The sequence below is a fragment of the Bartonella sp. LJL80 genome (genome assembly GCF_054871565.1).
This window is the reverse complement of sequence record NZ_JBTXLM010000004.1, coordinates 230,687-288,357: the sequence shown is the minus strand read 5'-3', so window position 1 is coordinate 288,357 and position 57,671 is coordinate 230,687. Positions and strand designations below refer to the sequence as shown.

Annotated in this window: 43 protein-coding genes, 2 tRNA genes and 2 pseudogenes (1 of these 47 cut by a window edge); 14 read left to right on the top strand and 33 right to left on the bottom strand. The window is 46.5% G+C overall.

Annotated elements, in window-relative coordinates; all coding sequences use genetic code 11:
• Positions 1–2,721: the 3' portion of a vitamin B12-dependent ribonucleotide reductase gene (locus ACYSNS_RS08125; RefSeq protein ID WP_461722642.1), read on the top strand. The gene continues 1,032 nt to the left of window position 1, outside the view; 2,721 of the gene's 3,753 nt are visible here — the last part of the coding sequence; its start codon lies off the left edge, out of view; the stop codon is at positions 2,719–2,721.
• A gap of 147 nt (positions 2,722–2,868) precedes the next feature.
• On the opposite strand, the gene ACYSNS_RS08120 is transcribed toward ACYSNS_RS08125, so the two are convergent.
• The 15 genes from ACYSNS_RS08120 to folE all read right to left on the bottom strand — a co-directional run bounded on the left by ACYSNS_RS08120 (position 2,869) and on the right by folE (position 18,733).
• Positions 2,869–3,519 carry a GntR family transcriptional regulator gene (locus ACYSNS_RS08120; protein WP_461722641.1) on the bottom strand — a complete coding sequence of 217 codons (651 nt, stop codon included), beginning with the start codon at positions 3,517–3,519 and terminating at the stop codon, positions 2,869–2,871.
• Between the two features lie 132 nt (positions 3,520–3,651).
• Positions 3,652–4,374 (bottom strand): amino acid ABC transporter ATP-binding protein, encoded by a 723-nt coding sequence (locus tag ACYSNS_RS08115; protein ID WP_461722640.1) that lies wholly within the window; start codon positions 4,372–4,374, stop codon positions 3,652–3,654.
• Positions 4,367–5,017, bottom strand: a complete 651-nt coding sequence (locus ACYSNS_RS08110; protein WP_461722639.1) for an amino acid ABC transporter permease — start codon at positions 5,015–5,017, stop codon at positions 4,367–4,369. The genes ACYSNS_RS08115 and ACYSNS_RS08110 overlap by 8 nt, the downstream gene beginning before the upstream one ends.
• Positions 5,018–5,027: 10 nt before the next feature.
• Positions 5,028–5,693 carry an amino acid ABC transporter permease gene (locus ACYSNS_RS08105; protein ID WP_461722638.1) on the bottom strand — a complete coding sequence of 222 codons (666 nt, stop codon included), beginning with the start codon at positions 5,691–5,693 and terminating at the stop codon, positions 5,028–5,030.
• Positions 5,694–5,752: 59 nt separating this feature from the next.
• Positions 5,753–7,516, bottom strand: coding sequence for a cis-3-hydroxy-L-proline dehydratase (lhpI, locus tag ACYSNS_RS08100; protein ID WP_461722637.1), 1,764 nt, complete (start codon positions 7,514–7,516; stop codon positions 5,753–5,755).
• Between the two features lie 161 nt (positions 7,517–7,677).
• Complete coding sequence (locus ACYSNS_RS08095; RefSeq protein WP_461722636.1) at positions 7,678–8,490, bottom strand: ABC transporter substrate-binding protein; 813 nt, start codon at positions 8,488–8,490, stop codon at positions 7,678–7,680.
• Positions 8,491–8,794: 304 nt separating this feature from the next.
• Positions 8,795–9,295 carry a hypothetical protein gene (locus ACYSNS_RS08090; protein ID WP_461722635.1) on the bottom strand — a complete coding sequence of 167 codons (501 nt, stop codon included), beginning with the start codon at positions 9,293–9,295 and terminating at the stop codon, positions 8,795–8,797.
• A gap of 86 nt (positions 9,296–9,381) precedes the next feature.
• On the bottom strand, positions 9,382–10,287 hold the full coding sequence (locus ACYSNS_RS08085; RefSeq protein ID WP_461722634.1) for a hypothetical protein: 906 nt from the start codon (positions 10,285–10,287) through the stop codon (positions 9,382–9,384).
• A 372-nt stretch (positions 10,288–10,659) separates the two neighbouring features.
• Positions 10,660–11,841 carry an alpha/beta hydrolase gene (locus ACYSNS_RS08080; RefSeq protein WP_461722633.1) on the bottom strand — a complete coding sequence of 394 codons (1,182 nt, stop codon included), beginning with the start codon at positions 11,839–11,841 and terminating at the stop codon, positions 10,660–10,662.
• Positions 11,838–12,950: an ABC transporter permease gene (locus ACYSNS_RS08075; protein WP_461722632.1), complete on the bottom strand. Its 1,113-nt coding sequence runs from the start codon at positions 12,948–12,950 to the stop codon at positions 11,838–11,840. Before ACYSNS_RS08075 ends, ACYSNS_RS08080 begins: the two co-directional genes overlap by 4 nt.
• A 4-nt stretch (positions 12,951–12,954) precedes the next feature.
• Positions 12,955–15,750 carry a ribosome-associated ATPase/putative transporter RbbA gene (rbbA, locus tag ACYSNS_RS08070; RefSeq protein ID WP_461722631.1) on the bottom strand — a complete coding sequence of 932 codons (2,796 nt, stop codon included), beginning with the start codon at positions 15,748–15,750 and terminating at the stop codon, positions 12,955–12,957.
• Complete coding sequence (locus ACYSNS_RS08065; protein WP_461722630.1) at positions 15,747–16,820, bottom strand: HlyD family secretion protein; 1,074 nt, start codon at positions 16,818–16,820, stop codon at positions 15,747–15,749. The genes rbbA and ACYSNS_RS08065 overlap by 4 nt, the downstream gene beginning before the upstream one ends.
• Before the next feature lie 609 nt (positions 16,821–17,429).
• Positions 17,430–17,514 (bottom strand) — tRNA-Leu (locus tag ACYSNS_RS08060).
• A gap of 145 nt (positions 17,515–17,659) precedes the next feature.
• Positions 17,660–18,088: a phosphoribosyl-AMP cyclohydrolase gene (gene hisI, locus ACYSNS_RS08055; RefSeq protein WP_461722629.1), complete on the bottom strand. Its 429-nt coding sequence runs from the start codon at positions 18,086–18,088 to the stop codon at positions 17,660–17,662.
• A 21-nt stretch (positions 18,089–18,109) separates the two neighbouring features.
• Entirely contained in the window at positions 18,110–18,733 is a 624-nt protein-coding gene (folE, locus tag ACYSNS_RS08050) for a GTP cyclohydrolase I FolE (RefSeq protein WP_461722628.1), read from the bottom strand.
• A gap of 125 nt (positions 18,734–18,858) precedes the next feature.
• Here folE and ACYSNS_RS08045 point away from each other — a divergent pair, with 125 nt between their 5' ends.
• From ACYSNS_RS08045 to thrS, 3 genes are all read left to right on the top strand, one after another.
• Entirely contained in the window at positions 18,859–19,308 is a 450-nt protein-coding gene (locus ACYSNS_RS08045; RefSeq protein WP_461722627.1) for an iron-sulfur cluster assembly scaffold protein, read from the top strand.
• Positions 19,289–19,633, top strand: a complete 345-nt coding sequence (yidD, locus tag ACYSNS_RS08040; protein ID WP_461722626.1) for a membrane protein insertion efficiency factor YidD — start codon at positions 19,289–19,291, stop codon at positions 19,631–19,633. The genes ACYSNS_RS08045 and yidD overlap by 20 nt, the downstream gene beginning before the upstream one ends.
• A 120-nt stretch (positions 19,634–19,753) precedes the next feature.
• Positions 19,754–21,730 carry a threonine--tRNA ligase gene (gene thrS, locus ACYSNS_RS08035; protein WP_461722625.1) on the top strand — a complete coding sequence of 659 codons (1,977 nt, stop codon included), beginning with the start codon at positions 19,754–19,756 and terminating at the stop codon, positions 21,728–21,730.
• Positions 21,731–21,821: 91 nt separating this feature from the next.
• Here thrS and ACYSNS_RS08030 read toward each other — a convergent pair whose 3' ends face one another.
• Positions 21,822–22,826 carry a hypothetical protein gene (locus ACYSNS_RS08030; protein ID WP_461722624.1) on the bottom strand — a complete coding sequence of 335 codons (1,005 nt, stop codon included), beginning with the start codon at positions 22,824–22,826 and terminating at the stop codon, positions 21,822–21,824.
• 58 nt (positions 22,827–22,884) lie between these two features.
• Positions 22,885–23,211: a HesB/IscA family protein gene (locus ACYSNS_RS08025; RefSeq protein WP_461722623.1), complete on the bottom strand. Its 327-nt coding sequence runs from the start codon at positions 23,209–23,211 to the stop codon at positions 22,885–22,887.
• A 92-nt stretch (positions 23,212–23,303) separates the two neighbouring features.
• Between ACYSNS_RS08025 and ACYSNS_RS08020 the strand changes: the two genes are divergently transcribed.
• The 3 genes from ACYSNS_RS08020 to ACYSNS_RS08010 all read left to right on the top strand — a co-directional run bounded on the left by ACYSNS_RS08020 (position 23,304) and on the right by ACYSNS_RS08010 (position 29,194).
• Complete coding sequence (locus tag ACYSNS_RS08020; RefSeq protein ID WP_461722622.1) at positions 23,304–24,506, top strand: deoxyguanosinetriphosphate triphosphohydrolase; 1,203 nt, start codon at positions 23,304–23,306, stop codon at positions 24,504–24,506.
• A gap of 30 nt (positions 24,507–24,536) precedes the next feature.
• Complete coding sequence (gene argS, locus ACYSNS_RS08015) at positions 24,537–26,294, top strand: arginine--tRNA ligase (protein ID WP_461722621.1); 1,758 nt, start codon at positions 24,537–24,539, stop codon at positions 26,292–26,294.
• Positions 26,295–26,461: 167 nt separating this feature from the next.
• Complete coding sequence (locus tag ACYSNS_RS08010; protein ID WP_461722620.1) at positions 26,462–29,194, top strand: SPOR domain-containing protein; 2,733 nt, start codon at positions 26,462–26,464, stop codon at positions 29,192–29,194.
• A 36-nt stretch (positions 29,195–29,230) separates the two neighbouring features.
• Here ACYSNS_RS08010 and ACYSNS_RS08005 read toward each other — a convergent pair whose 3' ends face one another.
• A complete protein-coding gene (locus ACYSNS_RS08005; RefSeq protein ID WP_461722619.1) occupies positions 29,231–29,602 on the bottom strand; it encodes a hypothetical protein in 372 nt (123 codons plus the stop codon).
• Between the two features lie 284 nt (positions 29,603–29,886).
• Between ACYSNS_RS08005 and ACYSNS_RS08000 the strand changes: the two genes are divergently transcribed.
• Entirely contained in the window at positions 29,887–30,993 is a 1,107-nt protein-coding gene (locus ACYSNS_RS08000) for a branched-chain amino acid aminotransferase (protein WP_461722618.1), read from the top strand.
• 211 nt (positions 30,994–31,204) lie between these two features.
• Here the strand turns inward: ACYSNS_RS08000 and glpX are convergent, their stop codons facing one another.
• From glpX to ACYSNS_RS07980, 4 genes are all read right to left on the bottom strand, one after another.
• Positions 31,205–32,194, bottom strand: a complete 990-nt coding sequence (gene glpX / locus ACYSNS_RS07995; protein ID WP_461722617.1) for a class II fructose-bisphosphatase — start codon at positions 32,192–32,194, stop codon at positions 31,205–31,207.
• A 175-nt stretch (positions 32,195–32,369) separates the two neighbouring features.
• Positions 32,370–33,686 (bottom strand): homoserine dehydrogenase, encoded by a 1,317-nt coding sequence (locus ACYSNS_RS07990; RefSeq protein ID WP_461722616.1) that lies wholly within the window; start codon positions 33,684–33,686, stop codon positions 32,370–32,372.
• Between the two features lie 3 nt (positions 33,687–33,689).
• Positions 33,690–34,883 carry an LL-diaminopimelate aminotransferase gene (locus tag ACYSNS_RS07985; protein ID WP_461722615.1) on the bottom strand — a complete coding sequence of 398 codons (1,194 nt, stop codon included), beginning with the start codon at positions 34,881–34,883 and terminating at the stop codon, positions 33,690–33,692.
• Between the two features lie 54 nt (positions 34,884–34,937).
• On the bottom strand, positions 34,938–35,285 hold the full coding sequence (locus ACYSNS_RS07980; protein WP_461722614.1) for a hypothetical protein: 348 nt from the start codon (positions 35,283–35,285) through the stop codon (positions 34,938–34,940).
• A 961-nt stretch (positions 35,286–36,246) separates the two neighbouring features.
• Here ACYSNS_RS07980 and ACYSNS_RS07975 point away from each other — a divergent pair.
• Together ACYSNS_RS07975 and ACYSNS_RS07970 are read left to right on the top strand one after the other, a co-directional pair.
• A pseudogene (locus tag ACYSNS_RS07975) lies at positions 36,247–36,753 on the top strand (YcbK family protein); the annotation flags it as partial.
• Positions 36,754–36,826: 73 nt separating this feature from the next.
• Positions 36,827–36,901: transfer RNA gene (locus ACYSNS_RS07970), tRNA-Glu, on the top strand.
• Between the two features lie 477 nt (positions 36,902–37,378).
• On the opposite strand, the gene ACYSNS_RS07965 is transcribed toward ACYSNS_RS07970, so the two are convergent.
• The 7 genes from ACYSNS_RS07965 to ACYSNS_RS07935 form a co-directional block, all read right to left on the bottom strand.
• Positions 37,379–38,638 (bottom strand): hypothetical protein, encoded by a 1,260-nt coding sequence (locus ACYSNS_RS07965; RefSeq protein WP_461722850.1) that lies wholly within the window; start codon positions 38,636–38,638, stop codon positions 37,379–37,381.
• A gap of 241 nt (positions 38,639–38,879) precedes the next feature.
• Positions 38,880–39,281 carry an SUF system Fe-S cluster assembly protein gene (locus ACYSNS_RS07960; protein ID WP_461722613.1) on the bottom strand — a complete coding sequence of 134 codons (402 nt, stop codon included), beginning with the start codon at positions 39,279–39,281 and terminating at the stop codon, positions 38,880–38,882.
• Positions 39,274–40,518, bottom strand: coding sequence for a cysteine desulfurase (locus ACYSNS_RS07955; RefSeq protein ID WP_461722849.1), 1,245 nt, complete (start codon positions 40,516–40,518; stop codon positions 39,274–39,276). Before ACYSNS_RS07955 ends, ACYSNS_RS07960 begins: the two co-directional genes overlap by 8 nt.
• 10 nt (positions 40,519–40,528) lie before the next feature.
• Entirely contained in the window at positions 40,529–41,797 is a 1,269-nt protein-coding gene (sufD, locus tag ACYSNS_RS07950) for a Fe-S cluster assembly protein SufD (RefSeq protein ID WP_461722612.1), read from the bottom strand.
• Between the two features lie 11 nt (positions 41,798–41,808).
• Positions 41,809–42,564 carry a Fe-S cluster assembly ATPase SufC gene (sufC, locus tag ACYSNS_RS07945; protein ID WP_461722611.1) on the bottom strand — a complete coding sequence of 252 codons (756 nt, stop codon included), beginning with the start codon at positions 42,562–42,564 and terminating at the stop codon, positions 41,809–41,811.
• A 57-nt stretch (positions 42,565–42,621) separates the two neighbouring features.
• Positions 42,622–44,133: a Fe-S cluster assembly protein SufB gene (gene sufB / locus ACYSNS_RS07940; RefSeq protein WP_461722848.1), complete on the bottom strand. Its 1,512-nt coding sequence runs from the start codon at positions 44,131–44,133 to the stop codon at positions 42,622–42,624.
• A gap of 175 nt (positions 44,134–44,308) precedes the next feature.
• Positions 44,309–45,454 (bottom strand): cysteine desulfurase family protein, encoded by a 1,146-nt coding sequence (locus tag ACYSNS_RS07935; RefSeq protein WP_461722610.1) that lies wholly within the window; start codon positions 45,452–45,454, stop codon positions 44,309–44,311.
• Between the two features lie 185 nt (positions 45,455–45,639).
• Between ACYSNS_RS07935 and ACYSNS_RS07930 the strand changes: the two genes are divergently transcribed.
• Positions 45,640–46,314 carry an alpha/beta hydrolase gene (locus ACYSNS_RS07930; RefSeq protein ID WP_461722609.1) on the top strand — a complete coding sequence of 225 codons (675 nt, stop codon included), beginning with the start codon at positions 45,640–45,642 and terminating at the stop codon, positions 46,312–46,314.
• A gap of 440 nt (positions 46,315–46,754) precedes the next feature.
• Here the strand turns inward: ACYSNS_RS07930 and ACYSNS_RS07925 are convergent.
• A pseudogene (locus ACYSNS_RS07925) lies at positions 46,755–47,867 on the bottom strand (anhydro-N-acetylmuramic acid kinase); the annotation flags it as partial.
• Between the two features lie 100 nt (positions 47,868–47,967).
• On the opposite strand from ACYSNS_RS07925, the gene tyrS reads away from it, so the two are divergent.
• Positions 47,968–49,221: a tyrosine--tRNA ligase gene (gene tyrS / locus ACYSNS_RS07920; protein WP_461722608.1), complete on the top strand. Its 1,254-nt coding sequence runs from the start codon at positions 47,968–47,970 to the stop codon at positions 49,219–49,221.
• An 84-nt stretch (positions 49,222–49,305) separates the two neighbouring features.
• Here tyrS and ACYSNS_RS07915 read toward each other — a convergent pair whose 3' ends face one another.
• Positions 49,306–52,728: a DUF3971 domain-containing protein gene (locus ACYSNS_RS07915; protein ID WP_461722607.1), complete on the bottom strand. Its 3,423-nt coding sequence runs from the start codon at positions 52,726–52,728 to the stop codon at positions 49,306–49,308.
• A 136-nt stretch (positions 52,729–52,864) separates the two neighbouring features.
• On the opposite strand from ACYSNS_RS07915, the gene bcp reads away from it, so the two are divergent.
• Entirely contained in the window at positions 52,865–53,338 is a 474-nt protein-coding gene (gene bcp, locus ACYSNS_RS07910; protein WP_461722606.1) for a thioredoxin-dependent thiol peroxidase, read from the top strand.
• Between the two features lie 66 nt (positions 53,339–53,404).
• Positions 53,405–53,623, top strand: coding sequence for a hypothetical protein (locus ACYSNS_RS07905; protein ID WP_461722605.1), 219 nt, complete (start codon positions 53,405–53,407; stop codon positions 53,621–53,623).
• 194 nt (positions 53,624–53,817) lie between these two features.
• On the opposite strand, the gene prfB is transcribed toward ACYSNS_RS07905, so the two are convergent.
• Together prfB and ACYSNS_RS07895 are read right to left on the bottom strand one after the other, a co-directional pair.
• Positions 53,818–54,946 (bottom strand): peptide chain release factor 2 gene (gene prfB / locus ACYSNS_RS07900; RefSeq protein WP_461722604.1). Its coding sequence is split into 2 segments (ribosomal slippage): positions 53,818–54,876 and positions 54,878–54,946, totalling 1,128 coding nucleotides; the frame shifts between segments, so codons are not numbered across the junction.
• A 161-nt stretch (positions 54,947–55,107) separates the two neighbouring features.
• Positions 55,108–57,579, bottom strand: a complete 2,472-nt coding sequence (locus ACYSNS_RS07895; RefSeq protein ID WP_461722603.1) for a penicillin-binding protein 1A — start codon at positions 57,577–57,579, stop codon at positions 55,108–55,110.
• Positions 57,580–57,671: the final 92 nt, after the last annotated feature.

The following is a 57,671-nucleotide window of genomic DNA, read 5'->3' as shown; positions in this document are numbered from 1 at the left end:
AAACGTGAAATAAAAGCTGCAAAGAAAGATCAGGTGCCGGAAAATTATGTGCAGCGCGTCATTCAATTTGCGCGACAAGGTTATCGTGATATCGCATTTTCCACCTATGACACAGATTGGGACTCTGAGGCTTACCTGACTGTTTCTGGCCAGAATTCAAATAATTCCGTGTCTTTGAAGGATGAATTCCTGCGTGCAGTCGAAAATGATAGTGACTGGAACTTGATACGTCGTACAGATGGTAAAGTGCATAAAACGGTCAAAGCGCGTGAATTGTGGGATCGTATTTCTTATGCGGCATGGGCATCTGCAGATCCAGGCTTACACTTCAATACAACGATGAATGACTGGCATACTTCTCCAGCCGCCGGCCCCATCCGTGCGTCCAATCCGTGCTCGGAATACATGTTCCTTGATGATACGGCTTGTAATCTGGCTTCAATCAACCTGCTTACCTACCGTAATAAAGATGGCTCCTTCGATATTGAAGCCTATGAACACACCGTGCGTTTGTGGACGATGGTGTTGGAAATATCCGTTATGATGGCACAGTTCCCTTCAAAGGAAATTGCACGCTTGTCTTATGAATATCGTACTTTGGGGCTCGGCTATGCCAATATTGGCGGCTTGTTGATGACATCCGGTATCCCTTACGATTCCGATACAGGCCGTGCGATTTGTGGTGCATTAACAGCGATCATGACCGGCATCTCCTATGCTACATCGGCTGAAATGGCCAAAGAACTCGGTACTTTTGAAGGCTATAAGCCGAATGAAGCCAATATGCTACGCGTAATCCGTAATCACCGTCGTGCTGCTTATGGTGAAACTACCGGATATGAAGGACTGGCTGTTAATCCCGTCGCCTTGATCGCGGAAGATTGCCCTGATCAGCAAATGATAGAACATGCCCGTCAGGCATGGGATAAGGCTTTGCAGCTCGGCACTGAACATGGTTTCCGTAATGCGCAATCCACTGTCATAGCTCCGACCGGTACGATCGGTTTGGTCATGGATTGTGACACAACCGGCATTGAGCCTGATTTTGCACTTGTGAAATTCAAGAAGCTTGCAGGCGGTGGATATTTTAAGATCATCAACCGTGCTGTGCCTGAAGCGCTCCGGACATTGGGCTACTCAGAAAGCCAGATTGCAGAGATTGAAGCTTATGCAGTCGGTCATGGAAATATTAACCAAGCCCCAGGTATCAATCCATCTTCCTTGAAGGCGAAAGGATTTACTGAGGAAAAGATCGAAGCACTCAACGCCGCTTTAAAAAGCGCATTCGATATTAAATTTGTCTTCAATAAATGGACACTTGGCGAGGATTTCTGCAAAGATGTACTAAAGCTGACATCCGAGCAATTGGAAGACTTCTCGTTTGAAATGTTGCCTGCTCTCGGTTTTTCAAAAAAAGACATTGAGGCGGCGAATGTGCATGTTTGTGGCGCAATGACGCTTGAGGGTGCGCCTTTCCTGAAGGAAGAACATTATCCGGTTTTCGATTGCGCCAATGCTTGCGGTAAAATCGGAAAGCGCTACCTATCAGTCGATAGCCACATTCGTATGATGGCAGCGGCTCAACCTTTCATCTCCGGTGCGATCTCTAAAACAATCAATATGCCGAATGACGCGACTGTTGAGGATTGCGCAAAAGCCTACATGTTGTCCTGGAAACTTGCGCTTAAAGCCAATGCGCTTTATCGTGATGGGTCAAAATTATCTCAGCCTTTAAACGCGTCTCTGATCGCCGATGAGGATGACGATGCTGTTGAAACGTTGATTGAACAGCCAATGGCAGCACGAGCCGCTAATATAAGCGAAAAAATCGTGGAAAAAATTGTCGAGAAGTTCATTCACGAGCGTGAAAAACTTCCGAATCGTCGTCAAGGTTACACGCAAAAAGCCGTAGTTGGTGGTCATAAAGTGTATCTAAGAACAGGAGAGTTCGGCGATGGGCGTTTGGGTGAAATCTTCATCGACATGCATAAGGAAGGTGCTGCTTTCCGCGCAATGATGAATAATTTTGCGATCGCTGTCTCGCTTGGTTTGCAGTATGGCGTTCCTTTGGAAGAATACGTGGATGCGTTCACATTCACAAAATTTGAACCCGCCGGCATGGTTCAAGGCAATGATGCCATCAAAAATGCGACATCGATCCTCGACTATGTGTTCCGTGAATTGGCTGTATCCTATCTCGGACGCCATGATTTGGCTCACGTCGATATCTCGGACTTTTCAAATACGGCCTTGGGCAAAGGTGTAAAAGAAGGTAAGACGAACCTCATTTCGACGGGCTGGACGCGTGGATATAAACCCAAAATGGCTGGTCCTTCGACCGAACCGAAAGGTTCTGCATCGACGGTTCAGCCTACTGCTAACTCCAATGTTACCACACTGAAGACGACGAATGTTATTTCATCGGCTGCCTCAACTGCGCTTGAAACAGATGGTGCGACAGCATTCAAACGCAGCTATGAAGAGCAGGTAAGCACGGAAATTGATGATTTGTTTGACGACGTGTCTGCCTCAGAAGTCGAAGTTGTTAAAGCGGAAGACAATGCCGCTGCGGCAAAGAAGCGCAATGCGGATCGGCGTATGCAAGCCATGATGCAAGGCTATACAGGTGACATGTGTTCAGAGTGCCAAAACTTCACCATGGTAAGGAATGGTACTTGCTTGAAATGTGATACATGTGGCTCAACGAGCGGCTGCAGTTAAGCCACAGCTTGAAATACAGAAAAAAGCCCCTCTTTGAGGGGCTATTTTTTATCTTTCGAAATCTAAATCCGAAAGACTGGACTTTTTATCTGACCTGTGCGGTTTTTGGGGCCGAAAATAGTGTTTCCACTGAGGCCATCCACATACTTAATATTCGGTCATAGTGACGAGATAGCGCATAAGCTCTTTTGCCCGCTCGGACGCCTTGTCCCGATCACCCGATATAACCGCCTCAATCAACGCACAATGTCTATCGGCGGAGGTTCGGATACCTTCCGCTCCTCGTCGAAAACGAAACCAAAACCGTCTGCTGTGTGTTTGCAAAGGTTCAGCAAAACGAGCGGCAAAAATATTACCTGCAGCTTTTCCAATAACCTCATCAAGCATCTTGTCAGCATCCAAAAACGCATAAGGGTCTTCGTCTTTTGCCGATTGCTGTAATGCTTGCGCGACCAGTTCCATTTTGTGATGATCGTGACTTCCGGCAAAACGGGCAGCATCGCGAGCCAAAACCATCTCGACACCTTCACGCGCATCAAGGACGCGCGAAAAATCCTGAGGTTCAAGCGGCGTTACAGCAATACCAGAGCGGGGATGGATGACAAAAAAACCCTCCCAAGCAAAGCGTTGTATCGCCTCCCTCACTGGTGTTCGCCCCATACCCGTCGCCTCGATCACATCACGTTCGTTGATAATGCTACCCGGCTCGAAAAACAGCGTAACCATAAGCCGTTCCAACTTTTTATAAGCGAGATCTGAAAGACTTTCTCCTTGCCCAGTCGTTTCGATATTTGCCATGGATCACCTTCACGAATCACTCAACTTAATATGCCTTAGCGTGCTTATCGCAAGGCGAAACTTCGATCGCAATCATCAAGCCATTCTAAGAAACAGTTTTATCGAACGAATAAAGATGTTGGCTTAATGAATCTAACGTACAGACTGGAGGAAAGAGATCGTTTCAGGTTTTTGCGGGTTACGAATAACTTCGTCAGGTGTCCCTATCTCGTGAATTTTTCCTTGGTAGAAGAATGCAACGCGATCGGAAACCTCCCGAGCGAAACTGATTTCATGCGTCACCAATACCATTGTCATTCCTTCTTCTGCAAGAATACGCATAGTATCAAGAACTTCGCCGACCAACTGCGGATCGAGGGCAGAGGTGGCCTCGTCAAAAAGCATGTATTCTGGCGACATTGCGAGTGCACGTGCGATCGCCATACGCTGTTGTTGGCCACCCGATAACTTTGAAGGATAAACGTCCAGCTTAGAATCCAGCCCCACATGTTCCAATTGTTTGACTGCTATGTCACGTGCATCTTTTTTGCTCAACTTAAGCACCTTTCGTGGTGCCAACATCACATTCTCCAGAACGGTAAGATGTGGAAATGCATTCCATTGCTGAAAAACGATGCCTATCTTCTGGCGTAATTTGTCAAGATTGGTAGACGGATCAAAAACGCTTGTTCCATCAACTTTGATAACACCACTATCAATCGTCTCTAACCCGTTGATGCACATCAGCATGGTTGATTTTCCTGAACCGGAACCGCCAATGATCGAAACCACTTCGCCGTTATTAACGGTCAGCGAAACGCCTTTAACGACTTCCAGATCACCGTAGGATTTGTGTAGATTTTCAATCTCAATCATTGATTACCCATTTCTTTTCTAGATTTGCTCCAAAGCGAGAAACTGTCCAACTGATGACATAGTAAAATACGCCGGCAATAAAAAATATGAATAGCGGTTCGTTAAGACGCACATTGAGCTGTGTCGCCGAACGCAATAATTCGGCAATACCTATCCAAAACACCAGTGCGGTATCCTTCATCACTGAAAGGATCAGATTAAGCCACCCCGGGAAAGATACCCGAATTGAAAGCGGCACGACAATATAGACGATATTTTGAAACCAGCTAAGCCCGAGCGAGCGGCTTGCCCTACTTAACGAGGTTGGAACGGCGAGCACGCCGCCTCTAACAATTTCTGTGCAATAGGAGGCTGCATATATCCCCAAAACAATGCAGGCAATCGTGAAACTCGACCAGTTAAGACCAATGATTCCTTTAAAAGAATTGAATACGACAAACTGTATCAATAACGGAATACTGCGGAAAATATCCAAGAACCAGGACAGAGGCAAGGTAGCGCGCGGTAATCCCGCACGTACAAAGCCGCAAATCACCCCTATTGCAGTCCCAAGAACCATAGAAAAGAAGGTCAATTCTATCGTCACCCATGCGCCTTTTGATAGGAATACGAGATCTTGCCATGTCATAGCTGTATGAAACATCGTGATCTCCTCAATATCTCAGAATTTTCCATGCTGCGAGACGAGCCGCCAACATAAGAATTTTTGAAAGACAGTAATAAATAACGGCTGCAGCGAAGAAGATTTCAAATGTACGATAGCTGCTATCTGCAATGCTTTTTGTGACCGCCATCAAGTCGGAGGTCATTCCGACGACGACACCAAGAGATGTCATCAACAATGTCCAGATCATTTGATTTGTCAGTGGATAGTAAACAATCCGGAGAAGCTGAGGAACAACAATGATACGGAAGGCTTGAAATCGTGTCATGCCAAGAGAGCGCGCTGCACGGGTTTGCGTTTCTGGAACAGCTTTCATGCCACCGCGAAAATTTTCTGCCAGATATCCTGCGCTATTGAATGTTACTGCAATTAACAGCGCCGCCCATGAGTTTATGAAGATACCGAAAGCACCAAGGCCGAAATAGAGGAAATATATCTGAAGAAGAGATGGCGTATTCCGCGCGATCGAAACCCAAACCGTAGCAATCGCTCGCGGCAAACGCGAAGCGGAACGTCGCATAGAGAGAAGTGCGAGTGCGATAATGATCGCTAAGATCATCGCGATAGCGGCGGTATAAAGCGTTACCCATGCTCCATCAAGAAGCACAGGCAGTTTTTGCCAAACGATGCGCCATTGAAATTTGTAATTGAACATTCTTTTTTCACTCCTCCCGACATTGTCGCCGACGAGATACGTCTAATAGTGTCATGTCGCTAACCTCGATCCATTCGCGTCGATCTTTCCTCCAACCATAATGGCTGTCTGTCCGGCCTAATTCCGCTCACAGCTGCGTCTACGCATTGTACCAAACTGCCAAAAATCATCGCGCAACCTGTCAATCCTTGACCGTAATGTGCGTATTTTCCAGAATTCGTCATGATGGTTTTTATGCCTTCATGAATGACAGGCTGTGATATCATGCACCAACACGTATCATTGACGAATGTCACACCAAATTCGCGAAGAACTTCATAATCATCAGTATCCCGAAATTGTTCGAGAACAGATCTTCCCAGAGTAACGACCATCTCAATATCTGGCGACTTCACTTTACCTGTACAGCAGCGTGCCAGCTTATGGCATTCACTCAACGAGAAGTGTGGATTTCCCAACGCAATGAGATCTACCTTCGCGTTCTGGGTCGCATTAAGTTCTCTGAAGTCTTCTTCCAATAAGGCGATATCAATTATCGCTTCTTCAGAAATCGTATGATATTCGAACATTTTCCATTCTGGTGTGATGCCACGAATATGAAGCATGGGCGCGGACGATGTCGTCGCAAATGCAGCTGATAAAGCTTTCAAATCATCATTATCGGGCGAAAGAGCTTCTAAACCACACAAGATTGGAATCTTGCGTCCACTTATTTTTCCCACGCTATATCCGACTAACGGATAGAAAAGATCATCAATTTCGTCTGGTACTGCTATATTTATTCTGATTTGGGGTGAACGTGATTGGGTGACATGGCAACCACTCTCAGGCGCACGACCAGTCACTGATATGCAGGCGTCCACAAAATCTGGATATTTTTGCGTTCTTGCCCCCAAGATACTATTGGCATACATCACAGCATTAGATTCTGCCCAACCAATATTATCACCCATTTTCGGTGCAGTATCAAGTAGATACGGGGCGCATGTGAAGCTTGGCTTCGCTCCTAGATCAACATAGCATTGAGCAAGTTCCGCCGCGGGATTCCCCCTGATCTGCCACGATTTTGAATGGCAAATATCGACAGATATTGCATTAAGTGTTGTTGGTACCTGTGTTTTCGCACCGTGTTGACGAAGTAAACGAGCAAATTTCAAAACAGCAGGGCCAGTATAGATACATGCGTCAATATGCGCCTGAGTTACGTCTATTAACCGGGTAGCATTTTGCAACTTCGCCATATGAATGATGAGCTCCAATGCCAGTCGCCTACCCTCACCTTTCCTACCCTCCAAAACAGCATGATCTTCCTGCGAAAGATATAACTGCTCCGCATTCGTTTGGAGACTCTGCGTTTTAGCTCTCACAAATGCGCTCCGGTCCCTCTCCGTACACGCACCATCAGGTTCTACATTTAAGAATGCTGTCTCGAATGTCTTCAGCCGATTGAATTCTTGGCTGTCTAGAACTACGACGGGTATCGATTTCCCGAAAAATAATCGGGCAACGAGAACACCGACAATCAAGATTTCATCAATTTCACAGAGAATGAGTCCAGCAGGCGCTAATCCATTGAGAAGCAGCTCCAGCATAACAGCGCTGCCGGTGCACGACCCACGCCCGCCCGGAATAGCCAGTATATGCTTTGCGACACAGACACCATTTAATGGATGATGATGATCAATCACAATTCCGGTTTCAGGATCAATGCCCCCCCAAAAACTAAGCGGAACATCGCTATATACGATCGGTGCAGAAATCTGACCTTCTATACATTCGCGAGCAGAAAACCTATTTCTTTCAATTGAGCAACCGCCGTGCATACTAAGCCCACCAATCGATTATCTTTGTAAGAAACGCTTGATGACGTGCAAACATCCCCAACGAACGAAATTCATCGCTCGTTTAGCTAAAAGCAAAAACGTCGTTTGCAATTCATCAAGATTGAAACAGCCAACGCTATGAAAGCGTTGGCCAATTGAATTTAACGATAAGTAAGCGGTGTCGTAAGATCCGCAGGGTTATCACCGACCCACTTTTTATAGAGTTCGGCATAACGACCGGTACGCACCTGTTGGTGAATAAACAGGTTTAGATAGTTGATGAGGCCATATTCGTCACGCTTAGTCGCGATACCGTAATAGTCTGCAACATATGGTGCTATCGCAGCAATTTCGAGATTTGGATAGTTACCAGATTTTATCGCTTCTTGCGCCGTCGTTTCCGTCAAAACGGAAGCGTCGATATGACCTTGTGCAACGGCAAGAATAGTGTCGTTTTGAGATTGGTAAGCCTTATATGAGCCACCACCCCATTTTTCGATGTCGGCTTTTAGCAGTCCTTCTTCGTATGTGCTAGCTGTATTGCCGAGATTTCGGCCTTTCAAATCATCATAGGATTTGATTCCAGTATCCTTACGAGTCAATACAATCATGCGATTGACCATATAAGGAATGGAAAAACCAACTACTTTCGCACGTTCCAAAGTATCGGATGTTGAAGCGATAACAACATCCGCACGGCCAGACATCAATGCTGGTACACGGTCTGGAAAGGGTGTCTCCACAACTTCTGCTGTAACGTCGAGGGATTTAGCCAAATCATTACAATAGTCGACATCAAAGCCAATCGGATTGTTACCGGCATCCCGCGAACCCATTGGTGGAAAATCGAGCGTAACCGCGCAGCGCAATTTACCAGAACTAACGATATCGTCCAGCATATCAGCGGAAGCAGTCGATAGCTGACTTGCCAAAAGTGCTGCCACGGCTGATGATATATATAGAAAATTTCTCATTTTAAGCCTCCTATTGTACCTGCCAGACAGGTGAGCTGCGATGTTGAAACGGACGGCGGAAAAGCCTCCAACCGATGGGAAAGCGCAGCAAAATATATTCCCCTAAGTCTGTCAGCGTTTTTTATTTTGCTGATCTATGACTGATATATCTATTACTGAAAGGTTCTGTATTGTCAAGCAGCTTTGCCGCGACAAAAGCTGTCCTCTGAAACGAAGTGCATATATTTACCCGACGAATTATCAAGCGCGGTAAACGTGTATGAAAAATTTATGAAAGTGTGTGAGGCAAAAAGGTACTTTTGGACTATTGGAAAAGATGTGGATTATCACCGGCCAGCTTTTCACGAGCCATTTGCAATCCTTTTATGATCTTATCAATATTTGAAACAGACGTGTCACCTATCTCGACCTTCGCTCCGTCATAACGTTGAGGATGGGGATTGAGTGTTTGTTCGCGGATCGCGCGAATTTCTTGCATCAAAAGCCTGCCCGTTTCGTGCAAGTTACACGTCAAAGCAGCATTCTGCTGTGTGAAGGCCATCATGATATCACGCAGCATTTGTTCATTTGAAATACGGATACGGTATTCCATCACCAGGGCATATGAAACTTGATCCAATTGCTGCTGTAACTGTTTAACTATCAGCGTATTTGGCGTGTCTTTTTTTGAATTGCCATCAAGTTTGGCCAGTTGCGCTTGGACAAGTAAAAGCCGCTCAGCAAGCCCGGATAAATAAGATGCACCTGAAGGCGATGAACTTTGTGTTTCTAAATCTTCGTGTGTTGAAGTCTCTAATTTGAACATTCGGGATATCCAGCCAACGATTATATCCCACTATCGCAATCACGTTAGCACGCCATCGTAAAAGAAATACTAACAGAGTCGCTCCTTTATTGGTTCGCTGCAATGGATAGATTAAGTTGTCGCACCAATTGCTTAGGACTTAGCTTTCCCGAGATAGCCAACATAATCACAGGAAGCCGCGCCATTGGGTTCGAGCTGATCTGCAGGGAAGTAGGTTTATCAAGATAAGCGGTCATGGCACTTTTTGCCTCTTCCATGAAATCTGTATCTTTAGCGAAGGAAAGCCATCCTGGGAGACCAGTCTTCCAACTTTCTTTCAAGCTATTCGCGTTCGTGTTGTTACGCTTGGCTTCAGCTTTCAACAATTTTCCTGTGAAGGACTTATCTTCAAAGCGAAGACTACCATTATGAAAGTTGTAACGCTGTACTTGTCCCAGCATACCAAACCACATTTTAGAGGTTTTTAACTTACCGCGTCCATTTTCACGTTGCAGAGTAACGATGGTGAGCAAGGAATCCAATGTCATTCCATCCATCTTCAATGCCACAGTTAGCACGCCCCCATTGTTGAGCGTTAGCCGAAATGCATCCAGCTGCATAAGAGCTTGTTCGCCTCCATAGGCGCCCTTCATCTCAAGTTTTCCCGTTGCTGGCTTATATCCCATAGCTAAGAAATCTTCACGCGTAGAGCCGGCTGGAAAGTTTTCGACGTAGACTGTGATCTTAGGAACAGAAATGGCGAAGCCGACTGGATTCTGTTTAATCGATGGGCGCAACCTGACTTGGCCATTTTCCAAACGCGCCAGCCGTTTCTTGTTGCTATCGAACAATTCAAGTCGGGAAAACTGTCCCGATAGATAACGGAATCCGATATCCTGATTGTATAGCCCTTTATTGGGTGGCAATGAAATATCACGTAAAAAAACATTATCAGCAGTGATAACATTATCTTCATAGACGTAGCGAAGAGAGGGAATAAAAACCTCTTTCATGCTAAAACCACCATGGTCTTCCGCTCTGATACCGATAAACGTCACCACCCCTAACGATGTCGCAGGTGATAGCGGTCTTCCTGCGATCAATACATCCTTTAAGATAAGATCACTTGCGCCGCTCCGTTCCACTGAACCGACTGATACATTAACAGACTTTCCAAACGATTGGGAAAAGCGGGTTACAAACGCTGTTTGATCAAACGAGGCCTCTATTGCCTGTGCATACCACGGAACCAAAAACAGTAACCAAAACAAACAGGCACCAAAACATAGGCGCGTTAGCTGCCTCCACGAAGGAAAGGTTAAACGCGTTTGAGCTATTTTTTCTAACCGTAAATGAGATGTCATAAACGACCTTAATCTGTTTTATCAATCTCCGATGGAAGAGATAAGTCTTGCCGGCGTATAGAGGATAAGGTTGGTCGTACCTCTCAAAACGTTGCCGCCATCAGCTAAGATTGCCTGCCCACCCGTCGGCTCGGTGCCTTTCATAATGGTAGCAGCCAGTGAACCGTCGTGCGCCAATGCCATAAGTGTAGGCGATGATGCAAACACGTTATGTGCGCCACCATCAACATCGGAAAGATCAAGGACGGTAATACCATTACTCTGTAAGAGTTCGATACTGGAACCATCACCAACTCGTGCATGGCCACCGGTCAAACGTCCAGAAACAGCCAATGCCGTATCCTTTCGTGATACAAGAACAGCCGTGGGTGATGGCATTTTTTTAATATCTTTTAACTGGCGTTCAAAAACATCGACATCGATATCTGGCGCCGCCATCAAGAAACTTGAGATGCGATCGATCGGATAACGTTTCCCCTGCAAAGCGAGGCTGCGCAAAGCTTCCATGGTTACGTAATTTCCCATCGAATGTGCAACAACAGTGATTTGGTTTGCGTCGGTTTCGCTTAGCAGCGTTAATAGGTCTGCTAAACCATCACGGGCGAAATCAGCACTATCACGATCATAGACATATAAAGCCAACGATCCACCAGAAGGCCAAGAATAATGTACCGTTACGGCATTGAGGGAATAGTCATACGCAAATTGCGCAGCTCTAAACGTGCTATCTGCAAAATTATTGTTATAACCATGAATAAACAGGAAAATTTCTCTTTTCCCCTTGGGCTTTTTATCTAAAGCTGCATTCAGTTGTTTTTTGAAAGCGCTTCTATCGTCATACTTTTGTAAAGCGACAGCTGAGAAGTATTTTTTGAGATCTGGCTTGTACCCATTGGTTTCAACCAAACCTTTTTCATGCTCTTGCGGTATCCCTACATCCACACGGCTATAATTCAAATCTTTTGAACGTTTGCTGCCGTAAGGTTGTGAATAGTCGTCCTGTGCCTGCCGACTTGTCGCAACATAGACTGGAACAACAGCTTTCGGCAATGCAGGCTTGTCAATGGCTGCATCTCTGGCAGCAATCATCGATGGCGTAGCATTTTTACCATGCCATAAAACCGCGCGAGGCCCCCCGCAGGACGCCAGAGCAACAAAACAAACCAACAATATAAGCGTTTTATTGATACCGAAATTCTTCATTTAAGTGTCGCCCTGAACCGATTGAGGGAAAATGCGAATAAAAGTGCCCCGATTAGTGCCAAAGCGGCAAAGTTGACCCATACCACGGAAAAACCCGCTCCGCGATATAAAATGGATTGAGCCATCATGATGAAATGCGTATTGGGTGCGGCAAGCATGATGTTTTGGATAACTTCCGGCATGCTTTCACGCGGTGTACTGCCACCGGAAAGTATTTGTAGTGGCATCAAGACAAGCATAAGTAACAATCCAAACTGCGGCATGGAGCCAGCAACGGTTGCTAACGCAATGCCCATCGACGTTGTAGCGAATAACTGAAGTACCGTCCCCATAAGAAACAATGGGATGGAGCCTTCTATCGGTACTTTCAACAAACCTTGAACGATAAATATCAACGAGAATGTTGCAGCGACGAGGACGATCATCCCCATTGACCATACCTTGGAAATCATAATTTCCGTCGGAGTGACCGGCATTACGAGAAGGTGTTCAACCGTGCCATGTTCGCGTTCACGTATCAACGCTGTCCCAGTGAGGATAATTGACAGCATAGTGATACTGTTAATAACGTTGATAATCGAGCCGAACCACGACTTGTTCAATTCAGGATTAAAACGAGCCCGCAAAGTGAGCGATACTTGCTGCGGTGCATTAGACCGATATCGATCCAGAAATTCACGAACTTCCGCATCTACAATTTGCTGAATGTAACCGGAACCTGTTAATGCCTGGCTTGTTCTTGTCGCGTCTACATTCAGTTGGATTGCTGGGGAGCGCCCTGCCAAGACATCACGCTGAAAATTTGGTGGAATATCAACTGCAAATGTATCGACACCTTGATCCATACGAGAATCAATCTGCGACTGATCAATATCGACCGGCGTTATGAAATAAGGCGGTAGGAATGCGGTGGCGATACGCGTTGATAACGGTGAGCTATCTTCATCAACTATCGCTATTGGTGTATTACTTAACGTTTCAGGGGCAGCGCGAGAGGCCGTATAGATTGAAAGTGTAAATGCGTAAATGATCAAAATAAGCAGCATCGGATCGCGAAACACACTGCGCAGTTCTTTGATCCCTAACTGAAATATATGATCCAACTTCATAGCGTTACTTCGCCTGTTTTTTCGTAAGCAATGTTGCTACGGCAACAAGCAACGGTGCCGCCACCAAAAGCGGGATAAATGAACTGATCAAATCTTGAAATTCGAGAGCCTTTGCGAAAGTCCCGCGCGATATCAGGATGAAATATGTCGTAGGATAGATATCACCTATTAAGCGCCCTGCTCCCTGAAGCGAACTAACCGGATCAATAAGTCCGGAAAACTGAGTTGCGGGTAGAATTGTCAAAACGGCGGCACCGAAAATTGCAGCTATCTGGCTGTTCATGAATGTCGAAATCAATAAGCCAAACGCGGTGGAAAAAGCTACATAAAGCAATCCCGCAACCATGAACGTCAAAATGCCACCGGTAAAGTTTACACGGAATATGAAAACAGCGAAAAGCCAAAGAAGAATGCAATTAAGCATCCCCAAAGCAATATAGGGCAACTGCTTGCCAACCAAAAACTCCAAACGGGTTACCGGAGTAACATAGAGATTGATAATAGACCCCATCTCTTTTTCTCGGACAACCGACAATGCCGATAGCATGGCCGGAATAATCAATAGAAGAATGGGAATAACAGCCGGAACCATTGCGGTTAGACTTTCGATACCAGGATTATAGCGGTAACGAATTTCCAAGCGGTAATCCCCAAGAGTGGCCTGCTTCCCTTGCAACATGTTGCTTCTGTTTTTGAGCCAAAGAGCATGCATACCTTGCACATATCCTCTGACAGTTTCGGCTCGTTGAGGCATTGCGCCATCGATCCACGCTCCCACTTCAACATTACGGCCACGCTCAAGATCTTGCGCAAAGTTTGGTGGTATTTCTATCGCCAAGCTAATATCACCCGCACGCATACGCGCATCAAGATCTGTGTAATCAACAATATCTTTTTTTTGAATAAAATAGCGCGATCCGGATATCTGTTGAATGTAGTCGCGACTGATCGTCGATTGATCATGGTCGAGAACTGCGAATGTCAAGTTTTCAACCTCTGTATTGATACCGTACCCGATGACAAACATGAGTATCACGCTCCCCAGAAGAGCCATGGTAGCTCGAATAGGGTCACGCCTCAATTCGAGAGACTCCCGATGAGCATAGCTCATCATCCGCATAACATCGAAACGCTTTTTCAAACCGCGAATGATTGCGTTATCTTTCTTTACCGGTATTCCACTCGTCAATACAGGTTCGGCGACTACATCTTTGTTCGGCGTATTTGCATTAAGGTCATCAATAGCCTCCTGAAGGTATTCAATGAATGCCTGCTCGAGTGACGCAGCGTTTTTAGATCTAACAATTTCCGCGGGCTTGTCGGTCACCAAAACTTTGCCGGCATGCATGAGAGAAATACGATCGCATCTCTCCGCCTCATTCATAAAATGCGTTGTAATGAAAATCGTAACGTTGTCATTGCGCGCCAAGTCACCAAGCTGCTGCCACAACTGATCGCGCGCTATAGGATCCACACCCGAAGTCGGCTCATCCAGGATCAATATCTCTGGTTCATGCAACAGCGCGACTGCCAGTGACATACGTTGCCGTATACCGAGTGGTAACGAATCTGGCATGACATCTAGAACATCGCCTAACTCGAACCGCTCAATCATCAATTGCATTCGCACTTTAACTTTTTCTGCCGGTATCTCAAACAGCTTTGCATGAAGCTGCAGATTTTCCAGAACTGTCAATTCAGAATAAAGCGAAAACGCCTGGCTCATATATCCCACATGATGCCTTGTTTCCATATCATCAGCGTCTATCTGTTTTCCGAATAGCTTTGCAGTACCCTCTGTTGCTGGCAGTAGACCAGTCAGCATCTTCATAGTTGTGCTTTTGCCACAGCCATTCGACCCAAGAAACCCGAATATTTCTCCTTTTTTAATCCGGAAACTTACATGATCGACAGCTGTAAAATCACCGAACCGTTGAGTTAAACCATCGGCTTCGATGGCTATTTCTTCATCCACAGTTTCACGCCTTGGTGGTATGACCACCGCAGTATGCCCATTTTGCGCCTCCAAAGGCATCAGAGCAATGAAAGCATCGTCAAGGGTTTTTGTACCGGTTTTCTCTAACAGTTCGGCAGGCGTTCCAGTTGCCAAAACCTTGCCGTCATACATCGCCACCAACCAGTCGAAACGGGCAGCCTCTTCCATATATGCAGTTGCGACCATAACGCTCATATCTGTTTTCTCAGAGCGTATATCATCTATCAGGTCCCAAAATTGACGTCTTGAGAGGGGATCAACACCCGTTGTCGGTTCGTCCAAAACCAATAATTTCGGATCATGGATCAGAGAACAAATCAAACCAAGTTTTTGTTTCATACCACCGGACAATTTTCCAGCAGGCCTGCCTTCAAAACCATTCAAACCCGTCCGTTTACACAAATCCGCAATGCGTTGGTCACGCTCTGCCTTATCTTGCCCAAATAAACGAGCAAAAAAATCGGCATTTTCTTGTACGGACAATGTCGGATAAAGGTTTTTTCCCAACCCTTGCGGCATATAGGCAATATCTGGACAAACATTTAAACGGTGTTGTCTGTCGCGCATATCCCCGCCTAGAACGCGTACACTCCCGTCTTGAATCTTGCGAGCACCGGTAATCAACGACAAGAGACTGGACTTGCCAACGCCATCTGGCCCTATCAAACCGATCATCTTACCTGCTGGAATATCTAAATCGATGCCGTCGATAGCTACCTTATCACCGTAAACCAGCCGTACTTTTTCGAGCTCTACGACAGGACCAGACTTCACGGGGCTTGAGATATCAGGCAAAACAGTCATTGAGCTACTGTGTTCTTGACGATCGCGGGCCAATCAGCCGACGGATCAGTTTTGACATAAGCTACGCCAGGCAAACCGGTTTTGACCTGTTTGATGTATTTCTCGAGCAGATTTTGCGGTATTTGCGCGCGTACCCGGAACATTAATTTCGTGCGTTCTTCTGCTGTCTCTACGGTTTTCGGTGTAAATTGGGCAACATCTGAAACAAAGGAAATATTTGCAGGGATAACATATTGCGGAGCGGCATCCAGAACGATACGTACCTCGGTGCCAATGGCTATCTTGCCGACATCATTGGTGGGAAGAAAAAATGTCATATAAACATCGCCGAGATCAACGAGGTTGAGAACCCGGCCACCAGCCGAAACAACTTCACCCGGTTGCGCTATACGATATTGGATACGTCCTGATCGCGTTGCCTTTAGGCTACTGTCATCGATATCGGATTGAATCCGTTCGATAGTTGCTTTTGCTGCATCTACGGCTGCTTCAGCATTTACAACATTGGCCTGAGAGGCGGAAACAGCAGCCTTTGATGCTGCAAGCTGAGCCTTAGCGGCGGCGACGGCTGCGATTGCACCATCGTATGATGCCTGATCATCATCCTTAACCTGCGCAGAAACAGTGCCCCGTTGCTGCAATGTTAGAGAGCGCTGCAAGCGCCGCTCAGCATTATCTCTTTGAACTTCATTCTGAGAAACGGTTGCATTCGCTGCCTCTTGTTCTGCTTGTCTTTGTTCCACTTGCATCTTGGCTGTTTCGATATTTATCTCAGCCTGTTTGAGTTGGGCTTGTGCCTCACGAAGCTGCGCTTGCAGGTTCTCCGTATCCATATGTGCTACAATATCACCCGCGTGAACGAAATCCCCCTCACGCGCTGTTATATCTGCAATACGACCTGCGAGTTTTGAAGCAATGTCAATTTCAGTTGCCTCTATGCGACCATTCCCCATGGCAACACCTTTGGGGAGCCCCGGATGCAAATAGGTTTGCAAACCGCTATAAACTGCGACCAAAGCAACAACGCCTATTGCAATCCAGCCCCATTTTGTCTTGCCCTTCGCAGCCATATATTGATCTCCATTCTTCTCGAAACAACCGATATTCTAAGCGATAAATGTTCTTACATCTAGAAATACATCCCGCCACACGCTCCATAGGCAAGCCCAACGCTTATTGCTTATAGCGACAATCGCCTGAAGTACGTCCGCCATTATTCTGTATTACCAAATTGAATTCACCCCACTTAATATGCCCACGTAAACTATATTACCAAGAGCACACCAAGGCTATTTAGCTGGAATGTGTTCATTGTGTGGCTTTTAATAGAATGCTGAGCAGCCACGACCCGCATATCAGTTGGCTGCTGCATGATTAAGCCTTGTTGCCTATCATTGAATGACTAAGCCATAGCCCAAAGCGCAACAGCTACATGCCGAATACCGGATTATTTGACAGAATAAAAGAAAACCCGATGCTAAAATTGAAGGATAGATGAAACAACAATAGGAGAAATGCTGAATTTATGAATCATTTTGATTGAGATAATCAAATATAGCAGGAAAGCTTTAAAACCGAACCAGCGCACAATATCTGATGAAACACGAAACCGACGCTATCAAACAGTGAGATAAGGACAATCTACGAGCTTCAAGAATAACCAAAACTTCGGTGGTTAATGGTGCGGTCGAGAAGACTCGAACTTCCACGGGTTGCCCCACAGCGACCTCAACGCTGCGCGTCTACCAATTCCGCCACGACCGCACGTGGTAGAAGCTGAAAACATCAGCTCGCGGCATGTAACAAATCATGCACGCCGATACAAGTCCCTTTTCATATATTTACAATATTTATTCGCACGAGATTTTTAAAGGCTTGGCACCTTCATTCACAGCATGCGATTGTCAAATTATTGCTTGTATACGATGTCAGGATCAAAGTTTGGACTCGTTTGATCAGCGACGAGACAAGCTTTTTTGTCGTTTATAACAATACGCCTATAGAAACAGCTTTCACGTCCGGTATGACAGGTCGCACCATGCCCCTGCACTTTGACCTTCAGCCAAATGGCGTCTTGATCACAATCAACACGGATTTCTTGCACAAACTGCATATTTCCGGACGTTTCGCCTTTCTTCCAAAGGCTTTGGCGTGAACGCGACCAATAATGCGCAATTCCAGTTTCAAGAGTTAGTTTTAATGCCTCATCATTCATATGAGCGACCATTAAAACACTACCATTGTCAGCATTACTTACGACTGCGGTGACAAGCCCATTTTGATCGAAACGAGGCGTCAGAAGTGTTCCTTCTTCAAGTTGCTTTTTATCAGCATCCATTATCGTGACATCCTCATCAAATTACTTAAATCCCCGCAGCATGCGCATGAAATTAGCCTGAGCAACAGCGTCATCTTGATAAGATCCGCGGAATGTAGCGGTTATAGTCGTGGACCCCTGTTTTTTCACGCCGCGCATCGCCATACACATGTGTTCCGCTTCAATAAGGACAGCGACGCCACGCGGGGCAAGGTGGTGATGCAGAGCATCCGCTACTTGTGCCGTTATACTTTCTTGTGTTTGCAACCGTCGTGCAAACACATCGACAACCCTAGGTATTTTTGAAAGTCCAACGACTTTTCCGTCGGGCAAGTAAGCCACATGCGCTTTTCCGATTATCGGCACCATGTGATGTTCACAATGAGAAAAGAAAGGAATATCTTTCACCAACACTGGTTCATTATAGCCGGCAACTTCTTCGAAAACAGTACCAAGAATGTCTTCAGCTGATTGCTGATATCCTGCAAATAATTCACCATAAGCGTTTATTACACGCTTCGGCGTTTCCTGAAGTCCTTCTCTGTCGGGGTTCTCCCCCGCCCACAGCAGCAATGTCCGCACCGCTGCTTCAGCCTCTTGTCTACTGGGGTGTTCTTTCGTTGTCTGGTTTAGCGAGGCCGCCATTCCCTTCACATCGGATTGCATGCAATAAGACTCCGGATTGTCACCAAACAAGACTTGGTGGTTGATCTATTTATTCCTATATAACCTCAAATAGACAGAATCAAAGTGCGTTTAGAAAAAACGACTGATTTTACAGGCTACATGATATGATAGATGATATCTATAACAGCAAAATCTTGGAATGTGCCGCACATATCGATAAGATTGGCAGACTTGACAATCCGGATGCTACGGCAAAAAAAAATTCACGTCTCTGCGGCTCTACGGTTACAGTCGATTTAATCGTCGTCAATGGAATCGTTGTTGATTTCGCCCACGAAGTACGTGCTTGTGCGTTAGGACAAGCCTCATCTTCCCTGATGGCCAAGCATATCATCGGCTCTACCACTGAGTCTCTCAAAGCCTTGCGAGAAACTGTTTGGGCAATGCTCGTTGATGACGGCAATGTTCCAACCGGCCAATATGCAGAATTTGCCTGCCTGCAACCCATTAAAGATTATAAAGCACGGCATGCCTCTACCATGCTTACCTTTGATGCCGTCGTAGACTGTATCAATCAAATAGATGAAAGCCAAAATGCGATCAAATCCGCGTAGTAAGAAGACGCGAAATTACGATGGTGTTTGGAAAAAAACACCCGGCAGATTGTTAGGTACGGGTTTCGTTCGCCTTTATCAGCTGACTCTCTCTGGTTTTATCGGCAATCATTGCCGACATCTCCCCACATGCTCCGAATATACCTATGAAGCGATAGCACGCTTTGGCTTGTGGACAGGTGCTTGGTTAGGACTTTTTCGCATTATACGCTGCGGCCCGTTTGGCACACATGGGCACGATCCCGTGCCTCCTAAACTGCCAGCCACACATTATTGGTATACGCCTTGGCGTTATTGGAAAATTGGATCAAAGAAAAACGATTAGAGCTTTTCTTTTTTCTAAATAGTTCATAAAAGACAGCTATAAACGCTTTGCAACCGCATTGAAGTCATAAATGTAAGCCACCCGCATTCGTTGGCGGGACTGGATAAAAGGAGTTTTCCGATGTCGTCAACAGTTATACTCACATTCCCAGATGGATCAAAACGCGAATATCCAGCCGATATGACGGGTCTATCACTCGCTGAATCTATTTCCAAATCATTGGCAAAGAAAGCCGTTGCTTTTAGCATTGACGGCGTGATCTGCGATCTATCTGACCCGCTACTCAAAACAGGCAATGTCGAGATTATTACACGGGAAGACCCACGCGCGCTCGAATTAATACGGCATGATTGCGCCCACGTGCTTGCCGAGGCTGTGCAGGAGCTGTTCCCCGGTACCCAGGTAACTATCGGTCCCGTTATAGAAAATGGGTTCTACTATGACTTTGCGCGCAATCAGCCTTTTACATTGGATGACTTAGGCACCATTGAAAAGAAAATGCGTGAGATCATTCAGCGTAACAAACCTTTTACGAAAGAGATTTGGCCACGTGAAAAAGCGAAGAAGGTTTTTTCTGAGAAGGGCGAGCTTTACAAAGTCGAGCTAATTGACGCCATCCCAGAAGATCAAGATGTTAAAATCTATTATCAGGGTGACTGGTTTGATCTCTGCCGTGGTCCGCATATGCAGTCCACAGGACAAATAGGCAATGCCTTCAAGTTGATGAAGGTCGCTGGTGCATACTGGCGCGGCGATTCAAACAATCCGATGTTGACGCGCATTTACGGGACTGCCTTTGCCAGCGAGGCAGAACTCAATCTCTATCTGAATATGCTTGAAGAGGCTGAAAAACGCGACCATCGCCGACTTGGACGGGAAATGGACTTGTTTCATTTTCAAGAAGAAGGTCCCGGTGTAGTTTTCTGGCATGCAAAAGGCTGGAGAATGTTCCAAAATCTCGTCAGCTACATGCGCCGCCGCCTTGATGATCATGGATATTCCGAAGTAAACGCACCGCAAGTGCTTGATAAATCGCTTTGGGAAATTTCAGGGCACTGGGGCTGGTACAGAGATAATATGTTTAAAGTCACCCCAGCCGGTGATGATACGGATGACGAGCGCATCTATGCGCTCAAACCGATGAATTGTCCCGGTCATGTACAAATTTTCAAACATGGCCTGAAGTCTTACAGAGATCTTCCTATAAAAATGGCGGAGTTCGGAGCGGTGCATCGTTATGAACCTTCAGGCGCGCTTCACGGTCTCATGCGGGTGCGTGGCTTTACGCAGGATGATGCACACATCTTCTGCACCGATGAACAACTGGCAGGTGAATGTCTACGCATCAACGATTTGATTTTAACGACATATGCCGATTTTGGCTTTGAAGAAATTACAGTCAAGCTTTCAACAAGACCAGAAAAGCGCGTTGGCTCCGATGCATTATGGGACCGTGCCGAAAGCATTATGACCGATGTGTTGCAAACAATCGAACAAAAGTCCAATGGACGCATCAAAACCGGTGTATTGCCCGGCGAAGGCGCTTTTTATGGTCCCAAGTTCGAATATACACTGAAAGATGCTATCGGCCGGGAATGGCAATGCGGCACAACGCAGGTCGATTTCAATTTGCCTGAACGTTTTGGTGCATTTTACATTGATCAGGAGTCTGAAAAACGGCAACCCGTCATGATTCACCGCGCTATATGTGGTTCTATGGAGCGTTTTCTTGGAATTCTCATAGAAAACTTTGCCGGACATATGCCTCTCTGGTTTGCACCGGAACAAGTTGTTGTCGCAACCATCACGTCCGAAGCCGACGAATATGGCAGAAAAGTTGCAGCCAAATTGAAAGCTGCGGGCTTACGCGCGACAACCGACTTCCGCAATGAAAAGATTAATTATAAAATACGCGAACATTCGTTGCAGAAAGTACCGGTCATTCTAGTTTGCGGCAAGCGCGAAGCTGAAGAGGGTTCGGTTAACATGCGTCGGTTGGGAAGTCAGGACCAAACATCCATGTCTTTGGATGAGGTCATCAAACAACTTGCTGAAGAAGCAACACCGCCTGACTTACGTCGTCTGATTGAAGCTTAAAACTATAATTTGGTTTGGCAAGATGCATATGCATCTTGCCAAACCAAGAATCGCGCTTCTATTCATCTATTTGAGAAGTTTAGCCGTATAATCAGTCCATCGAATCGTCGATAGGCTGCATGCTTTGTGCATTTGCCAAGACATCAACATCCTCATCATGGCCAGATGTCACAGAAAAAGCTCTCTGATAAAGTTGATCCTTATTTTTGGCTATTGCTACATAATCTCCCTCGGCAAGAACGAGTGATGCATAGGCCCCCACAGTTTCGCGCACGATATCGCCTGAATCATTTGTAATTGACCAGCTCGTGTCTGCAAGCGCCTCCCCTCCTTCTTGTCGAACAAGTTTAAGTGTTATTTGCGCAGCGTGATGCTGCATCGTAGCTTCGGTGATTTTGCCAGCATCAACGCGAATATCTGAGCGCGAAATCGCGTTAGCGGAGCCATAATTTGAGACTATATGGTACGTTCCTGCCTTCAGTCGGGTGATTTTCCCTGGTTTGATATCCGAAAGGATAAGAGCGGTATCGTCATTTTCACTATCGTCCGAATAAATCGTAAAACGAAGATTGACTGGATTGATTTTTCCTTCGGGAAGTGTCGCGTTTAGTTCAAGGCCACCAGCATCAAGCACCATCGTTTCTGCGATATTCTGACCGCGTTGAACGGTTATTCGGCGCATCGCTCCTGCGCGTCCAAATGAAACGTGTACAAGATAGCTTCCAGGCTCCAAATTAAAATGCGCTGTACCTCCATCAGAGGTCGCAATCAAAGGCAATTTGTTATCCACACCAACCAAAGGTTCGTAAACTCGCCAGACAAGTCCTTGGTGTATATCCTCACCTTTATCAGTAAGTCGTGCATTCAGCGTTAATTCTGTGGCCTGTTGCACTGCCTGATTTTCTGGAGATTGCGGGCTTGCATAAGGGGTAAGAGGTGGCTTTGATTGCGTCTCATCCTGCTTATCTTGCGGAAAATTCAAATTTATATCCGGCAGCCCATCTTGCGCCTTCGCGCTACTAATAAGCGTCAGCGACAAGGTTAGTGATACCAGCGCTAAAGAGACAGGAAAGATTGTGGGAGAAAGTTTTTTCATAACTCAACAATGTACAACGGTGATGGCTATTTGAAGGCCGTGGCGACCTCGCAATGGTTCATATTGCAAAACTCGTTCCACAACCACACGACGCTACCGCGTTCGGATTATGGATTTGAAATGATTGTCCCATTAAATCGTCAACGAAATCTATTTGCGCGCCTTCCATGAAGGGTAAAGACACCGAATCGATGTAAATCTTTGCCCCATTCTTATTGATGACAAGGTCATCAGCCTGGCCATCCTCTGCAACAAGATCATACTTGTAAGAGAAACCCGAACAGCCCCCGCCCTCAACAGAAATACGCAAAGCCGTCTTATCCGGCTCGTTTGCCAATATACGCGCTATCCTATCCAGTGCAGACTTTGAGACATCAACACTCATTTTCAACATATCCTTGCATTAGCCTGTTGCCGACAGGTAAAAGTCGAACTTCAAATATGTTATAAATTTAGGACGTGATGGGATAAGTTGCAATGGATATAAATCAAATTGGTTTCGGCTACCGTCCCCGCGCACCATATGCAACAGATCCTAAGCAAAGCCGCGGACGGTTAAACAAAGAACCGGAAAGCCCTACACGCACTCCGTTTCAACGGGATCGTGACCGTATTATCCATTCCAATGCGTTTCGTCGGCTGAAGCACAAAACGCAGGTTTTCATCGCCCATGAGGGAGATCACTACCGAACACGTTTAACTCATACGATAGAGGTATCCCAAATAGCACGAGCATTAGCACGTGCTTTGTGCCTTGATGAGGATTTGGCAGAGGCTATCGCTCTCGTACATGATTTTGGACACACACCCTTCGGTCACGCCGGTGAAGAGGTTCTGGATGCGGCAATGAAACCATTTGGCGGTTTCGACCATAATGCACAGGCCCTTCGCATTGTAACAAGCCTTGAACATCGCTACCCTGATTTTGACGGCCTTAATCTTACTTGGGAAACGTTGGAAGGCTTGGCAAAACATAATGGCCCGATGCTTGGGAAAAATTCTACCGTTAAAAACATTCCCTCGGAAATCGTGGCATATAATGCAATACAGGATCTTGAGCTGGATCGTTTTGCAAGCCTTGAAGCGCAATGCGCAGCCATTGCCGACGATATTGCTTATAATGCCCATGACATTGATGACGGGCTACGCTCGGGTCTCCTCAGACTTGAACAATTGCAAGACGTACATATCACGGCAAGTCTGCTCGCAGACATCAGATCTAAACACCCCAAACTGGATTCAACACGGGTGGGATACGAGCTGGTACGTCGCCAGATAACCACTATGGTGGAAGACGTAATCGAGCATTCTCATACCGTTCTCAACCAGTTAAAACCGGAAAACATTTCGGATATCCATAATGCCGGACGTATGATCGTTGGCTTCTCACCAGCGATGAGGGACAACGAAAAACAGCTAAAAGCCTTTTTGTTCGCGAATCTCTATTATCATGAAGATGTTTTAACGAGACGTCGCCTAGCTGAAAACACCGTTGCTGAACTATTTAAAATATATCTTTCCTCTCCAGAAACACTTCCGGATGAATGGCGAGACAGAGCCACCAACCTTGCAGGCGCCCCATTAGCCCGGCTCATTTCCGACTTCATCTCCGGCATGACTGACAATTATGCAATACGCGAACATCGACGATTGTTTGACCAAGCGTCTAATTTGTCCTAATTGCATTCTTGAACAACACGGAATTTTACGATGAACATCTTCAAGACCTTCGAGAAAAAAATCAAAAATCTACTCGAACAATCTGATATAAAAGAGAAAAACGGCAGTTTTCTTGATACAGATCGCGTAACGGTTGAAGCTCCCCGTGACCCATCACATGGCGATCTGTCAACCAATGCCGCGATGGTTCTGTCAAAAGCAGTGGGAAATAACCCACGCGCGCTCGCCGAGCAGATTGCGACCTTAATTGAAAACGATAACGATGTCGCATCTGTGAGTGTAGCAGGTCCCGGATTTATCAATCTTCGTCTGACCGACGATTTCTGGCGCAAAAACCTGATAACAATGATCGAAAATGGCCGATCTTACGGTCGCTCAAAATTAGGCGACGGCAAAAAGGTCAATGTTGAGTATGTTTCGGCCAATCCGACCGGACCAATGCATGTAGGCCATTGTCGCGGCGCAGTCATTGGTGATGTTTTGGCGAATTTGTTGTCGTTTGCCGGCTATGAGGTTGTAAAAGAGTATTATATTAACGATGCTGGCGGCCAGATAGATGTGCTCGCCCGTTCAGTTCTCCTACGTTATCGTGAAGCGTTGGGAGAGGATATCGGCAGCATTCCCGAAGGTCTTTATCCGGGTGACTATCTCGTGCCTTTGGGCAAGACCCTTGCCGACGAATATGGCCCTTCCCTTCTCGACATGCCAGAAGATAGTTTATTGCCGTTGATCAAAGATAGAGCGATCGATGCAATGATGCAGATGATCCGTGACGACTTGGCAGCACTCAATATCCATCACGATGTCTTTTTTTCCGAACGTACCTTGCATGCAGACGACGCCAAAGCAATACGTAGCGCCATCAACGATCTAACTTTGAATGGCTTTGTATACAAAGGAACACTTCCCCCACCCAAGGGACAGGTCCCTGAAGACTGGGAAAACCGAGAACAGACACTGTTCCGCTCAACTGAAGTCGGTGATGACCAGGATAGACCATTGGTAAAGTCTGATGGGTCATATACATATTTCGCGGCGGACGTAGCCTACTTCAGAAACAAATATGACCGCCATTTTGACGAAATGATCTACATATTGGGTGCCGATCATGGCGGCTACGTGAAGCGGCTTGAAGCTGTAGCAAAAGCAGTATCGGGTGGAAAAGCAAAACTTACAGCCTTACTGTGCCAATTGGTTAAGTTGTTCCGTGATGGTGAACCAGTTCGCATGTCCAAGAGAGCTGGATCATTTGTTACCTTGCGCGACGTGGTTGATGAAGTTGGCCGTGATCCTGTACGCTTCATGATGCTTTATAGAAAATGTGACGCACCGCTTGATTTTGACTTCGCTAAAGTGACTGAACAATCGAAAGACAATCCGGTTTTTTATGTTCAGTACGCCAGCGCTCGTTGCTACTCGACATTCCGTCAGGCGCAAGAAACGATGGATTTAGAAAATCCATCACGTGAGCTGATGATTGCGCACATTGATAGACTCACAGACGAAAGCGAAATAGCAGTCATAAGAAAGTTGGCGGAGTATCCGAGAATTATCGAGCAAGCTGCGCAGCATCAGGAGCCACACAGACTTGCATTTTATCTTTATGACTTGGCGTCAATATTCCATGGGCATTGGAATAAAGGCAAGGAAAATGCCGATTTACGATTTATCAAGCTTAACGATAGAGAATTGTCATTAGCCAGATTGGGACTGATTCAAGCTGTGTCTGATGTTCTGTCATCCGCCCTCGATATTATCGGGGCAGATGCGCCAACAGAAATGCGCTGAACAACCAACAGGTGAGCACCGTAAAGGATATAACGGCTTGCCTGTTGTCTATATAGCGTATAGATCTGATATCGCAGCAGAAAATCGGATTTATAGGCAAAGTCCGCTCAATGTCAGGCGAGATATATTGATCGCGCGATTGCGCAACCGACTATGTGGGAAAGACTATGACCGATAATGATCGCAAAATCCCCCGTCCGGCTGGGCAGGAGCAAAGAGATCACGATCCGCTTCTGGAGCTAACAAGGCTTTTCGATCTGGACCGCAGTAATGGTGAGATAGATGTAGCTTCCGATCGCTTGCCTCCATTAGCCGATAATCAGCCGCCGGAAAATGCCTATCATGCAGAACGCGATGATTTTGATTTATCATTTCTCGAATCTGAGCTGGAAACCAGTCTAGCCGATGATTTGTCATTTGACGATCCCCTCCCAAACGCAGCTGAAACAGCACGCGATACCGGAGCGCTGGATTTTCTAACGCAAGAGCCCACTTCATCTGAAGTTGATAGCGGCGAAGCAGACCTGCCGTTTAACGAGCTCTATGACATGCCCTCTTTTTCACCCCAGGCACGCTCTCCTGGGTCGTTGATCGAGACACCTGCTGGCTTTGATGAAACGGTTGCAAATTCTCGTCCATATCAGCCAAATGAAGACGAAACAGTGCCGGAAGCATCTCAACAAGAAAGCTTCGAGAGTGAACCTTTTTTGTTTGATGAAACCTTCGATCTGGACGACATTCCCGCTCCAGCACTGTCTTCATCCAGCGGAGCTGAAAGAAATCCATTCGATAGTCGATCAACAGTGACAGCTGAGCCGACAACGGGTTGGACCAACTCGACCGAACAAAACGGCAACTTACAATCTGCGCCAATTTTTGATGAGAGTGATTTTGACACCGAACTTGAGAATTTGTTGACCGCCGACCCGATACCTCTCGACGATGCTCTGTCGGATACGGCGACAGATACCACACCGTCATATGGCGCTGGTGATCAGTTTGCAACCGACGAAACGTTGTCGGCTGATCTGATGGATGAGATCGATCCGTGGCCGCAAGAAACAATAGCCGGCTCCCCTCCTTCGTCTGAATTCAGCAACTCTCAAACAGATTGGTCTGTCTATGACACGGAGCAACCGACTGCTCCTTTTGCACATGAGCCTCCTCAAGACTCTCAAAACTTAAATCTAACGCTATCAGATGATGATCCTTTCGGATTTGACAACGTATTTGCCGAAAATTCCGCGCGTACCAATAGTCAACCGTTGGCACATGAAGGTCTCGATACAACGCGACAAGACCCCTTTGGTCTGGAAGATTTGTCTGAAGAAGAACAATTAATCTCAACTTCTCTGACAAACTATGAAGCTTATGACCTTCAGGGGGCGGAAGACGTCGACTTATTGGCGCAATCCGAAGAATCCCCTTTTCAGCAAGAAGTGCCCGCTGGCTACATAGAGGATAATCAGCCACTTACAGAAAATACGGATTATCAGATGGCTGATGATACGGCTCAAACTTATTATGAGCCCAATTATCCAAATTCCAATGTAGATGACGGTAACCTACCGCCCGAGGTAGACACTTATAAATTTGCAGATGAAATCGTCGAGGCGACTGAAACCTTCGATCTTCCAGAAATAGCCTATCAAGAAGAACCAACGACGGCGAACGTCGATACGCTTGAAACAGAATTTGCCGACGTCTTTAGCGTTGGGAATAGAATTGATGAACGGTCTGATCAGGATGATCAGAATGCTTTTTTTGAAGATGCCTATGCGAATTCGGGTTATGAAAATCCAAACGCCTCTTATAATGCAGACAGCAATCTAGCAGTAAACGCAGATCAGTATGATCAGGAGCAGCCTTATGGCACCTATTCCGGTGATACTTCTTATGATATGTCAACGGATGCTGCCATGCTGGGCGCATCGACAATCGCCTCAAAACGCACATTCATTCGAAAAGCGTCTTTCGGCGGTGCGGCACTTTTAATTCTACTTGGCGTCGGATTTGCTGCGTCGAAATTCTTCATGCCGTCTGCGAACGAAGGTGACTCTACTGTCATTCATGCAGACGATGCACCTTTCAAAGTTCAGGCTGAGGCGACCGATAATCAAAATAGCGCTGCGAACAATCAAGATGTTTACAATCATGCAAGCGGTTCTGAAGCATCCGCTCAAGGCACCCAAGACACGCTTGTCGATAAGTCGGAAACACCAGAGGATTTAACTGCGCTTAATGAACAGGCCCCTCAAAGTGTTGATCCCTATGTCGATCCCTCTAATGTTGAGGATGCCATAGCTGCAGCATCAAACCAAACGGTACCTATGCGTGAAGTACAAACCGTCGTTGTCAATCCAGATGGAACAATTGTTCCTGTTCCCTCACAAACGTCCGCTACAAGCGGCCCTGCTGGCACGCAAGCACAAAGCTCTGCAGGTGTAGCACCGACCACCACACAACAAGACAACATTGCTGCTATTGTGAACGACAGTCCAGAATCCATTGATTCTGCTAACACTGAGTCATCAGCCACTCCACAACAGACAAAAGCTCAAGTACAAAATAACACCCCTGCTCCCACAGCAACGTCGACAACGCCACCTGCGCCTACCCCGACGAACCAGCAAACCATGACAACGGCAGTCGGTAATGGAGGATATTATGTTCAGATCGCCTCTCAACCGACACAAGAGCTCGCGCAGACTTCTATGACGAAGGCCAAATCTCAGTTTGGTAGCATTATCGGTACATTACCACTTAACATCCAATCTGCCGCAATTCCGGGAAAAGGTACATATTATCGTGTCCGGGTTCAAGTCGGCCCAAGAGATAACGCGGTAAGCCTCTGCGATCGTATTAAGAAGGCCAATGGCAACTGTTTCGTAGGACGATAGCTAAATACGTTAGCCACTAGCTTGCTTGGTTCAACCTTATTGTTGGGATTCCGGTGTTAAACTTGCACCAGGACGTGCTTGTGTTCCGGTCGGCTCCTGCATAGCACTATTCGCATCACCAGGAGAAATGGCAGGCGTGTTTTGTGTGCTGCCATCAGATCGGAATGAGTGGCCCTCGGTTCCAGACGAGGTTAAAGACTGGGACTGTTCGCCGGTTCGTGTATTATCAGTAGGCAAGTGGTTCTGACCATCTTCTAAAAACGATCCAAGTAGCCCAAAAACTAGCCAAAGAACAACAATTGTCGCCAAGATAGCTATAACACCTTTTCCTATTGAGTTTTTCCTGATGGAATCGCGTTTCGTTGTGTCCGTAGCATTATTTTCATTCATGTGAATTCTTTCAGCCATGACCGATTATCCTAACTTTTTTGAAGTGGGTTGCCGTTGAGTGGGAATTCGAGAAGCGCGCAGCGCTTACTGCCAAGTAACGGGACGCATCGAAAAAAGTTCCTTGAAACGGAAATCGTTCACCCCACAACAGAACAAACTTGATCAAGTGCATTTGATAAGAAGTTGCGGGCAAACCGTTGACACCGATGGCAACCAAATTCTAATGTCAGAACCAATGAACTTGATCATTCATGTTCAATCCCGACTTGGGAAGTCATCATTTAATTTAAAAGGTCTGAGCCATGACAGGTGCAACATCCGTTCTTCCATTTAAGATAGAGAAAAACACTGCGCCAGTTGACGTGGACAAACGTACGGAGATGCTTAAGAATCCCGGATTTGGTCAGATTTTCACCGATCACATGGCACTTGTTAAGTGGTCAGAAGGTGCGGGATGGCATGATGCTGTAATTACTGCTCGCAAGCCATTTCAAATCGACCCGGCGAGTGCTGTCTTGCACTATGCCCAAGAAATATTTGAAGGTTTAAAAGCCTATCGTGCTAAGGATGGTCGTGTTCTTCTATTTAGGCCGGAAGCAAATGCCGAGCGTTTACAAGCCTCTGCGAAGCGGCTCGCTATGCCGGAGCTTCCCTCAGAAGTCTTTTTGGCAGCTATCAATGAGCTCGTACGAATTGATCAGGATTGGATTCCAGACAGTCCTGATGCCAGCCTTTACTTACGACCGTTCATGTTTGCCAATGAAAGTTTCCTTGGCGTTAGACCCGCTCGAGAATACATCTTCTGTGTTATCGCATCTCCTGTTGGTTCTTATTTCAAGGGCGGAGCAAAGCCTGTCAGCGTTTGGCTTGACACAGAATATAGCCGTGCGGGCCCTGGCGGCACCGGTGCAGCAAAATGTGGCGGCAACTACGCATCAAGTCTTCTGGCACAGACAAATGCCTATAACAACGGTTGCGATCAGGTTCTTTTTCTCGATGTAGTGGAAGGGAAATGGATAGAAGAGCTCGGTGGGATGAACGTTTGCTTCATAATGGACGACGATCGTCTCATTACACCAAAACTAGATGGAACCATTCTTCCTGGTATCACACGCAAGTCAATACTTAAGCTAGCGGCACAAAAGGGTCTTGCAGTTGAAGAGAGACCTTATTCTTTTGACGAACTTAAAGCAGATGCAAAATCAGGCCGTTTAAAAGAGGTTTTTGCATGTGGTACAGCTGCGGTCATCACACCTATCGGCTTGTTTAAATATGAAGGCGGAGAAACGGTCATTGGTAATGGCAATGGCGGCGAGATGACTGAATCTATCAGGATCGAACTTGTCAACATTCAAAAGGGTAATGTTGAAGATCAAAATGGCTGGGTACAGACGGTAAAACTTACATAAGGATTTTTCTTTTTCTCGTAATTAAGCGTATCCTTTATGGGATACGCTTTTTTATTGGGTGCAAAAATCAAACCAACTGCGGGAGCTCTGGTTAAAATATCCCAATTCAACATTTAAATCGTCTGCACTCTTAAGTGACGCGGCTTGCAATATAAAAAAGGCGTATCCCTCTGCAGGGCTACGCCTTTAGAAATAACGCAATGAAATTCTTTTAGTCGAACTTGGACTTGTCTTGATGGCGCGCACGAATATTGCGAATTGTCCCTGTATGGGAGCGCATCACAATTGTATCGGTCTGAATGTAATCACGCGCAAATTTGACGCCAGAGAGCATATTTCCGTCCGTAACACCAGTTGCAGCAAAAAGAACGTCGCCTTTCGCCATTTCTTCAAGCGCGTAGACCTTTTTCGGGTCTGACACACCCATTTTCGCAGCACGCGCAATTTTTTCTTCAGTATTCAATTGCAAACGTCCTTGCATCTGTCCGCCAATGCAACGTAATGCAGCTGCCGCCAAAACACCTTCCGGTGCACCACCGATACCCATGTAGATATCAATGCCGGTTTCGTCGGGATCCGTCGTATGGATAACGCCAGCGACGTCGCCATCGCCGATAAGTCTTATTGATGCACCAGTTGCACGCACTTCATCAATCAACTTTGCATGACGCGGCCTGTCCATAATACAAGCGGTAATTTGATTGACTGCAACACCCTTTGCTTTTGCCAGAGCGTGGATATTATCAGCCGGGTTGGCATCGATATCAACGACGCCTTTGGGATATCCCGGACCAACAGCAATCTTTTCCATATAGACGTCGGGCGCATAAAGCAGGTTACCTTTTTCAGCAATCGCGATCACGGCGAGTGAATTAGGAAGATTCTTCGCGCAAATTGTTGTTCCCTCTAACGGATCGAGAGCAATATCAACCGCAGGTCCATTTTTTGTACCGACTTCCTCACCGATATAAAGCATAGGCGCTTCATCGCGCTCTCCCTCGCCGATGACGACCGTACCATCAATCGGTAACCGGTTGAGTTCCTGACGCATAGCGTCCACAGCGGCTTGGTCGGCAGCCTTTTCATCACCGCGTCCGCGTATACGTGCAGCAGCGACCGCCGCGCGTTCTGTTACACGCACCAGCTCAAGTGTTAAAATACGATCAAGTCCATGAAATGTATGCTCAGCGGATTTCGGCATATGAAGGATCCTACCGGATTAGTATTTACAATAAACGCTTACACTCTCGCGCAACGTCAACAATACAGCCTTTTCGCAAAGACTGACGCATCCCGCAAGGGGGGAAGCGATCAATTCCTTAATTATCACTGAAACATAAGTGATAATAGAGGATAGCTTGCCGCAGGTGAAAGATTCAATTTGGCCTTTCAATCCGTATCAATTGCGGCTTATCAACCAGATGACCATCTTCAGTAATAGCCGCCAACGCTTTACGCACGGCAGATTCGGTCGTTTCATGCGTTACCAAGATAATGGTTTTTGTATTCGGCTGGAGATTCTCAGCCAAAGGACGCTGAACGATGGATTCTAAGGAGATATCGTTATCGGCCATACGTTTCGCGACACTTGCAAAAACACCTGTACGGTCATTGACCGTGAGACGAATGAAATAGCCGCCCGCATGCGCCCGCATTCGTGCCTTTTTGTAAGGTGCAAGCGCTGATGCAGGCATACCGAAAACCGGCCCATGTTGAAAACCAGGACGCGATTTGGCAATATCGGCAATATCACCGATAACAGCAGAAGCTGTTGCGTCACCGCCCGCCCCGGGTCCTGAAAGCAACAATTCTCCCAACAGGTCAGTTTGAATTGAGACAGCATTGGTTACGCCTTGGACCTGTGCAATAACCGATGATGTCGGCACCATGGTGGGATGAACGCGCTGTTCAATGCCAGTATCTGTTTTTAGGGCAACGCCAAGCAACTTTATTCTATAACCCAGCTCATCCGCCGCACGTATGTCTGCCAACGAAATGTTACTGATTCCCTCGATGTAAATATCATCGACGGATATAACGCTGCCAAAAGCCAAGCTTGTTAACAAGGCCAATTTATGGGCGGTATCATTGCCTTCAATATCAAATGTAGGGTCGGCCTCCGCATATCCCAATTTCTGAGCGTCGGCCAAACAATCCTCGAATGATATACCTTCAGAAAACATACGGGTTAGGATGTAATTGCAGGTACCATTTAGAATGCCATAAACACGCGATACGCGGTTTCCCGACAAAGACTCACGCATTGCCTTTATAACCGGGATCCCCCCCGCTACTGCGGCTTCGAAATTCAGGAGGACGCCTCTCTTTTCCGCCGTTTTTGCCAGTGAAACACCGTGCCGTGCCAGCAAAGCTTTATTGGCTGTAACCACGTGATGTCCGGCTTTCAAAGCGCCTTCAACACAAGCACGAGCGGTACCTTCTTCGCCACCAATCAATTCCACAACGACATCAACGTCACTGCTTGTTGCAAGCGCAAGCGGATCATCAAACCAAGCAATTCGGCTCATATCTATACCGCGATCACGCGTTTTATCACGCGCACTGACAGCAGCAACCTCAATCGCGCGACCGCATTGACGTGTGAGCAAATCGGCTTTTTCTTGCAAAATCCTAACGACAGAACCGCCAACTGTGCCCAATCCTACGATACCTATCTTCAACGCATCTGCCATGATTTATACCGCCCGACTGCCATCTTCGGAAAAGAAACGCTTAATATTCCGCGCTGCCTGTCTCAAACGATGCTCGTTTTCAACCAAAGCTATCCGGACGTGATCGTCGCCATGTTCACCAAAGCCAACTCCGGGCGCAACTGCAACATCGGCATGTTCGATCAACAGCTTTGAGAACTCCAGCGAACCTAGGTGCTTATATTTTTCCGGAATAGGTGCCCAAGCAAACATCGTCGCTTCTGGCGGCGGAACATCCCAACCTGCGCGCGAAAAGCTTTCAACCATGACATCACGCCGCTTTCTATATATTTCGCGAACGCCGGCAATGTCTGATCCATCGCCATTCAAGGCGGCCGTTGCCGCAACCTGAATAGGGGTAAACGCGCCGTAGTCCAAATATGACTTGACCCGAGTCAATGCAGCAATAAGCCTCTCATTGCCGACAGCAAACCCCATACGCCAACCTGGCATAGAGAATGTTTTCGACATTGAAGTGAATTCAACAGCCACATCCATAGCACCTGGCACCTGCAAAACAGACGGCGGCGGCGTGTCACCAAAATAAATTTCTGCATAGGCTAAATCCGATAAAAGAATGATATCATTCTTCTTGGCAAACGCGACCACATCCTTATAGAAATCTAGATCTGCTACATAAGCTGTCGGATTCGACGGATAATTCAAAATAACCGCCAGCGGCTTCGGTATCGAATGTTTCACCGCACGATCCAAAGCTCGTAAAAGCTCTTCGCCTGGTGTCGCAGGCATTGAACGTATAACACCGCCTGACATGATAAAACCAAATGAGTGGATTGGATATGTCGGATCAGGGCATAAAACCACATCACCGGGAGCGGTAATGGCTTGCGCCATATTGGCAAACCCTTCCTTGGAACCCAGTGTTGCTACAACCTGCGTATCAGGATTGAGCTTTACTCCGAAACGACGCTCATAGTATTTTGCTTGTGCGCGGCGCAAACCGGGTATACCACGAGATGCAGAATAACGATGGGTACGTGGATCCTGAACCACTTCACATAGCTTATCCACCACACTTTGTGGCGTCGGCAGATCGGGATTTCCCATTCCAAGATCGATAATATCAGCCCCACGCGCTCGGGCTGCTGCCTTCAGGCGGTTGACCTGTTCAAAGACGTAAGGCGGCAAGCGACGAACTTTGTGGAATTCTTCCGACATTTTTCTATCCGGTAAGTTAGGGGTTGATGAAAGTATATTTAACTGAATTGGCGGTTAGTTTTGATTTCCGCCTTGTTCAATCTGACGCAATGTCTCTTCCGCTTCTCGACGCGCATCTTCTTTTGCCTTAGCGAGATTGGACGAGCTGTTTGCCGAAGGACCGGGAACACTTTTGAGAGAACGCGCCTCCTTATCAAGACGATCAGTGAGTTTTTGGCGTTCTTCTTCAGAAAACTGTTCCGTCGCAGCTTTTGGTTTTACGGAAAACTTTGGGTATACTCCGCTTCGCACTGCACCTGCTTGTTCAGGCGCTGTGAATTCCGCACCACGAGCACAGCCCATAACTATCAGCGCAACCACACCAAGAACTATCCCACGTGCCTGAATTGAAGGCCTAATCATCTTTCCATGTTCCCAAAAATAAGAGACAAAAACATTTATACCATTCGGTTATTGTGCCGCCAACGTCAAGAGATGATGTCGAAGTTCAATGGAGGTTTTTGAACTTTCTACATCCTATTGCGGACAAAGGTGTATGTTACAGCATGAAATGTAACGTGACCCATAGGAGACCGAATGGGTGCTCTAAATTGCCGAACAGGCTAGAAACTGATTAGATTTTCCGGCATAACGGAACAAAATTGATGCGCAGATTGGTCACTGCCTGCAAGCTTGAGGTCGCCTATTGCCAGCTGAAACAAATCTCACTCTAGGATATAATGAACCGCCGCGTCGGCGTTATACAACGGCAAAGCATCTAGCCCTTTACCTCGCGCTTGCCCTCGCTTTGAATGCATGTACAACGGGCGGTAATCTCACGAGCGACATCACACCTCAAACACCGTCGACTGTACAGACCACCAGTAACACCGACATGGCAGTCCAAACTGACGGGCAAAACGTCTCAGAACAGGGCACTCTAGATGCGGCCGGTTCCGTACCGATTCCGCAGACTGCCCCCGCAAATATGACAGCCGACAATACCGTTCCCCCTACTCCCGTACAACAAGAACCGGTAAAAGCTCAAAAAACAGCTCTTTTTTCGTTTGGGCGCAAACCGAAGGCAGATTCTTCTGCCCCTCCGGTCGTTGATGCGGCTGCAAATACAATAGAAACTTCACCAACGACCCCTCAGACGCCTACCACAATAGCAAATGTTGAATCGGCTCCGGCGCAAACAACAAACACCGAAACAAACGGACAAGCAGTGGGAACTCCACAAGCAATACCCGAACGAAATGCCGAAAGTCAGCAAAAGGGAAGCTTAATGCGTCTTTTTGGTGGGTCAGCCAATCCAAAACAAAACAAACCTAGTCCAGACGAGGATAAGGTAGCGCTCGTTCCGCTACCCAAAAAAGATCCACATGAATATAACGATGTTTTACCTGGTGTACGCCCGAACGGCGGAATAGTGATTAAGCATCGCAGTAGTCTTTATGACGACACCGACATTGATGCTAACGAAAGCGATTCTTCACCGTCATACACCCTCGCATCTGTCGGCCTTTATGGAAGATCATTGCCGAATGGTTTGAAACTAGCCCGCAAAGACGTTGAAGTGGCATGTCTTAAACCACAATTAATTTCAATACTGAAAACCGTCGAAAGAAGATTTGGAAAGCCGGTTATTATTACTTCTGGGTATCGCAGTCCGGTTTATAATCGTAAGGTCAATGGGGCAAAACGCTCCATGCATATGTCATGTGCAGCGGCAGATATCCAAGTACCAGACGTGAACAAATGGGAAGTAGCAAAATTTGTCAGAGGTCTTCCTGGACGCGGTGGAGTCGGAACATATTGTCATCAGTCCATTCACGTTGATGTTGGCCCTAAACGTGACTGGAATTGGAGCTGCTCGGCAAAAAAATGATTTTTTTTCAAAAAAAACATGAATAGGGGTTGCGGATAAAAAATATCCTCTCTATAAGCCCATTCACTGGTCCGCGCCCATCGTCTAGCGGTTAGGACGCCGCCCTTTCACGGCGGAAACAGGGGTTCGATTCCCCTTGGGCGTACCAGTATTTTCAATCAAAAAAACCAAATGATTTCGGTGTTTTAAAATATTTGATGAATCGTTTATATCTCCGTGTGTTTTGGTTATGACCTCACCCATTTAAACATATCGATAGCGCTTTCATTCAAAGCGCGGCGCATCAACTATTTTATGTCAGATTGCACCAAAAGATGAGATCCTGATTAGTCTTGCCCAAGCTTTTGTTTACGAATATCCACTGCCTTGAGACAACGTCGAAAACGTTTCTATTGCCGCAAGCTTTACGTATCAACGGCTGTAACCGACTCATGTTACCAGATGCGAATGAAGTGGATCATTTAAATTATTCATGGTCCTGGCATTCATCGAAGATTTTTGTACGAAAACCGTACAATATGATTGACTGGCGCCCTGCCCTTTGATGCCTGAGAGACTTCGAGAAATTGTGTCAAACCAAACAACAACGAAATTCAAATTGGCGAAAAAAAAATACCAATCACTATCAATTTTCTTGATTGAAAAGCCATTCTCTTATTGGTTCAATCGTATAAGCCACCCGCCACGTGTTCCGGTGCCCAGATGCACCCTGTGAACTTTCTCCTGCAGGGATGACGGTACCCTTTTTAAAAATAATGTAATTTATAGGCGCATCTTGCAATCTGATTGCGTCATAAGCCACTCGAAACTGTTCTGGCGACCAATGCGCGTCCCATTCGTCCACCGCGATGTGTGCGCCCTGTGCCCTTAAAACACTCATGATGGCATTCTGCCCAGGGAATGCTTTGCTATCATCCTCAGAAACGACAACCCATAGTTTGTCAGAGCTGAGCGGCTTTACCAATGCGGGATCCCATTGACCTGCGACCAGAAAAGATGCCGCAAAAAAATTTGGATATTTGATATTTAATGCTATTGCCGCCATACATCCACCTGATTGGCCGGTAGCGTATATTCTGTTCCGATCTATGTTGTAATGCCTTGTCAGGTCTTTGATTAAATTGATTGTACTATCAACAACCGAAGCTGTGTTCGAATTATCATCAGCGATGATACAATCATATTGCGGCGCCAGAACAAAGCATGGTCTTTTAGCTTGATCAGCGGGAGATGCCCAACAAACAGCACCCAACCCCTGAAAAAGTGTTGTTTTGGTTTCTTTACCCGTGACTCCGGCATCATGCATAAAAAGCACAATTGGATAAGATTTTCCATCATCATAGTGAGCAGGAAAATAGAGATTATACGCTAGAAGATTGCCATTTTGAGGATCGTTGAATGTAAACTGCTTAAAGTCATCGACGATTAAATTTTCGACTTCCGTCGTTTTGATGGAGCGCTGCTGCTTTGTACTGTGGGATTTTGCAGGGTTTTCGCAATCTTCGTTCCAAAACACCACAGCCTCGGCTTGCTTAAACGAGGTACCACTATCGACAACGCTGCCGGCCATGCCCATTCCAGAAGCTTTATTTCCATTTTGAGGCGGCTTAGCTTTACCATCTTCTTTCAATTTCGCTGCTGCGTCATCAGCAGATAGCTCAACAATCACAAAACGACCGGTTTCCGCTTTGGCAGACGGATCACGACGGCGACTAATGAATACTTCCGTTACCGTTCGTTGATCCACAATGAAATCACACGACAAAATATCCGATGATGCGAGTTCATTCCGTGCCTCGATAGCAACAGCTACGAATCGAACGCCATCACCAAACACTTTGGTTACAGCTGTAGCCTGTATGAATTCCGGCACATCTGAAGCCATGGTCTGTTTATCTATGGTGAGTATAATGGAGCTTCCGGCCAAACCGACGAGGAATTGACGACGCGTCGACATAACATTCACCAGATGTAAAAATTTTCAATCATAAAATCTTAAAATACGATTATGAAAAAACGGTGTCCGTAATTATAACTATTAAACATCAAAAGATGGGAGATAAAATCCCTCTCGGCTCTACAATACTAAATCCTATTCGGATCTCAGTTACGCTTTCCAGATAAGATTAATACCAACCGACCGCAACCTGTGCTTCTTCAGACATACGATCTGGCGTCCAAGGTGGATCGAAAGTCATCGCCACTTCCACATGAGAAACACCTTCGACAGCGCCTACAGCATTCTCAACCCAGCCTGGCATCTCCCCTGCGACCGGACATCCCGGGGCAGTCAGCGTCATATCGATCTTCACTGACCGATCATCTTCAATATCTATACGGTATATCAAGCCCAGCTCATATATATCAGCGGGGATTTCTGGGTCATAAACTGTTTTCAACGCCGAAATGATATCATCAGTCATGCGGTCAAGTTCGGCTGCCGGAATTGCTGAAACATATGGTGCACTGATATCATCCCAAGTACCCACCGGTTCAGCAGCGCGCTTGATCTCCGAAGAACTATTCATTGAAAAACTTCCTTGCTTTTTCCAGTGCTTCTACCAATTGGTCGATATCTTCCTTGTTGTTATACATGGCCAACGATGCCCGACATGTCGACGTTACACCAAAGCGCTGCAATAATGGCTGCGCACAATGCGTTCCGGCTCTCACTGCAACACCCTGCCGATCAATATACATGGACACGTCATGCGCATGAATTCCTTCCAGTTCAAAAGAGATAATCCCCCCTTTGCCCGGTGCGCGACCAAAGATACGTAACGAATTGATCTGCTGTAATTGTTCATGGGCGTAATCTGAAAGCGCCAGCTCATGTTTTAAAATAGCATTCCGATCTTTCGACATCATATACTGCAACGCAGCACCAAGTCCGACCGCTTCTACTATAGGCGGTGTGCCAGCCTCAAAACGATGTGGTGGATGATTATATGTTACATTATCGACGGTAACATCCTCGATCATTTCCCCCCCGCCTTGGAATGGACGCATAGCGTCCAAACGATCCTTTTTTCCGTAGAGCACCCCAATGCCCGTTGGCCCGTAGAGTTTATGACCGGTCATTACGTACCAATCGCAATCGAGATCGCGTACATCCACCGGTAAATGGACAGAACCCTGTGCACCATCGATTAGTACGGGTATATCTCGCTGATGTGCAAGACTGATCATTTCTTTAACAGGCGGAACTGTTCCAAGCATATTTGACATATGTGTAACAGCAACGAGACGGGTCCTGTCGGTTATCGCGTTTTGAAAATCTTCAATATGCAATACGCCGGCATCATCGACAGGAACAAATACCAGTTTTGCACCCTTGATCTCGCGTATAAAGTGCCAAGGAACGATATTGGAATGATGTTCCATGATTGTGACGATGATTTCGTCACCTTCTTTTAGTCGGGGCATAGCCCAGCCATAGGCAACAGTATTGATTGCCTCGGTGGCGTTTTTTGTAAAAACGATTTCGTTTGTATTAGCGGCGTTTAAAAAACTACGTACGCTTTCTCTGGCTTTCTCATAGGCATCGGTAGCTGTGTTGGAAAGAAAATGAAGCCCTCTGTGCACATTTGCATAACCACCAGTATAAAGCCTATCCATTGTTTCTAGCACAACACGCGGCTTCTGGGCTGATGCCCCATTATCAAGATAAGCCAACCGCTTACCGTAGACTTCCATGTTTAAGATAGGAAAATCCTGGCGGATTGCCTCAACGTCGAAATCTTGCTCACTGTTGTTTACCGCCATCTTTATATCCCTATAGGTGGGTTTCCAACCATCCATCAATAACTTTGGAAAGTGCCGCTCTGACAGAATCGTTTTCGACATCATCAATCAATTCCGATACAAAAGCTTTCACTAATAATCCGCGAGCAGCGGCAAGCGGTATCCCGCGAGCCATCAAGTAAAATAGGTGGTCGTGATCGATTTCTGCGACAGTCGCCCCGTGACCGCAGGCTACATCGTCTGCAAAAATTTCCAATTCAGGTTTTGCGTCGAATTCCGCATCGTCCGACAATATCAGACTATTGCAAGCCATGCGTGCATCAGTTTTCTGGGCCTTTTGGGCGACCCTGATCATGCCTTGAAAGGCACCACGCGCATTGTCCGTAACAACATTGCGAACAATTTCAGTCGATGTCGAATTTTCTTCAACATGACAAACTGTCATCGTCATATCGCTATGGCTATTTCCGGCAAGAAGATTAATCGTACGCAATTGAAAGTCTGACCCTTCACCTTGCAATTCGACATCAATTTCCTGTCTGTTGAGTTGGCTCGCAATATTTACTACGTAAAGTGTGAGTTTTGCCCCTTGCGCCAATATTGAATGGAACTGAGCAAATTGTGTGCTATCGAAATCTCTATCACGCACAACTATCCATGCAACGTGACTCCCAGCTCCCACTTTGAGCTTGCCCACGGAACTTAACAATGCGGGTTCGTCGTTCCCCAGTTGACGCTCGATGATCGTTACATTGCTTTCACTTCCAATGTTTACTTGCGAATAGACATGGGATTGTCCGCCCTGTTGGATTATCTGTAATTCAATTGGCATCTCAAGAGACGTGCCGTCGGCGACGTCCAGAAGCCAACCATCACTAACAAAAGCCGTATTGAGTTGTCCGATAAAGTCGTCATCACTTATGGCAGTTCGCAACTCGCAACGATCATCGGCGAGCGCATCCGCATAACGGTCAATGGAAACATTATCGATCTTTGGAGCATTGAGGGTTTTACCATTGAATATGGCAAAAACGGCCGACTTGGCGATCAAAGGCTCGACAGCGCGTCCATCACCTTCCACATTGAAAGCCGGCACCGTCTTCAATAATGTGCGCAGATCTGTATAATGCCAGTATTCCTGTTTTCTTGATGGCAGACCATTTTTCTTGAATTGTTCAATGACATTATCGCGCGATGACATAACCGAGCTGTCACCCGGAAAATCACCAAGCCGTTGGCCAAAATTCTCAACGATTGCCGCCTCAGATGCTGTCATTTCTCGCTGTGGAATCACACTCATCTCCTGCGACCTCAAGCTGCTTCGCCAATGATGTCGGCATAGCCATTTTCTTCCAAATGAAGCGCGAGCGATTTATCTCCGCTTTTAATAATACGCCCTTTGTAAAGAACATGAACTGTATCTGGAACAATGTAATCCAATAAGCGCTGGTAATGCGTGATAACCAGAAATGAACGCTGTGGTCCGCGTAGAGCGTTTACGCCATCCGCTACAATCTTCAAGGCGTCGATATCAAGGCCCGAATCTGTCTCATCCAAAACACACAATTTGGGCTCCAATAAAGCCATCTGCAATATCTCGGCGCGTTTTTTCTCGCCGCCTGAAAACCCGACATTCAACGGACGCTTTAACATATCCATGTCCATCTCAAGCTTGGCAGCGTTCTCTTTCACTCTCTTGATGAACTCAGGAATCTTCAGTTCTTCTTCGCCACGGGCTTTACGCTGCGAATTCATAGCGACTTTCAAAAATTCCATAGTCGCAACACCGGGTATTTCCATAGGGTATTGGAATGCCAAGAAAACGCCCAATGCCGCCCGTTCAGCAGGATCTAAATCCAGAATCGACTGACCATTATAAAGAATTTCTCCTTCGGTGACTTCATAGTCATCACGACCTGCCAAAATATAAGAAAGCGTCGACTTACCAGAGCCGTTAGGGCCCATAATCGCGGCAACTTCACCATCATGAACCGTTAAATTCAATCCGCGAATGATTTCGGTTTCTGTTTCTGCGATACGAGCATGGAGATTTTTGATTTCCAACATTTTTAAGATCCTGTTTCTAAGGCTGCAATTTCAAGCGCCAAACTTCGATTCTATTGATTAACCTACGCTACCTTCGAGGCTGATACCGATTAATTTCTGTGCTTCGACCGCAAACTCCATGGGCAATTCCTGAATAACTTCTTTAACGAAGCCATTAACAATCAATGCAATGGCTTCCTCTTCAGGAATTCCTCGCTGCATGACATAGAACAGCTGATCTTCCGATATTTTCGATGTGGTTGCTTCATGCTCGAATTGCGCGCTGGCGTTCTTTGCCTCGATATAAGGCACCGTATGCGCACCACAATCATTACCGATCAACAAACTATCACACTGGGTGAAATTACGAGCATTACTGGCTTTGCGGTGGGCCGTAACCTGACCACGGTAGGTATTATTTGAGAAACCGGCTGAAATGCCCTTGGAAATGATCCGACTGGACGTATTTTTTCCAAGATGGATCATTTTAGTGCCTGAATCAATCTGCTGGTGACCATTAGATACCGCAATCGAGTAAAATTCACCTCGTGAATTATCACCACGCAAAAGACATGAAGGATATTTCCACGTTATGGCAGAACCAGTTTCGACCTGAGTCCACGATATTTTGGAATTATCGCCTCGGCAATCACCACGTTTGGTGACAAAATTGTAGATACCGCCTTTACCGTCTTTGTCGCCCGGATACCAATTTTGAACGGTAGAATATTTTATTTCCGCATCTTTCATGGCGACAAGTTCGACAACAGCGGCATGAAGCTGGTTTTCATCGCGCTGTGGAGCGGTGCACCCCTCAAGATAGGACACATAGGCACCCTCTTCCGCAATGATCAGCGTACGTTCAAACTGTCCAGTATTGCGTTCGTTGATGCGGAAGTAGGTCGACAGTTCCATAGGGCATCGAACACCCTTGGGCACGTAAACAAATGAGCCGTCAGTAAACACCGCGGCATTCAAGGCTGCGTAAAAATTATCACTGACAGGAACAACCGAACCGAGATACTCTTTAATCAAATCCGGATGCTCTCGAATTGCTTCCGATATGGAACAAAAAATGACACCAGCACGTGCAAGTTCTTCCTTGAACGTGGTCACCACCGAGACTGAGTCAAACACCGCGTCTACGGCAACACGTCCAGAGGCATAAATATTATCGTCCAGCTCGGAGGGTTCAACTTGCTTCCTGACCCCAGCCAAAATTTCCTGCTCTTTAAGCGGGATGCCTAATTTTTCATAAGTGGCGAGAAGCTCCGGATCCACCTCATCAAGTGACTTAGGACCACTTTGATTTTTTGGCGCGGCATAATAATAAAGGTCTTGAAAATCAATCTTTGGATAATCCAACCTTGCCCAATTTGGCTCTTCCATCTTCAGCCAACGCTGGAAGGCTTGTAAACGCAACTCCAACATCCAATCGGGCTCATTCTTTTTGGCCGAAATGAAGCGGATAATATCCTCATTCAGCCCCTTAGGGGCTTTTTCTGTTTCAATATGCGTTTCAAACCCATATTTATATTGGTCTACATCAATCTCACGGACCTGACTTATAGTTTCCTGCACGGCAGGCATCGGCATTCTCCATCCTGGCCGGGTCAAAAGCCGGCAGTTGTCGATCGTACTTGTAAAGCACAACCGAATTTAGGGTGACACCAACCAGACTTCAATGCAAAACATGAGAAATCTAGTCAAGCTTAGTTGAATGCTTGTTTAAAACAGTTCTAAAGTCGATTTCAAGTGCCGTTTTCTATTTTTTGACATTGCGTACCATTTTCTCGAATGCATCAAGAAAACGGTCAATGTCTGTTACTTGCGTTGAGGAACCGGTTGAAACGCGAATTGCACCGTCAGGTTGATCAATCCCCATAGCTGACAGCACGCTACTTGCCTTGACCTTTCCCGATGAGCAGGCCGAACCGGCAGAGACTGCGAACCCGGCCAGATCGAAACCAATTTGTAGTGTCTCAGCTTTTAAACCGGGCATAGAAAAATATGTCGTATTCGCTAATCTTGGTGACTGATGCCCATAAATGGTTATTTCATTACTTATACGGCGTAATCCGTGCTCCAAATGGCAGCGTAATTTTTCCATGAGTTCAATATCCAATGGGGTTGGAGCATTGTCCATTGCCGCACCAAAGGAGGCAATGAGAGGTAATGCTTCGGTTCCACTCCGGAACCCCTTCTCTTGCCCGCCAGCGACTATGAGTGGTTTGGGCATAAGGACAGCCCCATTCGAAATGAAGGCACCAATTCCCTTAGGACCTCCAATTTTGTGGGCTGCAATGATGAAAAAATCACCGCCAAATGTTGTCACGTCCACCGGCCATTTGCCTACATATTGAACCAAGTCGACTATGAGCACGCCGCCATTTTGTTTTACGACATCAGCAATTTCCCTTATAGGCTGAATCACCCCAGTCTCACCATTTGCTGCTTGTATCGCCACCAACGGCAGGCCAAACGCATTGTTATGTGCGGACAGAAGGTCCTTTAAATATGCCATGTCGATCAGACCTGACCCGTCTACACGAATGACTGTTCGAGCGTCCGCATCGAAACGCCCCCCCATAGCAATACATGGATGTTCGGTCGCGCCAATATATAGGCGGGAAAACCTTAAGTCAGCGCGCCCCATTTGATAAGATGGGGTTAGCAACGTCATCGCCGCCTCGCTTGCTCCAGACGTAAAGACGATGTTTTCCGCATCAGCATTCAATCTCTCGGCCACCTGACGCCGTGCTTTTTGCAAAAGAGCTTTTGCAGCCCTTCCTTCTTGGTGTACTGATGATGGATTACCATAGATATCCAAGGCATCTATCAATGCTTCACGAGCAACAGTCGATAGCGGTGTCGTCGCATTGTAATCTAGGTAGCAGCGTTGAATGGCCATGCCGAGTTCCTGATAGCTTTATTTTGAAATCAATTTACAACCTCATAGCGCAATTTCCTTGAAATTTGCACCCATAAGAGACTATCTAGCACATAAGATACAGACAATTTTACCAAACGGTTATTTGAACTTCACCCATTAAAAGTGTGATCTTATTCATATATCCGTTTCTTAAGGAGCGCTTTATGCCTGAAGTCATTTTTAATGGTCCCGCCGGTCGTCTGGAAGGACGTTATCAACCATCGCATGAAAAGAACGCCCCGATAGCGATAGTCTTACACCCGCACCCGCAATTTGGTGGAACGATGAATAATAAAATCGTTTATGATCTATTTTATATGTTCCAACAACGCGGATTTACCACTTTACGGTTTAATTTTCGCAGCATTGGCCGGAGTCAGGGCGAATTTGATCACGGTGCCGGCGAACTTTCCGATGCAGCAGCCGCGCTCGACTGGGTGCAGGCGCTGCATCCCGATTCAAAGAATTGCTGGGTGGCTGGTTATTCATTTGGAGCTTGGATTGGCATGCAGCTTTTAATGCGGCGTCCCGAAATAGAAGGTTTTATTTCTGTAGCACCACAACCGAATATCTATGACTTCTCGTTTCTGGCTCCCTGCCCCTCGTCCGGCCTTATCATTCACGGTGACGCTGATCGCGTTGCACCAGCGAAAGATGTACAGGGTTTGGTTGACAAACTGAAAACCCAGAAGGGTATAACGATCACGCAAGAAACACTTGAGGGCGCCAACCACTTTTTTGCAGGAAGAGTAGACGAACTTATAGAAGACTGTTCTGAGTATCTGGATCGTCGTCTCGCCGGCGAACTCTCAGAACCCAGAATGAAGCGCTTACGTTAGTCGTCTTCCTCTAAATTCATATATCGGGCCAAGTTGCCATCTATGGCATCGCAAAAATCGCTATTCCTATCGATATACAGAATAGTTCTTATTTTTGTGCCTGTTAGATTGCACTGTGCTTCATTCGCTTTGTCGCTGTTTCTTGGCGCGGCGAATGACACAGTAAAATTTACATCTTCCATTTCATGAATGAATGGCGCGATGATTGCCCAAAATTCGGCGAAAGCTTTTGGCAAAGCTGAGAAATTATCAAGAACAATCCAATTCACGATCTCTCTATGAGCCAATTGGGCTTCACCTGACGCGTCCTTCCAAAACTTGCCAATACGAGCTTTTATCGCGGAAAGCACTTGCGAACTTATCCGAGAGTAATCGACTGCCGGTTGATAGGATTTTTCATCTTTCTTCCCGCGATGTTTTGATCTCTCTGACACACTATAAGCCATCAGCCCGCCAGTGACAGGCCGCTTGCAACCTGTTGTCGTCGGGTAGGTTAAAGGAAGCCTATAAAAAGAACGTACCGCCAAATAAGCCCACGCTTCCGCTTCAATAGAATCGGAACAATAACCCAATGCTTCTATCTTAATAACATTGATCCCATGCTGCGCAGCCATTTGCTCAAGATCTGCTACGATGGCTTGGTTGTGCACCCCGCCGCCAGATAATATAATGGTTTTTGGACGGGCTGGGAGATGCCTGAGTGAGTTCATAATACCAAAAGACGTGATATAGCTTAAAGAGGCTGCACCATCTTCCACAGATATCGCCATATCAGATAATGGTGCGAAGCTGCGCCAATCAAGCGACCCTGGTTTTTCTTGTAAGAAAAAGGGATGCTTTTCATAATTTGAAACAATCTTGTCTATAGCTGTCCCTCTCAATGACGCGCAACCATCCATGTCGAATGGCGCCCCGGTTTTCATCGACATCCACTGATCAATGAGAGCATTACCGGGGCCGCAATCAAACGCATACAAACCGTTTTGTGCATCGACAAAAGTCATGTTTGAAATGCCACCAATATTTACAAATGCGGCCGGAAAGTCGATTTCGCTGGATAGTTTCGTTGCAAGTGCTCGATCGTAAACAGGAACTAAAGGCGCACCCTGTCCACCATTTGCGATGTCGTTCTGGCGCATGTCATAGATGACATCAATACCCGTTTCATTTGCTAGCTGTTGGCCATTGCCAATTTGAACGGTCAGTGCCTTCTCCGGCTTGTGGAGTACCGTCTGTCCATGAAATCCCAAGATATCCACATCATGATAGCTTACGCACGCATCTTTCAATATTTTTCGTACAAGCTGAGCATGAATATCGGTCAGCTCTACTTCAACCTGCCGCAAATTTCCTGGCCTATCAGTAGAGATAGTGATCGCCTCGGCATCATTGAGACTATTTTTAAGCTTTTTGCGGAAGGTTTCGCTGTATTGAACAGAACCGTGGTTCAGCACCTCGACATGACAAAGCCCATCTGTTCTCACTAGGGCCGCGTCAGCACCGTCCATCGATGTTCCGCTCATTAAACCTATCGCCAATTTAACTACGGACATTTTCTGCTTCCTTGTGAATCGCGGTCCATTTATGATAAACGCGACTATCTAAGAATTAATTTTATTAATAGCCCTAAACTTTTACCAAGGAACATGACCAATGTCCGGTTTTAAATCCGATTTCCTGAATATTATGAGCGAGCGTGGTTTTATCCACCAGATGTCCGATGAAAAGGGCTTGGATGAGCTTTTTTGCAGGGAAACAGTGACTGGTTACATCGGATTTGATCCCACAGCTGCGAGTTTACACGCTGGTGGCTTGATCCAGATTATGATGCTGCACTGGATGCAGAAAACCGGTCACCGTCCAGTGGCACTCATGGGTGGAGGTACCGGTATGATTGGTGACCCTTCATTCAAAGACGAAGCGCGCCAACTTCTTACTGTGGAAAAAATAGCTGAGAACATAGCTGGAATCAAAAAGGTCTTTGCAAATTACATGACTTTTGGTGATGGACCTACGGACGCCGTTATGGTCAACAATGCCGACTGGTTGCGCGACCTCAACTACCTCGAATTTCTGCGTGATGTTGGCCGTCATTTTTCGGTCAATCGAATGTTGTCTTTCGATTCGGTAAAACTACGGCTTGATCGTGAACATTCGCTCTCCTTCCTTGAGTTCAATTATATGATCTTACAAGCCTATGATTTCGTTGAACTCAGCAAGCGATACGATATGCGCATGCAGATGGGCGGATCGGATCAATGGGGAAATATCATAAATGGTATCGAGCTTGGTCATCGTATGGGAACACCGCAGCTTTATGCACTGACATCTCCATTGCTCACAACATCTTCGGGAGCGAAAATGGGTAAGTCGCTCAATGGTGCTGTTTGGCTTAACGCCGATATGCTTTCACCTTATGAATTCTGGCAATATTGGCGCAATACAGAGGATGCGGATGTACCGCGTTTCTTGAAACTTTACACCACATTGCCTCTGGATGAAATTACCAAGCTTGCGGCTCTACAGGGGTCTGAAATCAACGATGTGAAAAAAACGTTGGCGACAGAAATCACTGCTATGCTGCATGGCAGGGAAGCCGCGGATGCGGCGGCTGAAACAGCGAGAAAGACATTTGAAGAAGGAGCCTTGGGCAACGACCTCCCAACGATTGATATCAGCGTAAGCGAATTGAAATCCGGAACAGGTTTATTGGCCCTTTTGGTTCAGGCAGGACTTGCTAAATCCAATGGGGAAGCACGGCGTCACGTTCAAGGGGGCGGTGTCCGTGTAAATGATCAATCGGTAAGCGAAGAAGGACGCATTATCGGCGAGGCCGATGTGACGGCTGAAGGCGTGATTAAAATTTCATTTGGAAGAAAAAAACACGTATTGGTCAAGCCTGTATAAGTTTTTGCCGTTCCAGCGTTCTAAGCACGGGGCAACCCGTGCTTTTTTGCACCTTATGGCCACGGCATTAGCCAAGACGTCAAATCATTGAAACTCAAAAATCGAACGAAATATTCCAGGTGCGATCGCGGAAATTGGATTAACCATGACTTGCGGCTGCTTCGCATTTCCTTCGATCTTGAAAGTAATACCGATCAAACCACGGTCACGGCCATTGCCAAGCACTTGTCCGATGATAGGTAAATCACCAAACAGCCGGTTCAAACCGTAAGCGGGCATGAAAGTTCCGGTGATCGACATATTACCCGAAGAATCATACAGAACGCCCTGGAATGTCGCACCTACTGTAGGGCCGCGTAAAACGCCCCTATCCAGGACAACATAATTATCTCCCTTTCCGATATGTGCATATGCCACATCAAAACCAACGCTCGAACTGTCAATACGGCCTTTAACGGCATCATTAAGACTTTTGCCACCGGTCGCGGGACGAGATGATACCAGTTTGGCGAGTTTTGGTTCGTTGACAACAGCAAAGTTACGAACGCTCACTGGTCCGGCGAGAGGCTGACCAGGCGAGGATCTCAAATTGGCTTTGAGCGTTCCGCCTCGTATTTTATCATAATAATTCATAAATCTGAGAACAGACCCAGCGTCGGCGCTGGTGGCCGTGATCGACTGCAGCCCCTGATTGTTGCTTAACTCAACATCGACTGGTAATCCATTGCTTGTCTTCGCGGTTAGATTGAGCTGCGACGCGCGCTGTAACGTTGAGTCATATGAAGCCGAAACTGAATTTAATGCCTCCCCGTAGAAGCCTGTCAAGCTTGCAAGCGAAGCGCGGAGTGTAATGGCGTTTCCGCCATCTGAGCTGGAGGCAACTTTACCCAGTTGTTGGATTAAAGCGCGCGCATCAAAACTTTGCCCATTCGCATCAATGCGATACGACTTGCCAGAACTCGTAATTTTTAATGCTAAATTGTCACCTCGACTTAAGTTCGCCTTGGTAAATTCTGCGCTGGACAGCTTCTTATCTTTGACATGGATAGTCCCAGCAATTTGCAAATTTGTGCCAGTTAACGCGAAATTATCGACGTTGAATTCCGCTTTTTTGCTAATATCAGATGGCACATCAAGCTGTGCATGTGCTCCGATGCCTTTGCCTTTTTTCCAGCCCACCCAAGGAAATTCTAAACTCGCATTCGTTAGATCAGCATTTAAATGTCGTTTTCCGCTATTTTCGGGGCCAACATCGACCGTTATTGGCCCTGATAGAAAACTGTTCAGAAATGCAAAATGCTTACTCCGTACCGAATCATCCAAAGTAAGTGTTATTTTCTCGCTCTTTTTCCAATCTGAGTGGTTAAATGGCTGTACTATTTTTACGTCAGCGGGCAGATCATTCATAAGTCCTCTGGCATCAAGAATAACGCCTGATTTATTAACTTCGGCCATACCGGATGCAGCACTTACCATTACGTCATTGAAAGGTTCTGACAAAGAAAAATCTGAGAAACCCACATGTGCCGCATAAGTGACTTCCCCACGCGGTTCATCACGTGTAACGGGAAAACGAAGATCAATTTCTGCTTCAATGTTTCCCACAGCCCGGTCAGGATTGAATGGAAGTTGGTTACGTGCATTGATTGGACTATATCCAATCATCTCACCGGCAGCTGCAACATCACCACGTGCCACAAGATTCATTTCAGCATATACAGGGCGCTGCGGCCCCCACGGTATAATTAAGGTGCCTTCCACAGCCTGCAACTTACGATCATTTGAGAGATAGCTTATTCCAGTATCTAAGGTTATGGTTGTTGTAGTGCCATCGATTGCTATCTTTCCAGATGCATCACGCAAGGCAGGTAAATCCCCCACCAAATCAGAACGCGTATTGAGGACTTCAGAACGAATTCTTATCTCTTTCTCCGTGAGCTGACCCGCAGGTATACCAGAACGAAAGAGACCTAACGGCAATGCGATCTCGATAGTCCCATTTTTTAGCTGCCCACCATAGATATGAGACGCAACCCAGCGCCTTGCTCCCGGTGAGATATTTATCGGCCAAAGCTGCTTTGCCTCCGAAACATCCATCTGCGGCACATGAAGAACGAATATCGTTTCCGGTGTCCCTTCCCCGAAACGCAAGCTGCCTTGCCCGATCAAACTTCCATGTGGTGTATTTACCGCAACTTCATCAATAACGGCCCTTTTTTCTGACAAATTGAACTGACCAGCCAGTTTGGTTTCAAATTTAAGAGCTATATCCGGCACATCTTCCGTTGCACTTTGAGCGTTATGTGCAACAATTTCAAAACGATAATCATTATCTGGCTTAGTTCCATTGCCTGCAGCGGGGACAACGCCCAGCGCACCATCAAACGGTATATTGACGCCACCCATAATCAACTTTGACGGTGCTAACTCTATCTTACCGCTCAAGGGTGTATGAACAAGATTAATGTCAAAAGCAGCAGGGATATCCTGGGCAGTACCAACATCCATTTCCCCCTGAGGCATTGTCAATTGCATATGAATTACAGGGGCATCGCCAAGACTTGCACGGTGGGCATCGATGCCTAAATCCATGTTCCCTTTGAGCCGGAAATGCCCATTATTCGTCCGTCCGTCCGCGAGAAACGGTGAGACCCCATCTGCGGCTCCTAAGTGCAATGGTAATGATCTAACTGCTATTTGAATATCACTTGCATGACCTTCGACATAGTTCGCACTGCCAGTTAAACCGATCTCTTTACCATCCCATTGCAACTGCGACTCCAACACTGTCGTTTTCCAACGATTACGCAATCCGAAATCTTCGATGAGCAACGGGACACTATCGTCCGCAGGCAATCTGAACGACACATTTTTAAAAATGATCGCATTTACAGACATTTTTTTTAGCAGATCTGTGCCTTTATCAAATGCCGGGAAAAGTCCATTGGCTATAGCATCTGGATCGACGCGACCGAATTGATCCTTTGGTAAAGTGGCCATAAAATTACTGTCATGCGACTGTGGCAAAATAACATTGGCATCATGAAGCTCAATTTGCTGTATCTGCAGTTTACCGCGCAGCAAACCCAAAGTCGAAAGACCAACTTTGAATACACCAATCTGATCGACTTGAAGTCCATTTTTTATGTCTTTCACATAAACATTACGGGCCTCTAACGCGATATGGTAATCCTCATCGAGCGATAATCGGGCATCAGATATTGTAGCCTCAGCGATATCCCCCAATTGCTGGGACAATACGGCTTGCATCTTCGACGTCAGAAACGAACCCGTAATCCCGACTTTAAGTAGGACAACGATAACGATAAAAAGTAGAATTAAAAAGGAAGATGCCCATAGAACCGCTCTTCGTGTTCGACGCAATCGTTTCTTACGCAGACGCGGCGTTTTCACCTTCATGCCATCGGTATGTACGGCCGAAGGAAAGTTATCTAGGCTTTTAATATCTCGTTTATTAAAACGGATTTCTTCATGTGGATCTGACAAATCGTAAACAATCCCGTTATCCGTTAGCCATAGACGGCGACCAGAATTTTGCTAAACTCATTATAACACTATTATATGGCGATTCCTGTCATTGATATGAAGTTTTTACGCTTACCAACAAAAGAAAGGCAGTGTTATGGCAAGGCCAGAAAAAGGCGACGTCGCACCCGATTTTGATCTACCTCGCGATGGTGGAAACCAAATTCGGCTCTCACAACTTCGCGGAAAACCCGTCGTACTTTATTTCTATCCTAAAGACGATACCAGCGGCTGTACTGTTGAAGCCGTTGATTTTACACGGCTGAAACCAGAATTTGATAAAATCGGCGTGACGATTATCGGAATGTCTCCAGATAAACCCGCAAAACATGATAAATTCAAAGCCAAACATGATTTAGATGTCGTTCTCGTTTCAGATGAACAAAAACAAACTCTGGAAGCTTACGGCGTTTGGGTCGAAAAAAGCATGTATGGCAAAAAGTATATGGGCGTTGAGCGTAGTACGTTTCTTATTGATGCAGACGGGAAAATTGCTGACGCTTGGAGAAAAGTAAGCGTCCCAGGCCACGCAGAAGCAGTATTAAAAGCCGCGTCTTCTTTAGAAGACTGACTGAGCTTTAAGGCTTTATTAATAATTTCATGAACTAATAAAGCCTTAAAATTCTGGGTTCAGGCTATGCGTAATATTTCATACTCCATCATAATCAGCACATTACTTTTTGCTGTTGGCAATGCAGCGTCTGCGGGACAGACTTTCATTTTCACGACCACGCAGCCTATTGTACTAAGGCAAACCATGCCTCATAAACCAGCCAAAGCTGCTCCTCTTGTCGAGGATTTTACTTTCACAGCGTCAGCTGGCATAGACCCGATTGTTACCGGCCCTAACGGTTGAATAGGTTACAGTTCGTAACGTATGGTACGTTATCGCGCGCGCCATAGATTTGAAAACGATGTGCTATGCTGTTGGATACAAACGGTATCACGATCAATGATGACAGCAAGAAAAGCTATCACGGTCATCAGTTAAAACATTCAGCTTATGCTTTTCGGAAAATGGGGCTTATTCATACGAATAGGCGCTGTTGCCTAATCGATGTCTTCAACTTCTTCGCCACCGCCATGAACGCGTTGAGCCAGTGCCGCTTCCATAAATGCATCTAAATTGCCATTCAAAACGCCCTGCGGGTCCGTACTTTCCACCCCTGTACGCAAATCTTTAACCAACTGATATGGTTGCAGAACATAAGAGCGAATTTGATGCCCCCAACCGATCTCCGTTTTAGAGGCCTCAACTGCATTGGCCTCGTCCTCACGTTTTTTGAGCTCTTCCTCGTATAGACGCGCTCTCAACATCGACCAAGCCGCAGCGCGGTTCTTGTGCTGCGAGCGTTCAGCTTGGCATTGAACCACAATACCTGTTTTGATATGGGTAATACGAACGGCTGAATCGGTTGTGTTAATGTGCTGTCCACCAGCACCCGAAGCGCGATAGGTGTCAATGCGCACATCGGATTCGGACACATCGACTTCGATATTATCGTCGATAACCGGATAAACCCAGATACTGGCAAATGACGTATGACGACGCGCGTTCGAATCGTAAGGCGAGATACGAACCAAGCGGTGGACGCCCGATTCCGTTTTCAACATACCATAGGCGTTATGCCCTTTGACCAAAATAGTCGCGGATTTGATTCCCGCTTCTTCTCCATCATGAACTTCCAGCACGTCGACTTTCATACCATGCTGCTCTGCCCAACGCGTATACATGCGCAACAGCATCGACGCCCAATCCTGACTTTCAGTACCTCCGGCACCGGCATGAACTTCAAGATATGTATCATTGGCATCCGCCTCGCCAGACAAAAGCATATCAATCTGACGCTTATCAATCTCGCTTTTTAGACCGCGAATAGCCGTCTCAGCATCATCAACTATGGCGCTGTCGTTCTCTTCTTCACCCATAGCAATCAGCTCTACACTATCATCAAGCGTATGAGTCAAAGCATTGATACCGTTTATTGAATCCTCTAATCTTTGACGCTCTCGCATGAGATCCTGCGCTTGTTGCGCATCATTCCAGAGGCTAGGGTCTTCAGCTTTCTGATTGAGATATTCCAAGCGCTTCAGTGACTGATCCCAGTCAAAGATGCCTCCTCAGCAGGGATATAGCCTGCCTGATTTCATCAACCAAAGTCTCAATTTCTGCACGCATAATAAGAATTCTCAATTCCAAAATATTAAGTCCAACAACCAAAAGGTGCGCGATTAAAAACCGGGCACCAGCTAGGTCTGGCACTTCTTGATGACACGGCAGCATTTAATCGCCGCCGGACATTATTCACATCAAACGGTCATGTCAAAGAAAATACCCGCTTAGTAAAGTCCACCGGAACCACTCTGAATAGCTTTATTCACCTGTGGTGACGTCGGAGCAACCGGCACACCTTCCTGGAAGGATTCTGCACCACCAATAACCTGATAAACATCGGCTGGGCCTGTACCAGGTTTGAAAGCTTCCACAATGACATTGCTGTCCCCCGGTTCAGCACGCATACCTGTTTTTCTGTCAATCGCCATCTGTATCATACCATCTGGCACTTTGAAGTCGACATCAGGTTGTCCAACCATGGCGCTTTCCATAAATTGTCCAAAAACAGGCACCGCCAAAGAACTGCCTGTACCGCCATAACCTAATGATGCCGGTTGATCATATCCGATGAACACGCCAACAACAATATTCGGTGTGAAGCCCATAAACCAGGCATCTTTGGAATCGTTTGTTGTTCCGGTCTTGCCCGCAATATGACGCTTTAGATAGTTTAATCGTGCAGCGGTACCCCGCTGAACAACACCTTCCATCATTGATGTAATCTGGTAGGCGGTCATCGGGTCTAAAACCTGATCACGTTCATCAATCAAAGTAGGCTCAGGCTGGTTATTCCATGCCTGAACATTGCAGCCTTCGCATTGCCGCTGATCGTGGCGATAAATCGTCTTACCGTAACGATCTTGGATACGGTCGATAAGCGATGGCGAGATGGAACGACCGCCATTTGCAATCACAGAATAAGCGGTCACCATCCGTAAAACAGTCGTTTCACCCGCCCCAAGCGCCATCGGGAGATAGGGTTGCAATTTATCGTAAATACCAAACCGTTCAGCATACTCTGAAACGATCGGCATACCTAAATCGTTAGCAAGACGAACGGTCATCAAGTTACGCGAATGCTCAATGCCATATCGCAGTGTTGATGGCCCCGCAAACGTACCGCCGTAGTTTTTTGGACGCCAAACCTGTCCATTTCCCTGACTGATCTCGACAGGGCCATCCAAAACCACCGAAGCCGGTGTATAACCATTGTCTAGGGCCGCTGCGTATACGAAAGGTTTAAATGAAGAACCTGGTTGTCTATAAGCCTGCGTTGCTCTGTTGAATTCCGACTCGGCAAAAGAGAAACCGCCTACCATCGCTAAAACACGACCTGTCCTCGGCTCCATAGCAACCATTGCCCCTTCCACTTTTGGAGGCTGGCGCAAGAGATAGGCGTTATCAGCACCTGATTTCTTTTGTACAAAAACGACATCACCGACCTGAAAAACGCCGGTCGGATTTTTAGCAGTGGAACGTCGTCCGTTTTTATCAACCATCCGCAGCGCCCACTTCATGTCGCCCGCAGAAATCGTTGCAATATCACGCTCTTTGGAAAGTGCCCCAGAAACCTCACGCTTTGGTTGCAAACCAATTTCAACCTTATCCGGAGCCATCGACAGAACCACTGCCAGACGCCATTCCGGAACATCGCTAAAACCAGTTACATCACCCAGCGCAGTCCCCCAATCACCTGAAACATCAATGTGCTTATAGGCGCCACGCCAGCCATGGTTCTGATCAAATTTTATCAAGCCATCCAGCAAAGCACGACGCGCCATAACCTGTAAATTCGGATCAAGTGTCGTACGTACCGACAAACCACCCTCATAAAGCGATTTGGAGCCATAACGGCTTATCAATTGACGGCGGACTTCCTCGGTAAAATAATCGGCTGCAAAAATATAAGTGTCGTCGCCACGAAGTGTAACACCTAGGGGTTTTGCTTTTGCCTGTTCACCCTGCGCAGCTGTGGCATAGCCATTTTCCACCATCCGGTCGATCACCCAGTTGCGTCGATCCAAGGCACGCTGGGTATGCTTGAACGGATCATAATTGCTTGGCCCTTTAGGAAGAGAGGCGAGATAAGCACATTCCTCCAAAGTCAATTCATTAACAGACTTATTGAAATAGGTCAGAGCGGCAGCGGCAATACCATATGCGCCGCGCCCCAAATAGATTTCATTGAGGTAGAGTTCTAAAATCCGATCTTTTGAATAAGCGCGCTCAATACGCATGGCAAGAATAGCTTCTTTGACCTTACGCTCCATTGTCGCATCGGAACTCAGAAGAAAATTCTTTGCAACCTGCTGGGTGATGGTTGAAGCGCCTTCCGGACGTCGACCGGAACCGAGATTACGCACATTGCTAACCATAGCGCGGGCGAGACCTTCAGGGTCCAAACCAAAATGTGTGTAAAAGTTTTTGTCTTCCGCTGAGATAAAAGCTGATTTAACGAGATCAGGAACCGACTGAATCGGAAGATAGAGCCGACGATTGGTTGCGAATTCCGCCATAAGACCACCGTCTGCAGCATGAATACGGGTCATTACCGGCGGTTCATATTTCGCCAGAACCTCGTAATCAGGCAGCTCATCATCTTGGGGTTGGCTCTGAGCGGCTGCAATATGAACAGATGGAGTGCAGAGCGCGATAGCCACACCAGCACCGAGAAAATATCTAAAAAACCTCATCATTGTAATCGGATGTCGCTTTCTCTATAATTCACCAAGGCCAAGACGGTCGTTCACTTGCCAGCCACGCGCCGCATGTGCATCGGAATTGCGAC

Bases quoted from the DNA above. Each gene is read 5' to 3' on its own strand.
- ACYSNS_RS08120 (WP_461722641.1), bottom strand. From the start codon at position 3,519: ATGGCAAATATCGAAACGACTGGGCAAGGAGAAAGTCTTTCAGATCTC.
- ACYSNS_RS08115 (WP_461722640.1), bottom strand. From the start codon at position 4,374: ATGATTGAGATTGAAAATCTACACAAATCCTACGGTGATCTGGAAGTC.
- ACYSNS_RS08110 (WP_461722639.1), bottom strand. From the start codon at position 5,017: ATGTTTCATACAGCTATGACATGGCAAGATCTCGTATTCCTATCAAAA.
- ACYSNS_RS08105 (WP_461722638.1), bottom strand. From the start codon at position 5,693: ATGTTCAATTACAAATTTCAATGGCGCATCGTTTGGCAAAAACTGCCT.
- lhpI (WP_461722637.1), bottom strand. From the start codon at position 7,516: ATGCACGGCGGTTGCTCAATTGAAAGAAATAGGTTTTCTGCTCGCGAA.
- ACYSNS_RS08095 (WP_461722636.1), bottom strand. From the start codon at position 8,490: ATGAGAAATTTTCTATATATATCATCAGCCGTGGCAGCACTTTTGGCA.
- ACYSNS_RS08090 (WP_461722635.1), bottom strand. From the start codon at position 9,295: ATGTTCAAATTAGAGACTTCAACACACGAAGATTTAGAAACACAAAGT.
- ACYSNS_RS08085 (WP_461722634.1), bottom strand. From the start codon at position 10,287: ATGAAAGAGGTTTTTATTCCCTCTCTTCGCTACGTCTATGAAGATAAT.
- ACYSNS_RS08080 (WP_461722633.1), bottom strand. From the start codon at position 11,841: ATGAAGAATTTCGGTATCAATAAAACGCTTATATTGTTGGTTTGTTTT.
- ACYSNS_RS08075 (WP_461722632.1), bottom strand. From the start codon at position 12,950: ATGAAGTTGGATCATATATTTCAGTTAGGGATCAAAGAACTGCGCAGT.
- rbbA (WP_461722631.1), bottom strand. From the start codon at position 15,750: ATGACTGTTTTGCCTGATATCTCAAGCCCCGTGAAGTCTGGTCCTGTC.
- ACYSNS_RS08065 (WP_461722630.1), bottom strand. From the start codon at position 16,820: ATGGCTGCGAAGGGCAAGACAAAATGGGGCTGGATTGCAATAGGCGTT.
- hisI (WP_461722629.1), bottom strand. From the start codon at position 18,088: ATGGATGCTGATAAAAAGCAACTTGAAGAAGGAACACTTCTGACGCCT.
- folE (WP_461722628.1), bottom strand. From the start codon at position 18,733: ATGCAATCCGATGTGAAGGGAATGGCGGCCTCGCTAAACCAGACAACG.
- ACYSNS_RS08045 (WP_461722627.1), top strand. From the start codon at position 18,859: ATGATAGATGATATCTATAACAGCAAAATCTTGGAATGTGCCGCACAT.
- yidD (WP_461722626.1), top strand. From the start codon at position 19,289: ATGCGATCAAATCCGCGTAGTAAGAAGACGCGAAATTACGATGGTGTT.
- thrS (WP_461722625.1), top strand. From the start codon at position 19,754: ATGTCGTCAACAGTTATACTCACATTCCCAGATGGATCAAAACGCGAA.
- ACYSNS_RS08030 (WP_461722624.1), bottom strand. From the start codon at position 22,826: ATGAAAAAACTTTCTCCCACAATCTTTCCTGTCTCTTTAGCGCTGGTA.
- ACYSNS_RS08025 (WP_461722623.1), bottom strand. From the start codon at position 23,211: ATGAGTGTTGATGTCTCAAAGTCTGCACTGGATAGGATAGCGCGTATA.
- ACYSNS_RS08020 (WP_461722622.1), top strand. From the start codon at position 23,304: ATGGATATAAATCAAATTGGTTTCGGCTACCGTCCCCGCGCACCATAT.
- argS (WP_461722621.1), top strand. From the start codon at position 24,537: ATGAACATCTTCAAGACCTTCGAGAAAAAAATCAAAAATCTACTCGAA.
- ACYSNS_RS08010 (WP_461722620.1), top strand. From the start codon at position 26,462: ATGACCGATAATGATCGCAAAATCCCCCGTCCGGCTGGGCAGGAGCAA.
- ACYSNS_RS08005 (WP_461722619.1), bottom strand. From the start codon at position 29,602: ATGGCTGAAAGAATTCACATGAATGAAAATAATGCTACGGACACAACG.
- ACYSNS_RS08000 (WP_461722618.1), top strand. From the start codon at position 29,887: ATGACAGGTGCAACATCCGTTCTTCCATTTAAGATAGAGAAAAACACT.
- glpX (WP_461722617.1), bottom strand. From the start codon at position 32,194: ATGCCGAAATCCGCTGAGCATACATTTCATGGACTTGATCGTATTTTA.
- ACYSNS_RS07990 (WP_461722616.1), bottom strand. From the start codon at position 33,686: ATGGCAGATGCGTTGAAGATAGGTATCGTAGGATTGGGCACAGTTGGC.
- ACYSNS_RS07985 (WP_461722615.1), bottom strand. From the start codon at position 34,883: ATGTCGGAAGAATTCCACAAAGTTCGTCGCTTGCCGCCTTACGTCTTT.
- ACYSNS_RS07980 (WP_461722614.1), bottom strand. From the start codon at position 35,285: ATGATTAGGCCTTCAATTCAGGCACGTGGGATAGTTCTTGGTGTGGTT.
- ACYSNS_RS07965 (WP_461722850.1), bottom strand. From the start codon at position 38,638: ATGGCTTCAGATGTGCCGGAATTCATACAGGCTACAGCTGTAACCAAA.
- ACYSNS_RS07960 (WP_461722613.1), bottom strand. From the start codon at position 39,281: ATGAATAGTTCTTCGGAGATCAAGCGCGCTGCTGAACCGGTGGGTACT.
- ACYSNS_RS07955 (WP_461722849.1), bottom strand. From the start codon at position 40,518: ATGGCGGTAAACAACAGTGAGCAAGATTTCGACGTTGAGGCAATCCGC.
- sufD (WP_461722612.1), bottom strand. From the start codon at position 41,797: ATGAGTGTGATTCCACAGCGAGAAATGACAGCATCTGAGGCGGCAATC.
- sufC (WP_461722611.1), bottom strand. From the start codon at position 42,564: ATGTTGGAAATCAAAAATCTCCATGCTCGTATCGCAGAAACAGAAACC.
- sufB (WP_461722848.1), bottom strand. From the start codon at position 44,133: ATGCCTGCCGTGCAGGAAACTATAAGTCAGGTCCGTGAGATTGATGTA.
- ACYSNS_RS07935 (WP_461722610.1), bottom strand. From the start codon at position 45,454: ATGGCCATTCAACGCTGCTACCTAGATTACAATGCGACGACACCGCTA.
- ACYSNS_RS07930 (WP_461722609.1), top strand. From the start codon at position 45,640: ATGCCTGAAGTCATTTTTAATGGTCCCGCCGGTCGTCTGGAAGGACGT.
- tyrS (WP_461722608.1), top strand. From the start codon at position 47,968: ATGTCCGGTTTTAAATCCGATTTCCTGAATATTATGAGCGAGCGTGGT.
- bcp (WP_461722606.1), top strand. From the start codon at position 52,865: ATGGCAAGGCCAGAAAAAGGCGACGTCGCACCCGATTTTGATCTACCT.
- ACYSNS_RS07905 (WP_461722605.1), top strand. From the start codon at position 53,405: ATGCGTAATATTTCATACTCCATCATAATCAGCACATTACTTTTTGCT.
- ACYSNS_RS07895 (WP_461722603.1), bottom strand. From the start codon at position 57,579: ATGATGAGGTTTTTTAGATATTTTCTCGGTGCTGGTGTGGCTATCGCG.